This window comes from Caulobacter sp. GW821-FHT10A06 (assembly GCF_059415805.1).
Window position 1 is genome coordinate 1 of record NZ_JBWKNY010000004.1, and the last position, 51,369, is coordinate 51,369.

General features: G+C 68.7%; 53 protein-coding genes and 1 pseudogene. 23 read left to right on the plus strand and 31 right to left on the minus strand.

Features of this window, described 5'->3' with window-relative positions; translation table 11 throughout:
- Positions 1 to 943: 943 nt before the first annotated feature.
- The 6 genes from AC07NF_RS11395 to sdhC form a co-directional block, all read right to left on the minus strand.
- Positions 944 to 1,264: a 2Fe-2S iron-sulfur cluster-binding protein gene (locus AC07NF_RS11395; protein WP_454718338.1), complete on the minus strand. Its 321-nt coding sequence runs from the start codon at positions 1,262 to 1,264 to the stop codon at positions 944 to 946.
- 42 nt (positions 1,265 to 1,306) lie between these two features.
- Positions 1,307 to 2,545 (minus strand): NAD(P)/FAD-dependent oxidoreductase, encoded by a 1,239-nt coding sequence (locus tag AC07NF_RS11400; RefSeq protein WP_494625965.1) that lies wholly within the window; start codon positions 2,543 to 2,545, stop codon positions 1,307 to 1,309.
- A 130-nt stretch (positions 2,546 to 2,675) separates the two neighbouring features.
- Positions 2,676 to 3,458 (minus strand): succinate dehydrogenase iron-sulfur subunit, encoded by a 783-nt coding sequence (locus AC07NF_RS11405; RefSeq protein WP_492816550.1) that lies wholly within the window; start codon positions 3,456 to 3,458, stop codon positions 2,676 to 2,678.
- A 7-nt stretch (positions 3,459 to 3,465) separates the two neighbouring features.
- Positions 3,466 to 5,256: a succinate dehydrogenase flavoprotein subunit gene (sdhA, locus tag AC07NF_RS11410; RefSeq protein ID WP_494625968.1), complete on the minus strand. Its 1,791-nt coding sequence runs from the start codon at positions 5,254 to 5,256 to the stop codon at positions 3,466 to 3,468.
- Entirely contained in the window at positions 5,256 to 5,711 is a 456-nt protein-coding gene (gene sdhD / locus AC07NF_RS11415) for a succinate dehydrogenase, hydrophobic membrane anchor protein (RefSeq protein ID WP_454718741.1), read from the minus strand. Before sdhD ends, sdhA begins: the two co-directional genes overlap by 1 nt.
- Entirely contained in the window at positions 5,678 to 6,085 is a 408-nt protein-coding gene (gene sdhC, locus AC07NF_RS11420) for a succinate dehydrogenase, cytochrome b556 subunit (protein ID WP_454761787.1), read from the minus strand. The genes sdhD and sdhC overlap by 34 nt, the downstream gene beginning before the upstream one ends.
- Before the next feature lie 182 nt (positions 6,086 to 6,267).
- On the opposite strand from sdhC, the gene AC07NF_RS11425 reads away from it, so the two are divergent.
- Complete coding sequence (locus AC07NF_RS11425) at positions 6,268 to 7,713, plus strand: sensor histidine kinase (protein WP_494625971.1); 1,446 nt, start codon at positions 6,268 to 6,270, stop codon at positions 7,711 to 7,713.
- Here AC07NF_RS11425 and AC07NF_RS11430 read toward each other — a convergent pair.
- Positions 7,710 to 8,291: a GDP-mannose pyrophosphatase gene (locus tag AC07NF_RS11430; RefSeq protein ID WP_492816542.1), complete on the minus strand. Its 582-nt coding sequence runs from the start codon at positions 8,289 to 8,291 to the stop codon at positions 7,710 to 7,712. The genes AC07NF_RS11425 and AC07NF_RS11430 overlap by 4 nt on opposite strands.
- A gap of 74 nt (positions 8,292 to 8,365) precedes the next feature.
- Between AC07NF_RS11430 and AC07NF_RS11435 the strand changes: the two genes are divergently transcribed.
- Positions 8,366 to 8,737 (plus strand): STY0301 family protein, encoded by a 372-nt coding sequence (locus AC07NF_RS11435; protein WP_492816540.1) that lies wholly within the window; start codon positions 8,366 to 8,368, stop codon positions 8,735 to 8,737.
- Here the strand turns inward: AC07NF_RS11435 and zapE are convergent, their stop codons facing one another.
- A complete protein-coding gene (gene zapE / locus AC07NF_RS11440; protein ID WP_494625975.1) occupies positions 8,738 to 9,856 on the minus strand; it encodes a cell division protein ZapE in 1,119 nt (372 codons plus the stop codon).
- A gap of 97 nt (positions 9,857 to 9,953) precedes the next feature.
- Between zapE and AC07NF_RS11445 the strand changes: the two genes are divergently transcribed.
- The 7 genes from AC07NF_RS11445 to trxA all read left to right on the plus strand — a co-directional run bounded on the left by AC07NF_RS11445 (position 9,954) and on the right by trxA (position 19,966).
- Complete coding sequence (locus tag AC07NF_RS11445) at positions 9,954 to 10,829, plus strand: GNAT family N-acetyltransferase (RefSeq protein WP_494625977.1); 876 nt, start codon at positions 9,954 to 9,956, stop codon at positions 10,827 to 10,829.
- The gene (gene tsaE, locus AC07NF_RS11450) at positions 10,826 to 11,272 is read left to right on the plus strand and encodes a tRNA (adenosine(37)-N6)-threonylcarbamoyltransferase complex ATPase subunit type 1 TsaE (RefSeq protein WP_494625979.1); all 447 of its coding nucleotides are present in this window, start codon (positions 10,826 to 10,828) and stop codon (positions 11,270 to 11,272) included. The genes AC07NF_RS11445 and tsaE overlap by 4 nt, the downstream gene beginning before the upstream one ends.
- Positions 11,256 to 12,347 carry an N-acetylmuramate/N-acetylglucosamine kinase AmgK gene (amgK, locus tag AC07NF_RS11455; protein ID WP_494625981.1) on the plus strand — a complete coding sequence of 364 codons (1,092 nt, stop codon included), beginning with the start codon at positions 11,256 to 11,258 and terminating at the stop codon, positions 12,345 to 12,347. Before tsaE ends, amgK begins: the two co-directional genes overlap by 17 nt.
- Positions 12,344 to 13,060 carry an N-acetylmuramate alpha-1-phosphate uridylyltransferase MurU gene (gene murU / locus AC07NF_RS11460; RefSeq protein WP_494625983.1) on the plus strand — a complete coding sequence of 239 codons (717 nt, stop codon included), beginning with the start codon at positions 12,344 to 12,346 and terminating at the stop codon, positions 13,058 to 13,060. Before amgK ends, murU begins: the two co-directional genes overlap by 4 nt.
- Complete coding sequence (addB, locus tag AC07NF_RS11465) at positions 13,057 to 16,044, plus strand: double-strand break repair protein AddB (RefSeq protein WP_494625985.1); 2,988 nt, start codon at positions 13,057 to 13,059, stop codon at positions 16,042 to 16,044. The genes murU and addB overlap by 4 nt, the downstream gene beginning before the upstream one ends.
- Entirely contained in the window at positions 16,041 to 19,511 is a 3,471-nt protein-coding gene (gene addA, locus AC07NF_RS11470; protein ID WP_494625987.1) for a double-strand break repair helicase AddA, read from the plus strand. Before addB ends, addA begins: the two co-directional genes overlap by 4 nt.
- 122 nt (positions 19,512 to 19,633) lie before the next feature.
- Positions 19,634 to 19,966: a thioredoxin gene (trxA, locus tag AC07NF_RS11475; protein WP_013077346.1), complete on the plus strand. Its 333-nt coding sequence runs from the start codon at positions 19,634 to 19,636 to the stop codon at positions 19,964 to 19,966.
- Between the two features lie 64 nt (positions 19,967 to 20,030).
- Here trxA and AC07NF_RS11480 read toward each other — a convergent pair whose 3' ends face one another.
- From AC07NF_RS11480 to AC07NF_RS11505, 6 genes are all read right to left on the minus strand, one after another.
- Positions 20,031 to 20,138, minus strand: a complete 108-nt coding sequence (locus AC07NF_RS11480; protein ID WP_492083984.1) for a hypothetical protein — start codon at positions 20,136 to 20,138, stop codon at positions 20,031 to 20,033.
- Between the two features lie 85 nt (positions 20,139 to 20,223).
- Positions 20,224 to 21,543, minus strand: a complete 1,320-nt coding sequence (locus tag AC07NF_RS11485; RefSeq protein ID WP_494625989.1) for a bifunctional folylpolyglutamate synthase/dihydrofolate synthase — start codon at positions 21,541 to 21,543, stop codon at positions 20,224 to 20,226.
- Between the two features lie 8 nt (positions 21,544 to 21,551).
- Positions 21,552 to 22,475 carry an acetyl-CoA carboxylase carboxyltransferase subunit beta gene (locus AC07NF_RS11490; protein WP_494625991.1) on the minus strand — a complete coding sequence of 308 codons (924 nt, stop codon included), beginning with the start codon at positions 22,473 to 22,475 and terminating at the stop codon, positions 21,552 to 21,554.
- Between the two features lie 12 nt (positions 22,476 to 22,487).
- On the minus strand, positions 22,488 to 23,315 hold the full coding sequence (trpA, locus tag AC07NF_RS11495) for a tryptophan synthase subunit alpha (RefSeq protein WP_494625993.1): 828 nt from the start codon (positions 23,313 to 23,315) through the stop codon (positions 22,488 to 22,490).
- Positions 23,316 to 23,322: 7 nt separating this feature from the next.
- The gene (gene trpB, locus AC07NF_RS11500) at positions 23,323 to 24,543 is read right to left on the minus strand and encodes a tryptophan synthase subunit beta (RefSeq protein ID WP_494625995.1); all 1,221 of its coding nucleotides are present in this window, start codon (positions 24,541 to 24,543) and stop codon (positions 23,323 to 23,325) included.
- A gap of 15 nt (positions 24,544 to 24,558) precedes the next feature.
- Positions 24,559 to 25,200 carry a phosphoribosylanthranilate isomerase gene (locus tag AC07NF_RS11505; protein WP_494625997.1) on the minus strand — a complete coding sequence of 214 codons (642 nt, stop codon included), beginning with the start codon at positions 25,198 to 25,200 and terminating at the stop codon, positions 24,559 to 24,561.
- Positions 25,201 to 25,932: 732 nt separating this feature from the next.
- Between AC07NF_RS11505 and AC07NF_RS11510 the strand changes: the two genes are divergently transcribed.
- The gene (locus AC07NF_RS11510; RefSeq protein ID WP_494625999.1) at positions 25,933 to 26,535 is read left to right on the plus strand and encodes a YdeI/OmpD-associated family protein; all 603 of its coding nucleotides are present in this window, start codon (positions 25,933 to 25,935) and stop codon (positions 26,533 to 26,535) included.
- A gap of 140 nt (positions 26,536 to 26,675) precedes the next feature.
- On the opposite strand, the gene AC07NF_RS11515 is transcribed toward AC07NF_RS11510, so the two are convergent.
- Entirely contained in the window at positions 26,676 to 28,961 is a 2,286-nt protein-coding gene (locus AC07NF_RS11515; protein ID WP_494626001.1) for an NADP-dependent malic enzyme, read from the minus strand.
- Positions 28,962 to 29,210: 249 nt separating this feature from the next.
- Here AC07NF_RS11515 and dapB point away from each other — a divergent pair, with 249 nt between their 5' ends.
- Genes dapB through AC07NF_RS11535 form a run of 4 tightly spaced genes read left to right on the plus strand, consistent with a single transcriptional unit; the run spans position 29,211 to position 33,840 of the window.
- Positions 29,211 to 29,984: a 4-hydroxy-tetrahydrodipicolinate reductase gene (dapB, locus tag AC07NF_RS11520; RefSeq protein WP_494626003.1), complete on the plus strand. Its 774-nt coding sequence runs from the start codon at positions 29,211 to 29,213 to the stop codon at positions 29,982 to 29,984.
- Between the two features lie 49 nt (positions 29,985 to 30,033).
- Positions 30,034 to 33,252, plus strand: a complete 3,219-nt coding sequence (locus AC07NF_RS11525) for an intermembrane phospholipid transport protein YdbH family protein (protein WP_494626005.1) — start codon at positions 30,034 to 30,036, stop codon at positions 33,250 to 33,252.
- A gap of 35 nt (positions 33,253 to 33,287) precedes the next feature.
- The gene (locus AC07NF_RS11530; RefSeq protein WP_291876877.1) at positions 33,288 to 33,473 is read left to right on the plus strand and encodes a YnbE family lipoprotein; all 186 of its coding nucleotides are present in this window, start codon (positions 33,288 to 33,290) and stop codon (positions 33,471 to 33,473) included.
- Positions 33,474 to 33,486: 13 nt separating this feature from the next.
- The gene (locus tag AC07NF_RS11535) at positions 33,487 to 33,840 is read left to right on the plus strand and encodes a YdbL family probable chaperone protein (RefSeq protein WP_492816504.1); all 354 of its coding nucleotides are present in this window, start codon (positions 33,487 to 33,489) and stop codon (positions 33,838 to 33,840) included.
- A 19-nt stretch (positions 33,841 to 33,859) separates the two neighbouring features.
- On the opposite strand, the pseudogene AC07NF_RS11540 reads toward AC07NF_RS11535, so the two are convergent.
- Positions 33,860 to 33,965: pseudogene (locus AC07NF_RS11540) on the minus strand (hypothetical protein); the annotation flags it as partial.
- 49 nt (positions 33,966 to 34,014) lie between these two features.
- Between AC07NF_RS11540 and AC07NF_RS11545 the strand changes: the two are divergent.
- On the plus strand, positions 34,015 to 34,893 hold the full coding sequence (locus AC07NF_RS11545) for an EamA family transporter (RefSeq protein ID WP_494626008.1): 879 nt from the start codon (positions 34,015 to 34,017) through the stop codon (positions 34,891 to 34,893).
- Positions 34,894 to 35,001: 108 nt separating this feature from the next.
- On the opposite strand, the gene cysQ is transcribed toward AC07NF_RS11545, so the two are convergent.
- On the minus strand, positions 35,002 to 35,775 hold the full coding sequence (gene cysQ, locus AC07NF_RS11550; protein ID WP_494627547.1) for a 3'(2'),5'-bisphosphate nucleotidase CysQ: 774 nt from the start codon (positions 35,773 to 35,775) through the stop codon (positions 35,002 to 35,004).
- Positions 35,772 to 35,960: a DUF3553 domain-containing protein gene (locus AC07NF_RS11555; RefSeq protein WP_492816500.1), complete on the minus strand. Its 189-nt coding sequence runs from the start codon at positions 35,958 to 35,960 to the stop codon at positions 35,772 to 35,774. The genes cysQ and AC07NF_RS11555 overlap by 4 nt, the downstream gene beginning before the upstream one ends.
- Positions 35,961 to 36,025: 65 nt before the next feature.
- On the opposite strand from AC07NF_RS11555, the gene chpT reads away from it, so the two are divergent.
- From chpT to AC07NF_RS11570, 3 genes are all read left to right on the plus strand, one after another.
- Positions 36,026 to 36,703 (plus strand): histidine phosphotransferase ChpT, encoded by a 678-nt coding sequence (chpT, locus tag AC07NF_RS11560; protein WP_492816498.1) that lies wholly within the window; start codon positions 36,026 to 36,028, stop codon positions 36,701 to 36,703.
- A 91-nt stretch (positions 36,704 to 36,794) separates the two neighbouring features.
- Positions 36,795 to 37,172, plus strand: coding sequence for a response regulator (locus AC07NF_RS11565; protein WP_454718369.1), 378 nt, complete (start codon positions 36,795 to 36,797; stop codon positions 37,170 to 37,172).
- On the plus strand, positions 37,169 to 38,002 hold the full coding sequence (locus tag AC07NF_RS11570; RefSeq protein WP_492816496.1) for a CheR family methyltransferase: 834 nt from the start codon (positions 37,169 to 37,171) through the stop codon (positions 38,000 to 38,002). Before AC07NF_RS11565 ends, AC07NF_RS11570 begins: the two co-directional genes overlap by 4 nt.
- On the opposite strand, the gene AC07NF_RS11575 is transcribed toward AC07NF_RS11570, so the two are convergent.
- The 5 genes from AC07NF_RS11575 to nepR all read right to left on the minus strand — a co-directional run bounded on the left by AC07NF_RS11575 (position 37,960) and on the right by nepR (position 41,986).
- Entirely contained in the window at positions 37,960 to 39,081 is a 1,122-nt protein-coding gene (locus AC07NF_RS11575) for a hypothetical protein (protein ID WP_494626013.1), read from the minus strand. The two genes, AC07NF_RS11570 and AC07NF_RS11575, sit on opposite strands and share 43 nt — an antisense overlap.
- Positions 39,082 to 39,251: 170 nt before the next feature.
- Positions 39,252 to 39,386 (minus strand): entericidin A/B family lipoprotein, encoded by a 135-nt coding sequence (locus AC07NF_RS11580; protein ID WP_099575337.1) that lies wholly within the window; start codon positions 39,384 to 39,386, stop codon positions 39,252 to 39,254.
- A 115-nt stretch (positions 39,387 to 39,501) separates the two neighbouring features.
- Complete coding sequence (gene phyK / locus AC07NF_RS11585) at positions 39,502 to 41,196, minus strand: sensor histidine kinase PhyK (RefSeq protein ID WP_494626015.1); 1,695 nt, start codon at positions 41,194 to 41,196, stop codon at positions 39,502 to 39,504.
- Positions 41,193 to 41,798, minus strand: coding sequence for a sigma-70 family RNA polymerase sigma factor (locus AC07NF_RS11590; RefSeq protein WP_291876858.1), 606 nt, complete (start codon positions 41,796 to 41,798; stop codon positions 41,193 to 41,195). Before AC07NF_RS11590 ends, phyK begins: the two co-directional genes overlap by 4 nt.
- Before the next feature lie 2 nt (positions 41,799 to 41,800).
- Positions 41,801 to 41,986: an anti-sigma T factor NepR gene (gene nepR / locus AC07NF_RS11595; RefSeq protein WP_081612907.1), complete on the minus strand. Its 186-nt coding sequence runs from the start codon at positions 41,984 to 41,986 to the stop codon at positions 41,801 to 41,803.
- Positions 41,987 to 42,217: 231 nt separating this feature from the next.
- On the opposite strand from nepR, the gene phyR reads away from it, so the two are divergent.
- Positions 42,218 to 43,021 carry an anti-anti sigma factor/receiver protein PhyR gene (gene phyR, locus AC07NF_RS11600; RefSeq protein WP_492816489.1) on the plus strand — a complete coding sequence of 268 codons (804 nt, stop codon included), beginning with the start codon at positions 42,218 to 42,220 and terminating at the stop codon, positions 43,019 to 43,021.
- Between the two features lie 229 nt (positions 43,022 to 43,250).
- Here phyR and AC07NF_RS11605 read toward each other — a convergent pair whose 3' ends face one another.
- The 4 genes from AC07NF_RS11605 to AC07NF_RS11620 form a co-directional block, all read right to left on the minus strand.
- Positions 43,251 to 43,508: a hypothetical protein gene (locus AC07NF_RS11605; protein WP_492816487.1), complete on the minus strand. Its 258-nt coding sequence runs from the start codon at positions 43,506 to 43,508 to the stop codon at positions 43,251 to 43,253.
- 14 nt (positions 43,509 to 43,522) lie between these two features.
- A complete protein-coding gene (locus tag AC07NF_RS11610; protein ID WP_454761811.1) occupies positions 43,523 to 43,711 on the minus strand; it encodes a hypothetical protein in 189 nt (62 codons plus the stop codon).
- 462 nt (positions 43,712 to 44,173) lie between these two features.
- On the minus strand, positions 44,174 to 44,644 hold the full coding sequence (locus tag AC07NF_RS11615; RefSeq protein ID WP_494626019.1) for an OmpA family protein: 471 nt from the start codon (positions 44,642 to 44,644) through the stop codon (positions 44,174 to 44,176).
- 84 nt (positions 44,645 to 44,728) lie between these two features.
- Positions 44,729 to 45,073: a YMGG-like glycine zipper-containing protein gene (locus AC07NF_RS11620; RefSeq protein ID WP_291876850.1), complete on the minus strand. Its 345-nt coding sequence runs from the start codon at positions 45,071 to 45,073 to the stop codon at positions 44,729 to 44,731.
- A 154-nt stretch (positions 45,074 to 45,227) separates the two neighbouring features.
- Here AC07NF_RS11620 and AC07NF_RS11625 point away from each other — a divergent pair, with 154 nt between their 5' ends.
- Both AC07NF_RS11625 and AC07NF_RS11630 read left to right on the plus strand, forming a co-directional pair.
- Positions 45,228 to 46,085, plus strand: a complete 858-nt coding sequence (locus AC07NF_RS11625; protein ID WP_494626021.1) for a diacylglycerol/lipid kinase family protein — start codon at positions 45,228 to 45,230, stop codon at positions 46,083 to 46,085.
- 3 nt (positions 46,086 to 46,088) lie between these two features.
- Positions 46,089 to 46,877, plus strand: a complete 789-nt coding sequence (locus tag AC07NF_RS11630; RefSeq protein WP_494626023.1) for a metallophosphoesterase family protein — start codon at positions 46,089 to 46,091, stop codon at positions 46,875 to 46,877.
- A gap of 58 nt (positions 46,878 to 46,935) precedes the next feature.
- Here AC07NF_RS11630 and AC07NF_RS11635 read toward each other — a convergent pair whose 3' ends face one another.
- The 4 genes from AC07NF_RS11635 to AC07NF_RS11650 all read right to left on the minus strand — a co-directional run bounded on the left by AC07NF_RS11635 (position 46,936) and on the right by AC07NF_RS11650 (position 48,791).
- Positions 46,936 to 47,112, minus strand: coding sequence for a DUF1328 domain-containing protein (locus AC07NF_RS11635; protein WP_454718380.1), 177 nt, complete (start codon positions 47,110 to 47,112; stop codon positions 46,936 to 46,938).
- Between the two features lie 96 nt (positions 47,113 to 47,208).
- The gene (locus tag AC07NF_RS11640; RefSeq protein WP_492816478.1) at positions 47,209 to 47,829 is read right to left on the minus strand and encodes a superoxide dismutase; all 621 of its coding nucleotides are present in this window, start codon (positions 47,827 to 47,829) and stop codon (positions 47,209 to 47,211) included.
- 216 nt (positions 47,830 to 48,045) lie between these two features.
- Positions 48,046 to 48,447, minus strand: coding sequence for a hypothetical protein (locus AC07NF_RS11645; RefSeq protein WP_494626026.1), 402 nt, complete (start codon positions 48,445 to 48,447; stop codon positions 48,046 to 48,048).
- Positions 48,444 to 48,791, minus strand: coding sequence for a hypothetical protein (locus AC07NF_RS11650; RefSeq protein ID WP_454718383.1), 348 nt, complete (start codon positions 48,789 to 48,791; stop codon positions 48,444 to 48,446). Before AC07NF_RS11650 ends, AC07NF_RS11645 begins: the two co-directional genes overlap by 4 nt.
- A 216-nt stretch (positions 48,792 to 49,007) precedes the next feature.
- Between AC07NF_RS11650 and AC07NF_RS11655 the strand changes: the two genes are divergently transcribed.
- Both AC07NF_RS11655 and aac(6') read left to right on the plus strand, forming a co-directional pair.
- On the plus strand, positions 49,008 to 50,846 hold the full coding sequence (locus AC07NF_RS11655) for an HWE histidine kinase domain-containing protein (RefSeq protein WP_494626028.1): 1,839 nt from the start codon (positions 49,008 to 49,010) through the stop codon (positions 50,844 to 50,846).
- A complete protein-coding gene (aac(6'), locus tag AC07NF_RS11660; protein WP_494627550.1) occupies positions 50,846 to 51,289 on the plus strand; it encodes an aminoglycoside 6'-N-acetyltransferase in 444 nt (147 codons plus the stop codon). Before AC07NF_RS11655 ends, aac(6') begins: the two co-directional genes overlap by 1 nt.
- Positions 51,290 to 51,369 lie beyond the last annotated feature (80 nt).

Below are 51,369 nucleotides of genomic sequence, written 5' to 3' on the forward strand. Positions count from 1 at the left end.
CGGGGGAAAACCCAGGATCAGGTATCTGGTTTGCATAGTATCTTGACGAGTTCCCATCACACTGCAGCCAACCGAAGTCGGCTGCGGTATAAATGGTGTCTTCAAGAGACCGCATTTGTCAGCGTCGAAGGTAGACCTAAAGTCTACCGCCAGAGCGCCGCCGCCTGCGTTTCTCTTTCCAAATCAACAATGTCAAAGACCCGAACCGCCTCAGCGGCCCCACCGTTTAGCGCCCGGTGTCGGCGGAGGCGGCTATCTAGCGAACCTCGAATTCCGTGTCAAATCGTTTTTTTCAAAACTTTCTGACCTCACCACCAACCGACCCGGAGGTCTTCGGCAGAGCCGGCAGCTTCTAAAGAAGTCACCGAAACCAGTCAAGAACTTTTTTCTAAGAAAAGAAGAACCAGACCGGAGAGAAACACTTGGAAGATCCCGAAGGAACCTCTCGGCATTTCTTGGAGGGCGGTTTCTAGAGAAGCCACCCAAGTCAGTCAAGCAGTTATTTTGAAGAAACTTCAAAGCGATTACTTGTCTAACCCTTGCATCGCGCCGCTGATTTCTTGCGAAGTCTTGGCGGCGATGCATCGGAGCGGCGCTTCTAAAGAGGAGCCATTCCGAAGTCAACCAACTCTTTTCGGCTTTTTCGAAGCCCCGGAAACCCGGGATCGAAGAGACAAAAAGAGGATCCTTGGGCCGCCGTGGCCGCCCTTGCGGATCCGTCATCGAGTCGATTGGAGCGCGGTTTCTAACGAAGCGTCTGGAGCGATGCAACACCCTTTCGGGGGCCGCGTCGTCCGGTCGCGATGTCGTTCCGAGCGAGGCGGTGATCTAGTCCTCCCTCGGACGACTGGCAACCCCCTCGCGACAATATAACGACGCTCTTTTGACGGGATGGTTAGCCCCGCCTTTCGGAGCCCACCCAGGCGGGCTCCGAGCCTCTATACTAGTGCTGGCTTTCCGGCAGGCGGACGACCAGGCCGTCCAGCGCGTCGCTCACCTTGATCTGGCACGACAGGCGGCTGTTGGGCTCGACGTTCTCGGCGAAGTCCAGCATCGACTCTTCCATGGCCGACTTGTCGCCGGTCTTATCCAGCCAGGCGTCGTCGACATACACATGGCAGGTCGCGCAGGCGCAGGCGCCGCCGCAGTCGGCGTCGATGCCCGGCACGTTGTTCTTCACGGCGCCTTCCATGACGGTCAGGCCCGGCTTCACGTCGAGCGCGTGCTCAGTGCCGTCGTGTTCGATGTAGGTGATCTTGGCCATGTGGTTCTCTGTTCCCCAGGACTTATGCTTTCGGGGGCGGGTTTAAGCCGCCACCTCTTTCATGGACACATTGGTGTCGGCGAGCTTTTCAGCGCTCACCGGCGTGCGTTTGGCGATCAGCTGCTTGCCTGCCATGAATTCGGGCGGCGCATTGACCGCCTCGACGGCCTGCAGCAGGTCGCCCTTCAGATGGAAGACCGCGAACCTGGCGGCGGCGACGTCGCCGCGCACCACCTGGCGGTCGGCCTCGAACGGCAGGCCGGCGATCTGCAGCTTCAGATCATACTGGTCGGACCAGAACCACGGCACTTCCGGCGACGGGCCCGCGCGACCCAGGATCGCCGAGGCGGCCTGCTTGGCCTGTTCCAGGGCGTTGGGCACGGATTCGAGGCGGAACTGACGCTCATATAAAGGGAGCGGACGGTGGGTGACGTCGCCGATCGCGAAGATCGCCGGGTCGGCGGTGCGCGCCTCCAGGTCGACGACCACGCCATTGGTGGTTTCCAGGCCCGCGTCCTTGGCCAGCTCGTCATTCGGGATCGCGCCGACCCCGACCAGAGCGACATCGCAGGGCAGGACCTTGCCGTCGGTGAACTTCACGCCGGTGACGTGGCCGTTCTCGCCTTCGAAGCCCACGACGCTGGCGTTCAGCTCGAAATCGACGCCGTGCTTGCCGTGATAGTCCTGGAAGAAGGTCGACAGGGTCTCGCACGCGACGCGGGCCAGGACCCGGCTCTCGCGCTCGACGATGGTGGCGTGGCTGCCCAGGGCGCGGGCCGAGGCCGCCGCCTCCAGGCCGACATAACCGCCGCCGATCACGGCCATACGCTTGCCCTCGCCCAGGGCGTGTTTGAGCAGCTCGGCGTCGGCCGCCGTGCGCAGGGCCAGGACGCCGGCCAGGTCCGAACCCGGAATTGGCAGCTCGCGCGCGCGGGCGCCGGTAGCCAGGATGAGGAAGTCGTAGGAGATGACCTCGCCAGACGCGAGGGTCACGGTCTTCTCGGAGCGATTGATCCGCTCGGCCACGCCTTCCAGGCGCAGGAAGACATTATTGTCGGCGTACCACTCGGCCGGCTTCAGCGAGAGCGAGTCGGCGTCGGCCTCGCCCTTCAGCCAGGCTTTCGAGAGCGGCGGACGCTGATAGGGCAGCAGCGGCTCGTCGCCGATCAGGACAATGCGGCCCTCGTGACCGTACTGACGCAGGAACGCCGCGGCCGAGCCGCCGGCATGACCCGCGCCGACGATGACGACGCACGCGTTCTGATTGGCTTCAGCGTTCAAGGACGCCCTCCCATTTCGTCAAAAATGACGCCGGCGTCACCTATTGGCAAGCGCCTTGATCGAGGCGGGATATAGAACGGGGCGGCTCGTTTCCGAAGCCGCCCCGCGTTTGTCTTCTATAGAGAGCTCGTCAGACGACGCGCTCGACCATCATCTTCTTGATCTCGGCGATGGCCTTGGCCGGGTTCAGACCCTTGGGGCAGACCTGGGCGCAGTTCATGATCGTGTGGCAGCGATACAGCTTGAAAGGATCCTCAAGCGCATCCAGGCGGTCGCCGGTCGCTTCGTCACGGCTGTCGATCAGCCAGCGATAGGCGTGCAGCAGGGCCGCCGGGCCCAGATACTTGTCGCCGTTCCACCAGTAGCTGGGGCACGAGGTCGAGCAGCAGGCGCACAGGATGCACTCGTACAGGCCGTCGAGCTTCTCGCGGTCCTTGGGCGACTGCTTCCACTCGGTCTGCGGCTCGGGCGTGTCGGTATGCAGCCAGGGCTCGATCGAGGCGTACTGGGCGTAGAACAGCGTCAGGTCCGGGATCAGGTCCTTGACCACCGGCAGGTGCGGCAGCGGGCTGATCTGGACGGCCTTGCCCGGGACTTCAGCCCAGCCGTGCGTACAGGCCAGGGTGTTGCGGCCGCCGATGTTCATCGAGCACGAGCCGCAGACGCCTTCCCGGCACGACCGGCGGAAGGCCAGGGTCGGGTCGATGGTGTTCTTGATATAGAGCAGGGCGTCCAGGACCATCGGACCCACGGCGTCCATGTCGACGTCGTAGGTGTCCCAACGCGGATTGCCGCCCGCTTCCGGATCGTAGCGGTAGATCTTGAAGGTCTTGACCTTCTTGGCGCCCGCGGGAGCCGGCCAATGCTTGCCCGACTTGACCTGCGAGTTCTTGGGGAGTGCGAGTTCGACCATCGTACCCTCAGTAGACCCGTTGCTTCGGCGGGATGTAAGCGATGTCGTCAGACATCGTGTAGCTGTGGACCGGGCGGTAATCGATCTTCACCTTGCCGGACTCCATGTCGAGCCAGGCCAGGGTGTGCTTCATCCACTCGGCGTCGTCGCGGCTGGAGAAGTCCTCGCGGGCGTGGGCGCCGCGGCTTTCGGTGCGGTTGGCCGCGCCGTTCACCGTGACCACCGCCTGGCTGATCAGGTTGTCGAACTCCAGGGTCTCCATCAGGTCGGTGTTCCACACCAGACCCCGATCGCTGACCTTGACGTCGGCCTTCTTCTTCCAGACCTCGGCCAGGCGGGCGACGCCGCTGTCCAGGCTTTCGCCGGTGCGGAACACCGCGGCGTCTTCCTGCATGGCCTTCTGCATTTCGAGGCGCAGGTCGGCGGTCGGGGTCGAGCCCGAGGCGTTGCGGAACTTGTCGAAGCGGGCGACGTGGGCGTCGGTCCAGGCGTCCTTCAGTTCCGGTTGCTTGGCGCCCGGCTTGAGGATCTCGGCGCAGCGCAGGGCCGCGGCGCGACCGAAGACCACGAGGTCGATCAGCGAGTTCGAGCCCAGGCGGTTGGCGCCGTGCACCGACACACAGGCGGCTTCGCCCACGGCCATCAGGCCCGGGATCACCTGGTCGGGGTTGTCGCCCGACTTGGTGACGACTTCGCCGTGGAAGTTCGTCGGGATGCCGCCCATGTTGTAGTGGACGGTCGGCAGCACCGGGATCGGGGCCTTGGTCACGTCGACGCCGGCGAACACCTTCGCCGTTTCCGAGATGCCCGGCAGGCGCTCGTGCAGGATCTTGGGATCCAGGTGATCCAGGTGCAGGAAGATGTGGTCCTTGTTCGGGCCCACGCCGCGACCTTCGCGGATCTCGATGGTCATCGCGCGGCTGACCATGTCGCGGGGCGCCAGGTCCTTAACCGACGGGGCGTAGCGCTCCATGAAGCGCTCGCCTTCCGAGTTGGTCAGGTAGCCGCCTTCGCCGCGAGCGCCTTCGGTGATCAGGCAGCCGGCGCCGTAGATGCCGGTGGGGTGGAACTGCACGAATTCCATGTCCTGCAGCGGCAAGCCGGCGCGCAGCGCCATGGCGTTGCCGTCGCCCGTGCAGGTGTGGGCCGAGGTGGCCGAGAAGTAGGCGCGGCCGTAACCGCCCGTCGCCAGGATCACTTGCTGCGCCTGGAAGCGGTGCAGGGTGCCGTCGTCGAGCTTCCACGCGGTCACGCCGCGGCAGACGCCAGCCTCGTCCATGATCAGGTCGAGGGCGAAGTACTCGATGAAGAACTCGGTGTCGTGGGCCAGCGACTGGCCGTACATCGTGTGCAGCATGGCGTGACCGGTGCGGTCGGCCGCCGCGCAGGTGCGCTGGATCGGGCCTTCGCCGTAGTTCTTGGTCATGCCGCCGAAAGCGCGCTGATAGATCTTGCCGTCTTCGGTGCGCGAGAAGGGCACGCCCCAGTGCTCGAGCTCATAGACCGCCGCCGGCGCATTGCGGGTCAGGTACTCGATGGCGTCCTGGTCGCCCAGCCAGTCCGAGCCCTTGACGGTGTCGAACATGTGCCAGCGCCAGTCGTCCTGGCCCATATTGCCCAGCGAGGCCGAGATGCCGCCCTGCGCCGCCACGGTATGGCTGCGGGTCGGGAACACCTTGGTGATGCAGGCGGTCTTGAGGCCGGCTTGCGCGCAGCCCAGAGCGGCGCGGAGGCCCGAACCGCCGGCGCCGATGACGACGACGTCGAACTTGTGGTCGATGAACTTATAGGCCGACATCAATGGGCTCCGGTCACGCTCAGGGCGACCTTGAGGATCGAGAAGATCCCCACGGCGCCAGCCAGCACGCAGACGAACAGGTTGCCGATCACCAGGGCGGACTTGGTCGTGAAGCGGTAGATATAGTCTTCGATCACCACCTGGACCGCGCTTTGCAGGTGCACCAGGGCGGAGATCAGCAGCAGGCCCAGCAGCACGGCGTTCAGCGGCTGGCCGATCCAGGTCGCGACCGTGTGCTGGTCGGCGCCGATCAGCTTCAGGGCGCTGTAGACGCCCCAGACGGTCAGCGGCGCGAAGGCCAGGCCCGACACGCGCTCGGTGATGAAGTGGCCGACACCGTGGTGCGACGAGCCCATGCCCCGGGCGCGCGACAGCGGCGTGCGGAACTGGATGGGCTGGAAGAGGTCCTTGTTGCTGCTCATCAGAACGCTCCGTTCGCGCCGGCGATGACCCAGGTGACGATCGTCGCCACGACCGCGAAGGCGATCGCCATGGCGCCGGTCATGTCGGCGATGCGCGGGGCGAAGCCCTTGCCGGTGTCCCAGAAGGTCTGGCGGATGGTGTAGGCGACGTTGAAGAACACCGCGAAGGTCTCACCCAACAGAACCAGCTTGCCGATCGGCGAGCCGATCACGGCCAGGTAGCCCGCGTAAGCGTCGGGACCAGCGGCCAGGGCCGCGGCCCAGCCCGCCAGGATCACGGCGCCGACCCACAGGCCGACGACGCAGCCGCGGTGCAGGATCGAGCAGGCCATGGTGATATGCCAGCGCCACACCTGCAGGTGCGGCGACATCGGGCGCTCAGGCAGCCCCCGGCTCGTGTCGGTCATGGGAGGTCCAACCTCAGTAGCCTTTGTGCGTTGCGGGATGCTTTTAAGCGCGAGGGCGGGGGTGTCAATTAAACGGGGCCGTGTTGAGAAACGTTCTCAGTCCCGCTCCGGGTAGGTTAAGGAACCCCTAATGCCAAGGTTGCGTTAGGATGTGTCGCTTTAGGGGGAAGCATATCCGGCTCATGAGCAGTCCGATCGATTTCAGAGCGGTGTTCGATCGGATATCGACCCCCTACATGCTGATGGATCAGGACCTGATCATCCGCGAGATGAACCAGGCCTATCTCGACGCCACGGGTCGTCCGCGCGAGGAGATGCAGGGGCGCTACGTGTTCGAGGCCTTCCCGTCCGAAGGCGAGAGCCGGCGGCTGCTGGAAGAGTCCCTGAAGCGCACCCGCGACACCGGCGAGACCGACGTCATCGCCGTCCTGCACTACGCCATCCCTCGCCCAGAGGCGGCCGGCGGCGGGTTCGAGGACCGTTACTGGAGCTGCACCCACACCTGGGCGCCAGGGACCGACGGCGGCGGCTTCATCCTGCAGAACACCCAGGACATCACCGACCTGCGCCGCCTCAAGGACGAGGCCTTCCGTCCCGAAGCCCCGCCGACCACCGCCATGCTGGGCGACTCCGTCCTGCGCCGCGTGGAGACCCTGCAGTCGCAGAGCGTCCAGATCCGCCGTCTGTTCATGCAGGCGCCCAGCTTCGTGGCGGTGCTGACGGGACCCGACTACGTGTTCGACTTCGCCAACGAGGCGTACCTGCGCCTGATCGGCCGGCGCGACGTCATCGGCAAGACGCTGGAAGAGGCGCTGCCGGAGATCCGCGAGCAGGGCTTCATCCAGCTGCTGGACGACGTGCGTCGCACGGGCGAGCCCTTCATCGGCCGCGACGTGCCGGTCATGCTGGCGCGCAAGCCTGGCGAGGTTCTGGAGGAACGCTTCCTCGACTTCCTCTACCAGCCGATCGTCGAGGACGACGGCTCGATCTCGGGCGTGTTCGTCGAGGGCTCGGACATGACCGACCGGGTGCTGGCCAACCAGCGCCAGCGCCTGCTGATGGACGAGCTGAACCACCGCGTGAAGAACACCCTGGCGACGGTCCAGGCCATCGCCCAGCAGACCTTGCGCGGCGCGGCGGCGCCCGAGACCTTCGCGGCGGCCTTCGAGGCGCGGCTGCTGGCCCTGTCCCAGACCCACAACGCCCTGACCGACAGCCAATGGGCCGGCGCGGGCCTCAAGCAGATCTTGCTCCAGGAGTTGGGCCCCTACGGCGCCGAGCGCATCCGCATCGACGGGCCAGACGTCCACCTGCCGGCGCGGGTGGCCCTGTCGCTGGGCATGGTGTTCCACGAGCTGGCCACCAACGCCGCCAAGTACGGCGCGCTGTCGACCGGCGGCGGCCGGCTGCTGCTGGACTGGACGCTGCCGGAAGCCGGCGACACCCTGCGGTTCCAATGGCGCGAGACCGGCGGGCCGCCCGCCAGCATCCCCGAGCGCAAGGGCTTCGGCTCCCGCCTGATCGAGCGCAGCATCACCGGCGAGCTGCGCGGCGCGATCGCGGCCGACTATGGTGCGGACGGCCTGGCGGTGCGGTTCGACGTGCCGCTGGCTCGGGACTTCGACTAGCGGAAGACCGTCAGGGCCAGGTGCTGCAGCAGCATGATGGTCTTGGCGTCGCGGATGGCGCCGTCGGCGATCATGGCCAGGGCCTCGTCGATACCCGGCTCCAGCACCTCGATATCCTCGCCCTCGTCGGGATGGCCGCCGCCGTCGCCGATCCGCATGGAGGCGTCGTACTCGGCCACGAAGAAGTGCAGGATCTCGGTCACCGAGCCGGGGCTCATGAAGGCCTCGAACACCTTGCGGACCTCACCCAGGCGATAGCCCAGCTCCTCCTCGACCTCGGCCCGGATCCGAACCTCGGGCGCGGCGTCGTCCAGCAGGCCGGCGGCCGCCTCGATCAGCAGGTCGTCATAGCCGTTGACGAAGGCCGGGTAGCGGAACTGCTTCACCAGCAGCACCGTGCGGTTCTCGAGGTTGTACGGCAGCAGCACCGCCCCGTTACCGCGGTCGTAGTGCTCGCGATGCTGGGTCTGCCAGGTCCCGTCGCGACGCCTCCAGTCGAAGGCCGTCGTCTTCAGGACGTACCAGTTGTCGGAGAGCAGCTTGGTCTCGCGGACGCGGATGCGATCTTTGACGGTCATGTTCGTCGACTAATGGTCGCGCCGGGCGGAAACAAGGCTTACCAAAAGGCGTCGCAAACACCTGGGGAGGAACCATGCGCCGTTATCTGCTGTCGATGATCGCGGTTGGAACGATGATGACCGCCACCGCCGCCCACGCCGTGCAGATGTCCTGTCCGGTCACGCAGAAGGGCAAGCACCTGAGCGCCGTCTCGCTGTTCGACGGCCCGCCCGAGGACAAGGCCGAGCTGCGTCCCGAGGAAGGTCGCGAGAAGAACGGCCTGCTGCGCACCTACTGGATGCTCGAAGACATCCACAAGGCCGGCCGTGTCCCGCATGTGGTCTGCGACTATGACGGCGGCGGCAAGGTCGTCATGAAGCCGGGCAAGACCGTCAAGGCTTGCATCCGCTTCCTGCAGCGCGACCGCAAGGGCGAGTACCGCGTGTTCTCGGTGCGCTGCGAATAGCTAGTCCCTGACGCGGGCGACATAGTCCGCCGACCGCATCTCCTGCAGGCGCGAGACCGTGCGCTCGAACTCGAAGGCGCCGTCGCCCTCGGGATACAGGGCCTCGGGCTCGGCCTCGGCCAGGGCCACCAGCTTGGCGTCGGCCTCGTAGAGGGCGTCGATCAGGGTGTTGAAGCGCTTGGCCGCGTCGCGCCGGGCCGGCGACAGCAGCGGTACGTCTTCCAGGAAGATGGTGTGGAAGCGCTCGGCCACGGCCAGGTAGTCCTGTGGCCCCAGGGCCTGCTGGCACAGGCTGGCGAACGACGAGCGCAGCATCCCGCCGGCGGCGCGCGGCAGGCGCATCTTGCGGCCCAGCACCTCCAGCGTCGCGCCGGTCTCGGCCGCGCCGTCCAGCATGTCGGCCCACAGCCGCTCGAACTCGGCCTGGTTGGCCTTGTCGTTCGGGGCCAGCCAGGTGCGGGCCGCGCGCAGGCGATCCAGGCGGAAGTCGACCGGACCCCGGATGGCGACGACGTCCATCGCCTCCTTCAGCATGGCGATGAACGGCGTGAAGAGCTGACGGTTGAGGCCGTCTTTATACAGGTCGTCCGGCGGTCGGTTCGAGGTGGCCACCAGGGTGACGCCCCGCGCGAACAGGGCCTCGAACAACCGGCCCAGGATCATGGCGTCGGCGATGTCGGTGACCTGCAGCTCGTCGAAGCACAGCAGGCGGGCGTTCTGGGCGATCAGCTCGGCGGTCGGGACGATCGGGTCGTCACCCTTGTGCTGGCCAAAACGCGCCTTGCGGGCCGCCGCATCGCCCTTGCGCCAGGCGTCGATGTCGGCGTGGACCTCGGCCATGAAGGCGTGAAAGTGGATGCGGCGCTTCTTGGTCACCGGCGCGCTGTCGAAGAACAGGTCCATCAGCATGGACTTGCCGCGCCCGACCGGCCCCCACAGATAGACGCCCCGCTGGCTCTTCGGCTTGCGGCCGAACAGCGAGAAGCCGGGTTCGCCGGCATTGTCCAGGTCGGCCTCCAGCCGCGACAGCGCCTCGACGGCGGCGGCTTGCGCCACATCGGGCTTGATCTCGCCCTGGGCCAGGCGCTCGCGATAGGCGGTGCGAAGAGATGTCGGCATCGGGACGTGCGGTTAGCGCGTGAGGCCGCGCAAGGGAAGCCCGCCCATGCGTCACCCTCATGCTGACAGGCCCGGCGACGCGGCCTAAGCTCCCGTCATGGTTCATGTTCCGGCCGTCGGGGTGGTCGGTGCGCGACAGACGCCGCAGCCCCACATCATCGACACCTTGATCGCCGAGCGCGCGCCGCGCCTGACGGGATCGCCGCTCTGGCCGCTGGTCCGTCTGCTCGTCTACCGGATGCTCGACTATCGCAAGGCCCGGCGGATGGCGGAGACCATCTGCCAGCTCGGTGGCCGCGCGGCGCTGGACCATGTCTCGGACCTGCTGGCCCTGAAGGTCGAGGTCTCGGGCCTGGAGAACCTGCCGGCGAGCGGCCGGGTCATCATCGTCTCGAACCATCCGACCGGCATCGGCGACGGGGTGGCGGTCTATGACGCGATCAAGACCCGGCGGCCGGACGTCGTCTTCTACGCCAATGCCGACGCCCACCGGGTCTGCCGCCGCTTCGACGAGGTGCTGATCCCGGTCGAGTGGGTCGAAGAAAAGCGCAGCCGTGAACGCATGCGGCTGACCTTGACCATGACCCGCGAGGCGATGGAGGCCGAACGGGCGCTGATGATCTTCCCGGCCGGTCGCCTGGCCATGGAGGACGACAAGGGCGTGCTGACCGACCCGCCGTGGATGACCTCGGCCGTATCGCTCGCCCGCAAGTACGCCGCGCCGATCGTCCCGATCCATCTGACCGGGCCGCGCTCGCACCTGTTCCACTTCTTCGACAAGCGCTGGAAGGAGATGCGCGACATCACCCTGTTTCATGAGCTCTTGAACAAGAAGGGCCGGCCGTTTTCGCTGATCATCGGGGCGCCGATCGACGCCGAGGCCTTGCCCCACGACGCGGCGGAAGCCACGGAGGCGCTGAAGCGCTATGTGGAGCGCGTGTTGCCGACTGACCCGACGAGCGCCCTGACGTGACCGAAGTTTTCCTCGCCGACGAGGCCGCGACCCAGGACCTGGGCCGCAAGCTGGCTGGCGCATTGCGCCCCGGCGACGCCCTGTGCCTGACCGGGCCGCTGGGGGCCGGCAAGTCGACCCTGGCGCGCGCCCTGATCCGCGCCCTGACGACGCCGGACGAGGAAGTGCCCAGCCCGACCTTCACCCTCGTGCAGTTCTACGAGACGGCCGCGTTCGCCCTGGCGCATTTCGATCTCTACCGCCTGTCGGATCCCGACGAAGCCTATGAGATCGGCCTGGACGAAGCCCTGGACGGCGGCGTCGCGTTGATCGAATGGCCCCAGCGGCTCGAAGGGCGTTTGCCCGCGACTCGGCTCGATATAGACATCGCCCTGGACGGCGACGCGCGACGCGCCGTCATCGTGCGGCACGGCGATTTCGAAGGACGTGATCTTGAGTTCTGAGCGCGAGACGGCGAAGGCCGCGTTCCTGGAAGCCCACGGCTTCGGCGACGTCCGCCGCGAGAGCCTGGGCGGCGACGCCTCGACGCGGTCGTACGAGCGTCTGCATCGCGGCGCTGACAGCTTCATCTTCATGGACCAGCCGCCGTCGGTCGAGACCGCGCCCTGCCCGCCGGACGCTACGCCGGAACAGCGCGCCGCCCTCGGCTACAACGCCCTGGCCCGCCTGGCCGCCGGCCGGGTGGACGCCTTCGTCGCCTGCGCCGGCTGGCTGAACGCCCAGGGCCTGTCGGCCCCCAAGGTGCTGGCCGCCGATCCGCACCAGGGCCTGGCCGTACTGGAAGACCTGGGCGACGACCTCTACGCCCGCCTGATCGAAGCCGGGACCGACGAGGCCCCGCTCTACGACGCCGCCATCGACGGCCTGTTGGCTCTGCACGCGGCGCCAACGCCGAGCGTGCTCGACTTCGACGGCTCGACCTGGCCGCTGCTGGCCTATGACGACCTGGCCCTGAAGACCGCCCACGACATCTTCGTCGAGTGGCAACCCAAGTTCCGCGATGTCCGCTTCGACGATGACGCCCTGGCCGAGTGGGAAGCCATCTGGGCCCCTATCCGCGCCAAGGGCGAAGCCGGCGCGACCGTCTTCTGCCACCGCGACTATCACGCCGAGAACCTGATCTGGCTCCCGGAACGCCAGGGCGCGGCCCGGGTCGGCATGCTGGACTTCCAGGACGCGGTCCTGGCCCACCCGGCCTGGGACCTGTCGATGCTGCTGCACGACGCCCGCCGCACCGTCTCGCCGCAGCGCGAGGCCGCGAGCCTGGACCGCTACCTGGCGGCTCGCTCCGAGCTGGACCGCATCGCCTTCCTGGCCGACTACCATGCGCTGGGCGCGCTCAACATCATCCGGATCCTGGGCATCTTCGCCCGCCTGGTGACCCGCGACGGCAAGCCCCGCTATGCCGACTTCATCCCGCGCCTGTGGGTCTATCTGGACGTCTGCTTCGCCGATCCGGCGCTTGAGGACCTGAAGGCCTGGTTCGACCAGTATGTGCCGGTGGAGACGCGCCGATGAGCGCGCCCAAGATCGCGATGGTGCTGGCCGCCGGCCTGGGCACCCGCATGCGCCCGCTGACCAACGACCGCCCCAAGGCCTTGGTCGAGGTGCACGGCAAGGCCCTGATCGACCACATGCTGGACCGCCTCGCGGCCGCCGGCGTCGAGACGGCCGTGGTCAATGTTCACGCCTTCGCCGACCGTCTCGAAGAGCACCTGAAGACACGCCAGACAGCCCCGAAGATCGTCATCTCCGACGAACGTCCGGAAGCTCTGGAAACCGGCGGCGGCCTCAAGCACGCCCGGCCGCTGCTGGGCGAGGGTCCGGTCTGGGTCGCCAACATCGACTCCGTCTGGATCGAGACCGGCGTCCCGGCGCTGGACGCCATGGCCGCCGCTTGGGATCCGGCCAAGATGGACGTCCTCCTGATGCTGGCCCCGACCGCCACGTCGCTGGGTTTCCACGATAGCGGCGATGTCTTCCTGGAAGACGACGGCGCGATCCGCTTCAAGGCGGCCGGCGAGACCGGGCCGCTGGTCTATGTCGGCGTCCACATCTGTGAACCGGCCATCGTCAAGGACGGTCCCGAAGGTCCGTTCTCCCTGACCCCGCTGTGGAAGACGCTGGCCACCGACCGCCGCGTTCACGGCGTCACCCCCGACGGGCTGTGGATGCACGTCGGCGATCCCGACGCCAAGTTGGCCGCTGAAGCGAAACTCTCAGAAGGATGACCGGACCGGCCCCCTTCTTCGAAAGAGCGGGGCCGCGCTGGTTCTCGATCCCCGCCCATCGCCCGTTCGTCGACGACCTGGCGCGCGGCCTGCTGAACACGCTGGAGCCGCTGGGTCCCGAGGCCTTGCCCCGGGCTACGGTCCTCACGCCCACTCGCCGCGGCGCCCGCGCCCTGGCCGACGCCTTCCTGGCGGTCGGCGGCGGGCGCGCCCTGCTGCTGCCGCAGATTCGCCCCCTCGGCGACCTGGACGAAGGCGAGCCCCCGTTCGAGCCGGGCGAACTGGCCCTGGACCTGCCGCCGGGCGTCTCCTCGCGCCGTCGCCGGTTCGAGCTGGCGCGGCTGGTCGTCGACCATGGCGACAAGCTGTCGTTCAAGCCCGGCCCGGTCCAGGCGCTGGAACTGGCCAAGGCCCTGGCCGAGTTCCTCGACAGCTGCCAGATCGAAGAGATCGAATTCGAGGACAAGCTGGACGGCCTGGCTGAGGGCGACCTCGCCCAACACTGGCAGGTCTCGGCCCGGTTCCTCAAAGCCGTGCTGCGCGCCTGGCCCGAGCGCCTGAAGGACCTGGGCCTGATCGACGTCTCCGAGCGCCGCGTCCGCCTGCTGCGCGCCCTGGAAGCGCAGTGGAAGAACGACCCGCCGACCGAGGTGCTGGTCGCCGCCGGCTCGACCGGCACCGCGCCCGCCACCGCCGACTTGCTGCGTGTCGTCGCCGCCGCGCCCAAGGGCGCCGTGGTCCTGCCCGGCCTGGACGAGGATCTGGCCGACAGCGCCTGGGACCGCATCGAAGGCACGCCCGGCGAGCAGCATCCGCAGGGCGCGATGAAGCGCCTGCTGGACCGCGCCGGCGTCTCGCGCTCGGACGTCCGCGCCTGGGTCCCCGACGTCGACAGCCGGGGCCGCTGGCGGCGACGCATCGTCAACGAGGCCCTGCGCCCGGCCGAGGCCACCGCCGACTGGCTGGCCCAGATCGCCGCCCTGCGCGCCGAGGCCCCGGGCCTGGACCCGATCGCCGAGGGCCTGACCGGCTTCTCGGTCATCGCCGCCCGCGCCGAGGAAGAGGCCGCCGGAGCCTGCGCGCTGCTCCTGCGTGAGGCGCTGGAGACCCCGGACAAGACCGCCGCGCTGGTCACGCCCGACCAGACCCTGGCCCGCCGGGTGATGACCCGCCTGCAGCGCTGGGGCGTCATCCCCGACAGCTCGGCCGGCGCGCCGCTGGCCGCCTCCGGCTCGGCGATCCTGGCCTTGCACCTGGCGCGGCTGGTCGAGGAGCCGCTCAACCCCGTCCGCTTGCTGGCCTTCGCCAAGCATCCGCTAGTCCTCGCCGAGGACGAGGCCCCGGCCGCCGCCATGCTGGAACGCAAGGGCCTGCGCGGCGCGGCGCCCGGTTCCAAGGACGTCCTGCGCGCTCGGCTGAAGGATGCGCCCGAGGCCCTGGCCCTGTGCGACCGCGTCCTGGCCGCCGTCGACCACGCCGCCGCGCCCTATGCCAACGGCTTCGCCCCGCCCTGCCGCGCCGCCCAGGCCATCGTCGAGGCGCTGGAAGGCCTGATCGCCACGAACCGCCTGTGGGCCGGCGGCGCGGGCGAGAGCCTGGGCGGGCTGATGGCGGCCCTGATCCAGGACGGCGAGCCCCTGCCCAACGCCTCGCCCCAGGCCTTTGCCGATATCCTCGACCGGCTGGTCAACGAGGAGACCGTCCGCGTCGGCGGCGCCACCCACCCCCGGCTTCGCATCCTGGGCGCCATAGAGGCCCGCCTGGTGCGCGCCGATCGCCTGGTGCTGGCCGGGCTGGAGGAAGGCGTCTGGCCGCAGGGCGCGCCGATCGATCCGTTTCTGTCGCGGCCTATGCGCTCGCGCCTGGGCCTGCCGCCGCCCGAGCGCCGCGTCGGCTTGACCGCCCACGACTTCGCCCAGGCCGCCAGCGCGCCGGACGTCGTGCTGGTCCACTGCGAACGCCGTGGCGGCGCTCCGGCCGTCGAGTCGCGCTGGCTGTGGCGCCTGAAAACCCTGGCCGCCGGCGCGGGCCTGGCCCTGCCCCGTCGTGACGACGTGCTGGATTGGGTCCGCGCCCTCGACGCCCCCGATCCCTACGCCCCGATCGGCCGCCCGGCCCCGACCCCGCCGGTCGAGGACCGACCGCGCAAGATGGCCGTCACCCGCGTCGAGGCCCTGACCCGCGACCCCTACGCCGTCTGGGCCCGCGACATCCTCAAGCTCTATCCGCTGGAGCGCCCCGACGAGCCGGTCGAGGCTAGAGCGCGCGGCACGGCCATCCACGCCGCCTTCGAGGACTTCGCCGAGCGCTTCCCCGACGCCGTGCCGCTCGACGCGGCCGCCGTGTTCGAGAAGCTCTATGTCGATCACCTGATCCAGGCCGGCATGCCGCCGACCGCCCTGGCCCGCGAAAAGGCCTTGGCCCGCGAGGCCGCCCTGTGGGTCGCCGATTGGGAGCGCTCGCGCCGGACCACGGCCCGCAAGGTCGTGGTCGAGGCGGCCGGCGAGCTCCAGCTCTCCATCAACGGCCGTCCCTTCACCCTGACCGCCAAGGCCGACCGCCTGGAACCGACCGCCGACGGGACCGCCCACATCCTCGATTACAAGACCGGCGCCGCGCCGTCGCAGAAGCAGGTCGACACCGGCTTCTCGCCGCAGCTGACCCTGACGGCGGCGATCCTGATGCACGGCGGCTTCCCGGACCTCGGGCAGCCCACGCCCGGCGACCTGACCTATGTCCGCGTCACCGGAAGACGTCCTGCTGGCGAGGAGCAAGTCCGAGCTCTTGCCGGCGAAGAGTCCAGCGCAGCCGCGACCAAGGCGCTGGAAGGCCTCTCGACCCTGATCGCCCGCTACGATGATCCGGCCGAGCCCTACCGCTCGCGGGTCGCCCCGCAGTTCGTGAAAGAGCACCCCGGCGACTACGCCCATCTGGCCCGCGTGTTCGAATGGTCGACCAGCGGCGACGACGGGGACGGCGAATGAGCGCCTTCGATCCCCAGCGCATCGCGGCCGATCCGGCGATCTCGGCCTTCGTCACCGCCAATGCCGGGTCGGGCAAGACCAAGACCCTGATCGACCGGGTCGCGCGCCTGCTGCTGGCCAAGGTCAAGCCCGAGGCGATCCTGTGCGTGACCTACACCAAGGCCGCCGCCGCCGAGATGCAGCGGCGCCTGTTCGAGCGGCTGGGCAAGTGGTCGGTGACCAGCGACGCGGATCTGCGGGCCGAACTGGTCAAGCTGGTGGGCGAACCGGAGGCGACCTACGACGCCAAGCGCCTGTCCGAGGCCCGCGCCCTGTTCGCCCAGGCGCTGGAGACGCCCGGCGGGCTGAAAATCCAGACCATCCACGCCTTCTGCGAGAAGCTGCTGCGGCGTTTCCCGCTGGAGGCCGGGGTGTCGCCCGGCTTCACGGTGATGGACGACCAGGCCGGCGCCGCCATCGCCCGCGCCGCTCGCCGGGCCACGGCCGCGTGGGTCGACACGCATCAGGACGCCTTTGCCGAGGCCTATGCCCGGTTCTCGGTGGCGCTGGATTTCCTGAGCTTCGAGGCGATGTTCGCCGGGTTCGAGACGCGGCGCGGCCAGATCATGGACTATGTCCGGCGCTGTGGTGGGCTCTCGGAGGCCATTGCCGACGGCTGGGCGCGTTGCGGCTTCGACGAACCGACCTCGGCCGGCGACCTCGCGGCGCAGACGATGGCGCGGCTGGATCTGGGCGCCTGGCGGGCGGCGGCCACCGTGCTGTTCGACGGCGGTGGCAAGGCCGACGCCAAGAACGCCGAGGCGCTGGCGGCCGTGGCCCGCGATCCGGACGCGACGCTGGATCTGGCCCTGCGGGCCCTGTTCACCGAGGGCGGCGAGGGCACGCCGGCGACCTGGCCGGGCAAGACCTCGGGCCTGAAGAGTCGCGAGGACCTGCGCGAAGCCCTGCTGCTGGAACAGGCCAAGCTGGAGGCCGCCCGCGAGCGGGTCCGCGCCGCAAAGGTGGCCGAGGACACCGAAGGCGCCCTGCGGCTGGCGGTGCTGTATGTGGAATCCCATCGGATCGAGAAGGAGGCGCGCGGCGCGCTCGACTTCACCGACCTGATCGACAAGACCCGCGTGCTGCTGACCGAGAAGGTCGAGGCCGCCTGGGTGCTCTACAAACTGGATGGCGGCATCGACCACATCCTGCTGGACGAGGCCCAGGACACCGCCCCCGAGCAGTGGGAGATCCTGCGCGCCCTGACCGCCGACTTCTTCGCCGGCGAGACGGCGCAGGGCTGGGGCGGCGAGCGGCGGGCCGAGCGGACCCTGTTCGTGGTCGGCGACGAGAAGCAGTCGATCTATTCGTTCCAAGGCGCCGACCCGCAGCGGCTGCTGATCGAGACGCAGGGCTATATCGCCCGCATCGAGGCCGTCGGCGCGGTCGGCAAGGGCGTGCCGCTGACGGTGTCGTACCGCTCGACCCGTGAGATCCTCAGCTTCGTCGACGCCCTGTTCTCCGATCCCGAGACCCGCGAGGGCGTGCCGCCGCCGGTGGGTCAGGACCTGGTGCGCCACGAGTTGTTCCGGCACGGCCATCCCGGCTGCGTCGACCTGTGGCAACTGACCCGCGAACGCCCCGGCGAGGAGCGCGAGGCCTGGGAGGCCCCGGTCGACGCTGAAAGCGAGCACAGCGCCAATCGCCGCCTGGCCGAAGCCATCGCCGCCGAGGCCGTTGCGATCCTGCAGCGCGGCGACGCCGTCTTCGACAAGGAGATCGGCCGCCATCGCGCCGCCCATGCCGGCGACATTCTCGTCCTGGTCCGCCGCCGCAAGGTGCTGTTCGAGGAGATCATCCGGGCCCTGAAGCGGCGCGGCGTGCCGGTGGCCGGGGCTGATCGCCTCTCGCTATCCAGCCACATCGCCTTCGAGGACCTGCTGGCGCTGGGGCGGTTCATCCTGTTCCCGGACGATGACCTGACCCTGGCGGCGCTGCTGAAGTCGCCGTTCTGCGCGCTGGCCGACGAAGACGTCTACGCGCTGGCCAAGGGCCGCCGCGCCACGCTGTGGGCCGAGCTGCGGCGTCGGGCCGAGGAGCGTGTTGAGTGGACCGCCGCTCTGACCGTGCTGGACTGGGCGCTGACCGAGGGTCGCAAGCGCCAGCCCTTCGAGTTCTTCGCCGGCTGGCTGGGGCTGACCGACGAGGGCGGCCGCTCGCACCGCGCCAAGGTGCTGACCCGCCTGGGGGCCGAGGCCGAGGAGGCGCTGGACGAGTTCCTGGCCCAGGTGATGGAGGCCGAGCAGCGCGGGGTGCGTGACCTGGAGGCCCTGGTCGCCGACTTCGCGGCGCTGGACATCGTGGTCAAGCGCGAGATGGAAGGCGCTCGCCGCGAGGTGCGAGTGATGACCGCCCACGGCTCCAAGGGCCTGGAGGCGCCGATCGTCTTCCTGCCCGAGACAACGGTAAAGCGCGGGGCCGGCGGCTCGCCGCTGCTGGTCACCGAGGACGGGGCCTTGCTGTGGGCCGCCAGCGGCAAGGGCGACTGCGACGCCTCGGCCAAGGCGCGGAAGCTGCGCGAGGACAAGGAGAGCCAGGAGGCGCTACGCCTGCTGTATGTGGCCCTGACCCGGGCGCGGGAACGGCTGATCCTGTGCGGCCGCATCGACGCCCGCACCAAGGACGACAAGGTCGGCGGCTGGTACGCCGCCGCCCGCGCCGCCTTCGCCCATGCCGATATCGCGCCGGATGTGCGGAGGATCGGCGACGAGGAGACCGGCTTCCTGCGCTACGGCCCCGATCCGGAAAGCGCGCCGCGTGTCGAGGAGGACGTCCGCGCCTCGGCGATCGCACCGGCGTGGATCAAGGCCGTGGCCCCGCCCGAACCGGCCGCCGCACGCTACGCCGCCCCATCGCGGATCGAGGACAATGCCCGCGTCCCGGCCCCCTCGCCGCTGGCGCGGGTCTCGGGCCTGGGTCGTTATCGCCGAGGCGAGATCGTCCACAAGCTGCTGCAGCTCTTGCCCGACGTCGCGCCGGACCAGCGGGCCGTCGCGGCCGGAAGATTGCTCGCCGCCGAGCGCGACCTGACCGACGAGCAGCGCCAAGAGATGGCGACCGCGGCGTTCGGCGTGCTGGACGACGCGCGCTTCGCCGCTGTGTTCGGCCCCGGCTCACGCGCCGAGGTCGCCCTGGCCGGGACCAGCATCCATCTGCCGAAAGGCCTCGCCGTTTCGGGCCGAGTCGACCGGCTGGTGGTGGATGAAGGCCGGGTACTGGTGGTCGATTACAAGACCAATCGCCCCTCGCCCGACCGTATCGAAGACGCCGATTCCGCCTATCTGGCCCAGATGGCGGTCTATGCCACCGTGCTGCGCGAGGTGTTCCCCGGCCGCACCGTGGAAGCCGCTCTGGTGTGGACGGACGGCCCCAAACTGATGCCGGTTCCAGAAAAGGTGATGGTCGAAGCCCTGGCCCGCCTGACCTAATCCCGTTGCCGGACGGCCAACGTCCCCCTACATCTTTGTGCAAGCGCCCGGAACGAATCCGGGAACATCGACCTTATCGCGTCCTCCGCGCTGATCCGCGTGACGCCAGACTGGAGCAGACCATGAGCACCGTTGTGGTGACCGACGCCACCTTCGAATCCGACGTCCTGAAGGCCAGCAAGCCCGTGCTGGTGGACTTCTGGGCCGAGTGGTGCGGTCCCTGTAAGCAGATCGCCCCGGCCCTGGAGCAGATCTCGGAAGAGCTGGCCGACGTCGTCACCGTCGCCAAGGTCAATATCGAGGACAGCCCGACGACCCCGTCGCGCTACGGCGTCCGCGGCATTCCGACCATGATGCTGTTCCGCGATGGCCAGATGACCTCGATGAAGGTCGGCGCCATGCCCAAGCAGAAGATCCTGGAATGGCTGAACGAAGCCGGCGTCCAACCGGCCTAAGCGGCTTTCAGGCTTGAATTGAAGACGCCCGCTCCGGTCTCCGGGGCGGGCGTTTTCGTGCGGGTCACTTCTTTCCAGTGACGATGAAGGGCGAGACCGAGACCGGCGGGGCTTTCTTTTCGGCCTTCGGTTTGCGGACTTCTTTGTTGGACTTCTTCTGACCCTTGGCCATCGGCGGTTCCTGCCAGGGCGGGCGCGCCTGCCGAGGATGTCCAGCGGGCCGTGCCGCCCTATCGGCGTCCGCCAGCCTTACGCGCTTAGACGGGCCAAGTCTCTGGGCTCATCGCCAGCACCTCGCCGGCCAGGTAGAGCGAGCCGCAGATCAGGACGTGCGGCGTCGGCTCCAGCTTGAGGGCGCGGTCCAGGGCGTCCTCGACCGAATCGCAGGCGCAGGCTCGCAGGCCGGCCAGTTCGGCGGCGGCGGCGGTGTCGGCGGCGGTCGCGGTCGCGGCGGCGTGGCCTTCGAAGGTGACGGTGAAGACCTTGGCGGCCACGCCCCGGAAGGCGCCGAAGAAGCCGGTCGCGTCCTTGTTGGCCAGCAGGCCCGAGATCAGCGCCACCGGCCGGCCGTCGCGGGCGGCGAGGTCGGCGACGGCGCGGGAGACAGCGCGGCCGGCATGCGGATTGTGGCCGCCGTCCAGCCAGAGATCCGCGCCGGCCGCCTTGGCGCGTTCGGCCAGCGGCCCGGCGGTCAGGCGCTGGAAGCGGGCCGGCCAGATCGTGCTGGCGATGCCACGGCCCATGGCGGCTTCGTCGATTCGATCATCTCCGAGCGCCAGCAGGGCGGCGACGGCCAGGCCCGCATTGGCGAACTGATGGTCGCCGGGCAACGAAGGCGCGGGCAGGTCGAGCAGACGGTCTTCCATCTGCACCAGCAGCCGGCCGCCCTCGTTCCAGGCGTCGAAGTCTCGGCCCATGAGCGTGAGCGCCACGCCAGCCCGTTCGGCGGCGGCCTCGATCACGGTCTCCGAGTCTTCCTGCTGGCGGGCCGAGACGGCGGGGGCGCCAGGCTTGATGATGCCGGCCTTCTCGACCGCGATCTTGGCGAGGGTGTCGCCGAGGAATTCGCGGTGATCGATGTCGACCGGGGCGATGACGCTGACCTTGGGCGTGACGACGTTGGTCGCATCCAGGATCCCGCCCAGCCCGACCTCGACGATGCAGAGATCGGCCGGGACCTCGGCGAAAGCGACGAAGGCGGCCGCCGTGGTGATCTCGAAGAAGGTGATCGGCAGGCCGGCGTTTGCCTGTTCGACGCGATCCAGCACGTCGGCCAGGTGATCGTCGGTGATCAGGGTCCCGGCCAGGCGGATGCGCTCGGCGAAGCGCACCAGGTGCGGCGAGGTGAAGACGTGGACCTTGAGCCCGGCCGCCTCGGCCATGGCCCGCAGATAGGCGACCGTCGAGCCCTTGCCGTTGGTGCCGGCCACGTGGATCACCGGCGGCAGGCGACCTTGAGGATCGTCCAAGGCGGCGCACAGCCGCCGCATCCGGTCCAGCGACAGGTCGATCAGCTTGGGATGCAGCGCCTGGAGCCGCGCCAGAACGGCGTCATGGGCGCGGAGGTGATCGCTCAAGCGAGGACTCAGGCGGCTTTGCGCTTGCGGCCCATCATCAGCGTGCCCAGCACCGAACCCAGCGTTTCCGGCAGGTCCTTGCGGTGGGTGACGCGGTCGACCATGCCCTTTTCGACCAGGTATTCCGAGCGTTGGAAGCCCGGCGGCAGGGTCTCGCGGATGGTCTGCTCGATGACGCGCGGACCGGCGAAGCCGATCAGGGCGCCCGGCTCGGCCAGGTGGATGTCGCCGAGCATGGCGTAGGAGGCGGTGACGCCGCCGGTGGTCGGGTCGGTGAGGACCACGACGTAGGGCAGGGCCGCGTCCTTCAGCTCGTTGATCGCCAGCGTGGTGCGGGCCATCTGCATCAGCGACAGCGCGCCTTCCTGCATGCGGGCGCCGCCGGCGGCGGTGTAGGCGATCAGCGGAACTTCACGCTCCAGCGCGGCCTTGGCGGCGGCGATGAAGCCTTCACCGGCGGCCATGCCCAGCGAACCGCCCATGAAGGCGAAGTCCTGAACCAGCACCACGGCGTCGACGCCGCCGACCTTGCCGTAGCCGATGGCCATGGCGTCCGGCTCGCCGGTCGCCTTGCGGGCCGCGATCAGGCGGTCCTTGTAGGGCTTGCCGTCCGAGAAGTGCAGCGGGTCTTCCGGCACCGCCGGGGTCGGCAGGGCCTCGTACTGACCGTCATCGAAGGTGAACTTAAAGCGGGCTTCCGGCCCGATCCGCATGTGACGACCGGCCGGCGTGACCCACAGGGCCGCCTCCAGGTCGGCGCGGAAGATCATCTCGCCCGTGTCGGGGCACTTGATCCAGAGGTTTTCCGGCGTCTCGCGCTTGGAAAAAGCGCCGCGCACACCCGGCGCGATCCGCGACAGCCAACCGCCACGGCGGTCGGTCGTCTGTTTCTTGTCGCCCTTTTTCGGGTCCTGGGGTTCAGCCATAGCCATAGCCTTAGAGCCTCACTTCGTCCCGACTCGCGCCGAACGCACAGCCTTAGCCAGCTCCGACGCCTTGAGAAGAACCTTCTCGGTCACGTTTTCGTTCAACTTGGCCGCCGACTCAATCTCGTCGACCAGGGCCGAGCCCACCACGGCCGCGTCGGCCACGCGGGCCACCTCGGCGGCGCGCTCGGGCGTGCGGATGCCGAAACCGACGGCGACAGGCAGGCCCGAGGCCTTGCGGATGCGTTCGACGGCCGGGGCCACCGCGTCGGCGTCGGCCTCTTTCACGCCGGTCACACCCGCGACCGAGACGTAATAGACAAAACCCGAGGTGCGACGGATCACGGCCGGCAGGCGCTTGTCGTCCGTCGTCGGCGAGGCCAGGCGGATCAAAGCGAGGCCTTCGGCTTCCAGAGCGTCCGACAGCGGATCGGCCTCTTCCGGCGGGCAGTCGACCACGATCAGGCCGTCGACGCCGGCGTCGTTGGCCTGTTTCGCGAAGGTCTCGAAGCCGCGGTTCACCAGCGGGTTCAGATAGCCCATCAGGATGATCGGCGTGTCCTGGTCGCCTTCCCGGAACGCCCGGACGATGTCCAGCGTGCCGTTCAGCGTCATCTTTTGGGCCAGGGCGCGCTGGCTGGCGCGCTGGATGGTCGGGCCCTCGGCCATCGGGTCCGAGAACGGGAAGCCCAGCTCGATCAAATCAGCGCCGGCGGCCGGCAGGCCCTTGACGATCTCGAGCGCGGTCGCCGCGTCCGGATCCCCGGCCATGACGTAAGCCACGAAAGCGGCGCGGCCCTCGGCCTTCAGCGCCGCGAAGCGACGGTCGATACGGTCCTTGGTCATGCGGCCTCTAAATCGTCCGCCCGAGCGCGTCGGCGACGGTGAAGATGTCCTTGTCGCCACGGCCTGACAGGCAGAGCACGATCACGCCGCCCTCGCCGATCTCCTTGGCCAGCTGCGGCAGCTTGGCCAGGGCGTGGGCGCTTTCCAGGGCCGGAATGATGCCCTCGAGCTCGGCGCACAGCTGGAAGGCTTCCAGGGCCTCGGCGTCGGTGCAGGTCAGGTATTGGGCCCGGCCGATGTCGTGCAGGAACGAGTGCTCCGGCCCGATGCCCGGATAGTCCAGGCCCGCCGAGATCGAGTGAGCGTCCTGGATCTGGCCGTCCTCGTCCTGCAGCAGGTAGGTCTTGTTGCCGTGCAGAACGCCCGGACGGCCGCCGGTCAGGGACGCGGCGTGCTTGTCGGTCTCCAGCCCGTGGCCCGAGGCCTCGACGCCGTAGATCTTGACGCTCTCGTCGGCCAGGAACGGGTGGAACATGCCGATGGCGTTGCTACCACCGCCCACGCAGGCGACCACGGCGTCCGGCAGACGGCCTTCAGCTTCCTGGATCTGGTCGCGGGTTTCGCTGCCGATCACCGCCTGGAAGTCGCGGACCATGGCCGGATAGGGGTGCGGACCGGCCGCCGTGCCGATCATGTAGTAGGTGTCTTCAACGTTGGTGACCCAGTCACGCATCGCCTCGTTCATGGCGTCCTTCAGCGTCGCCGCGCCCGAGGTCACCGGTCGCACTTCGGCGCCCAGCAGGTTCATGCGGAAGACGTTGGGCTTTTGCCGGGCGACGTCGACAGCGCCCATATAGACCACGCAGGGCAGGCCGAAGCGGGCCGTGACGGTGGCCGAAGCGACGCCGTGCTGGCCGGCGCCGGTCTCGGCGATGATCCGGGTCTTGCCCATGCGCTGGGCCAGCAGGATCTGGCCCATGCAGTTGTTGATCTTGTGCGCGCCGGTGTGGTTCAGCTCTTCGCGCTTGAAATAGATCTTCGCGCCGCCGAGGTGCTTCGAAAGACGCTCGGCGAAATAGAGCGGCGAGGGCCGGCCCACATAGTGGGTCAGGTAGCCCCGGAGCTCCTTCTGGAAGCTCGGATCGTTCTTGGCTTCCGTGTAGGCGCGGTCCAGCTCGAGCACGAGCGGCATCAGCGTCTCGGCCACATAGAGGCCGCCGTAGTCGCCGAAGCGGCCCTTGGCGTCCGGATAGGCGGACCAATCGTTAGGCTTTTGGGGGGCGTTCAAAGGCTCATCCAACAGCTACGCGCGTTTAACGGCGTCGAGAAACGCCGTGATCAGAGCGGGGTCCTTTAGGCCGGGACCGCGCTCCACGCCAGAAGAAACGTCCACAATCGGGGTTCCGGAGGTGGTGATGGCTTCCGCGACGTTCCACGGATCCAGCCCTCCGGCCAGGAAATGCGGGCGAGAAAATCGCCGGCCGGCCAGCAGCCCCCAGTCGAACCGTGCGCCGGTGCCGCCGGGCAGGGCGGAACCTTCCACGGGCTTGGCGTCGAACATCAGGTGCTCGGCGACGGTGTCGAAGGCATTGGCCTGGTCAACATCGGCGCTGGTGGAGACCGAGAAGGCCTTGATGACGCCGACGCCGGCGCGGGCGGCGATCTCGCGGACCCGCGAGGGGGTCTCCTTGCCGTGCACCTGGATCAGGTCGGGGCGCATGGTCGCCATCAGGCGGTCGATCAGGGCGTCGTCGGGATCGACCGTGACGGCGACGGTCTTCACGCCGCGACCGCGAACCGGCTCGATCAGCCGCGCCGCCGTTTCGGGCGCGACGTTGCGCGGGCTCTTCTCGAAGAAGACGAAACCCAGGAACGCCGCCCCGCCGTCGAAAGCGGCTTTCACCGTCTCGGGGGTCGATAATCCGCAGATCTTGGCCGTGGTCATGGTGAGCCGGAGTTACGTGCGGGGAAGGAAAGAGGCAAGCCCAGGGATTCTGATGCCTGCCCCCTTCCCCCTTGATGGGGGAAGGGTCGGGGATGGGGGTGATCTGCTGAGCTGGCGGCTGTGCGCGGCATCAACCGCCGTATTCACCCCCACCCCTGCCCCTCCCCCATCGAGGGGGAGGGAACGCGTTTCATCGTCCTCGCGCCGTGTGGCTGCGAGTGGCTGAAAGGGACCGCGGAGCGCCGGGCTGCGCCCGGAGTGTGAAGTGTGAGTACCGTTTCGACGAAGCCAGACGCCCCGCGCGGCCGTTATCCGAAAGCCTCCGGAGCGCGGGGTTTTAACCCGCTTCCGAGCGCGCCTTCGACGGGCGGAGGGCTTGGCTGCCCTCCGGAACACACAGGCGATTTCAGCCCATGCCTGCCGCGCTCGCCGAAATCTCCGCCGCCAGGGCTTCGTCCCGATGTTTCAGGGAGCCTGCCGCTGGATCCGCCACGAAGACGCCTTCCCGGAGGAAGACCGGCGAGCGCTACCCGCTCGACCACCCCTGACAGCCGCCCAAGTCGCCGGCCGGACGTCCCTTTCGCGCCATCAGGTGAGGATGATTATGCGGGCGCCCCCGAACGCGGATCATTGGCGCGCTGCATTTTTCTGGAAGCCGTTGATCCGGCGCGGCTTTGTCTCGAAAAGAACGGGGATACAGCCGCCTCAGTCCCCGTAGTCGCAGAGTTCCCGATGGCTCCGATCCACGTCGATCCCGCCCACGTCCATGAATTCGTCGACGCCGAGGCCTTCTACGCCTGGCTCGCCAAGAACCACGACAAGGCCCCCGAGGCCTGGATCAAGATCCACAAGGTCGGCTCGGGTCTGCCGTCGATCAACGCCAAGCAGGCCATCGATGTGGTGTTGTGCTGGGGCTGGATCGATGCGGTGCGCAAGGGCTTCGACGAGAAGAGCTTCCTCCAGCGCTACACGCCGCGCGGCAAGAAGAGCATCTGGAGCCAGATCAATGTCGACAATGTCGCCCGCCTGATCGACGAGGGCCGGATGACGCCGCACGGCCTGCGCGAGGTCGAGGCCGCGAAAGCCGACGGCCGCTGGGACCGCGCCTATGGCAGCGGCCAGGACATGAAAATCCAGGACGACCTGCAGGCGGCGATCGACGCCAGCCCCAAGGCCAAGGAGATGATGGAGACGCTGTCGGCCCAGAACCGCTTCGCCCTGGCCTTTCGGGTCCACAACATGAAGACGGAGGCGGGGCGGAAGAAGAAGATCGCCGACCTGGTCGCCATGCTGGACCGAGGCGAGACGCCTTACCCGCAGAAGAAGAAGGGGTAAGGGCCGGCCGGCGCCGCAAGGGAATGGCGCCGACCGGAGGGCTTACGCGTCGGCTTACTGCTGCCGACAGGACTTAGATGGGAGGGTTGGCCGCCCGATAAAGACGGTGCGGCGCCCTGTCGCGGAGGTTGTGCTGAAGCTTACTCCGCCGCCTGCTCGACCGGTTGGTCGTAGGCCGCCATCAGCGCCATGTTCAGGATCTTCGACACCGAGGCCGACAGCGGCGCGATCTGCACCGACTTGGACAGGCCCAGCAGCACCGGCCCGATCACCGTGGCCCCGCCCAGCGACTGCACCAGCTTGGTGGCGATCGAGGCCGAGTGGATGGCCGGCATGATCAGGATGTTGGCGCTGTCGGTCAGGCGCATGAACGGGTAGTTCGCGCGCTTTTCCGGATCGAGAGCCAGCTCCGGCGGCATTTCGCCCTCATATTCGAACTCGACCTCCATATCGTCGAGCATGGCCACGGCCTCGCGGACCTTCTCCGAGCGCAGGCCCATCGGGTTGCCGAAGGTCGAATAGCTCATGAAGGCCACGCGCGGCTTGAAGCCCAGGCGCTTGACGGCGCGGGCGGCCTCGCAGGCGATCTCGACGATCTCGTCGGCTTCCGGCAGTTCGGTGACGTTGGTGTCGGCCACGAAGATCGTCCGGCCCTTGGCCAGCACCACCGACATGCCCATGATCCGGCCGCCCGGGGCCGGGTCGATGACGCGCAGCACCTCTTCCAGGGCCTGGTCGAAGCTGCGGGTCACGCCGGTGACCATGCCGTCGGCCTCGCCCAGCGCCACCATCGAAGCGGCGAAGCTGTTGCGATCCTGGTTGATCAGGCGCTGGACGTCGCGCTTCAGGTAACCCTGGCGCTGCAGGCGGTGATAGAGCGCGTCGACATAGTCCGGATTACGGTCCGACAGGCGAGCGTTGATGATCTCCAGGTCGACGACGGCGGGGTCCAGGCCCACCAGCTTCATGTTCTCGTGCACCAGGTTCTCGCGGCCGCACAGGATGGCCCGGCCGTAGCCGCCGGTCTGGTAGGCATAGGCGGCGCGGATGACGCTGGGGTCCTCGCCTTCCGCGAACACGATGCGCTTGGGCTTGGCCAGGACCGCGTTGGAGATCTTCTGCAGGAAGCCGGCGGTCGGATCCAGACGCTGGGCCAGGCCGGCGCGATAGGCGTCCATGTCGGCGATCGGCTTGCGGGCGACGCCCGTGTCCATGGCCGCCTGGGCCACGAACGGCGGCACGTACCAGATCAGGCGCGGATCGAAGGCCGACGGGATGATGTAGTTGGGGCCGAACTTCAGCTGGCGGCCGTGATAGGCGGCGGCCACTTCATCCGGCACGTCCTCCCGGGCCAGCATGGCCAGGGCCTGGGCGCAGGCGATCTTCATCTCGTGATTGACGCGACGGGCGCGCACGTCGAGGGCGCCACGGAAGATGTAGGGGAAGCCCAGGACGTTGTTGACCTGGTTGGGATAGTCGCTGCGGCCCGTGCCCATGATCGCGTCCTTGCGGATCGCATGGACCTCTTCCGGGGTGATCTCCGGATCGGGATTGGCCATGGCGAAGATGACCGGGTTGGGGGCCATCGAGGCGATCATCTCGGGCGTGAAGGCGCCCTTGGCCGACAGACCCAGCAGCACGTCGGCGCCGGCCACGGCTTCAGCCAGGGTGCGCTTGTCGGTCTTGACCGCGTGGGCGCTCTTCCACTGGTTCATACCCTCGGTGCGGCCCTCGTAGAGCACACCCTTGGAGTCGACCGCGATGACGTTCTGCGGGTGGACGCCCATGGCCTTGATCAGCTCCAGCGAGGCGATGCCCGCCGCGCCGGGACCGTTCAGCACGACCTTCACGTCCTCCAGCTTCTTGCCGGTGATGTGGCAGGCGTTGATCAGGCCGGCGGCGCAGATGATCGCCGTGCCGTGCTGGTCGTCGTGGAACACCGGGATGTCGAGCAGGTCCTGCAGCTCGGTCTCGATGCGGAAGCACTCGGGGCTCTTGATGTCTTCCAGATTGATGCCGCCGAAGGTGATCCCGATGTTCTTGACCACCGTGATGATCTCGTCGGGGTCCTTGGAGCTGACCAGGATGTCGATGCTGTCGACGTCGCCGAAGCGCTTGAAGAGGACGGCCTTGCCTTCCATCACCGGCTTCGAGGCCAGCGCGCCCAGATCGCCCAGGCCCAGGATGGCCGTGCCGTTCGAGATGACGGCGACCATGTTGCCCTTGGAGGTGTACTCGTAGGCCGCGTCCGGGTCGGCGGCGATGGCGTGGACGGGCACGGCGACGCCGGGCGAATAGGCCAGGCTGAGGTCGCGCTGGGTCGCCATCGGCTTGGTCGGGGTCACCGCCAGCTTGCCGGGCTGGGGGTAACGGTGGAAGGCCAAGGCCTCCTCATCCGTGAAGGTCTTGCGTTCCGCGTCGCTCATCCGGCGTTTCCCATTCCTGCTGCGCAAGTCGAAGAAGGGGCGCGCCGTCGATGCGAACACGCCCTTATGTGGGGTCACCGTAGCGACGGGTGCGGAGCGTCACAACCGGCCTTGGACGCGAAAACGCCAGCAAACGCTTGTTGGGATTGGCGTTGCGTCAAGCTTGCTGACCTTCGGGAAGGTCGCGCGAGGTTGACCCGAGGGGGCGGATTGGGCGATCAGCCTGTAGGTTTTATACAGAGGCTTCCCTTGTCCCAGCCCGTGAAGATCGCGATCGCCGGCGCCAACGGCCGCATGGGCCAGGCCGTGGCGAAAGCCCTGGAAGGCCGGGCCGACGCCGTCGTGGCCGCGCGCTTCGAGCGTCCGGGCGTCGAGGGCGGTGAGCTGGTCTCGCGCGACGAGGCCCTGGCCACCGCAGAGGCGGTGATCGACTTCACCCTGCCGGAAGCCTCGGTGCTGCTGGCCGAGGAGGCCGCCGCCAAGGGCGGACCGGCGCTGGTGATCGGCTCGACGGGCTTCTCGATCGAGCAGCTGGCGCGCATCGACGCCGCCGCGACCAAGATCGCCATCGTTCGCTCGGGCAACTACTCGCTGGGCGTCAACATGCTGATGGGCCTGGTGCGCCAGGCCGCCGCCGCCCTGCCGGCGGAAGACTGGGACATCGAGGTCTACGAGGCCCACCACAAGCGCAAGATCGACGCGCCGTCGGGCACGGCCCTCATGCTGGGCGAAGCCGCCGCCGAAGGGCGCAATGTCGGTCTCGGCCAAGTCGCCGACCGGGGTCGCGACGGCGTCACCGGCGCGCGCAAAGAGGGCGCGATCGGCTTTTCGGTGGTCCGTGGGGGCGGCATCATCGGCGAACACAGCGTGATCTTCGCCGGCGAGAGCGAGAGCCTGACCCTGTCGCACTCGGCCATCGACCGGGGCCTGTTCGCCCGCGGCGCCATCGCCGCCGCCGTTTGGGTCAAGGGCAAGCCGCCGGGCCTGTACGACATGCAGGACGTCCTAGGCTTTTCAAAATAGGGATCTAAGCTGAGCCGGGGGCTTTTAGGAAACTAGACTACAGGACCTGATGGCCGACCCCGCGACCGATCCCGCACCGAAGCGCACCGTCTCCCGCCGCGACCGCCTGGTCGATCTCGGCCTGGAAGCCCTGTCGCTGTCGATGCTGGCCTTCATCGCCACGGGCCTGGTCATCTGGTCGGGCCGGCGCGAGATCAGCCGCGAGCTGGCCGAGGCCTGGCTGCGCGACCACGGCATCGAGGCCGCCGTCGAGCTGGACGACCTGGACGCCACCGGCTTCACCGGCAAGGTCCGCCTGGGCGCCCGCGACAATCCCGTCTTCTCCGCCGACCGGCTGGAGGTCGCCTACGACCTGGCCGCGCCCTGGAACGGCGAGAAGTTCGGCATCCAGACCAAGGCCGTGCGCCTGGTCCGACCCCGCGTGCTGGCCAGCATCGACGCCAAGGGCCAGGTCCGCTTCGGCGCCCTGCAGCCGCTGCTCGACGAGTTCCTGAAATCGCCCAAGCAGCCCGGCGTGCCCGGCCCGGCCGTGCTGGTCGAGGACGCGCGCCTGGATCTGGTCACCCCCGGCGGCCGCGCGCGGATCACTGGCGACGCCAGCCTGGACGACGGCCAGCTGCTGCGCTTCGACGGCCGCCTGGCGCCGCTGCACTACGCCGTCCGCGACCTCGTTCTGGACAGCAAGGGCGCGACCGTCTCGGCCCGCAAGCGCGGCGACCGGCTGAGCATCGAGGTGTCGCTGGGCGTCGACAGCCTGGAGAGCGAAACCACCGACCTGTCCGACGCCGCCGCCAAGCTGTCGGCCGACCTGCCCTATCCGGACCTGGCCAAGCTGACCGCCAGCGGCCTGGTCGAAGCGCGCCTGGACCTGCGGGCCGGCGGCGGGCGGATCGGCGACAGTCAGGCCGAAGACCTGGCCGGCGACGTCTCCCTGACCGGACGTCTGGACGGCGGGCTGGAGCGCTTCGCTTTCCTGGGTCGCTCGCGCGGAACCTTCCACGGCGCGCGCCTGTCGGCCCCGACCCTGGACGCCCGCGACGCCGGCGCGACCTTCGACCTCGACCGCGTCACCGCCGGCCGCGCCGACGGCCGGATCACGGCCCGAGGCACCGCCCGCGCCGAGCTGCGGGCCGGCCAGGCCGTCGCCGCCGGAACCGCCGTGCGTGACCTGCGCGCCAAGACGTCTTCCGACAACCTGGCCCTGGCTGTCGACGGACAGGGCGTGGCGCTGAAGGGACCGCTCGCCATCGACGCCGAGGCCGCCCGACTGGCCGGCGGCGCTTTGGCCCTGTCCTCGGCGCGGCTGAACGCCAAGGGCCGGATCGACCAAGGTCCCGGCGGCCTGATCCTGGCCCTGAACGGCTCGGCCGGCGGCAAAAGCGGCATCTCCGGTCCCGACGCCGAGCGCCTGGCGGCCCTGATCCCCAATCCGGCCTACGCCAAACCACTGGCCCAGGCCCTGCGGACCTTCACCTTGTCGCTGCCGGCCGTCGGTCTGGACATCAATGGCGGTCGCACGAAGCTGAACCTCGGCCAGGATGCGCGTCTGTCCGCGCCCAATGGCGTCGTCTTGACCGCCGACGCGTCGATGGACGCCGGCGCCAACGCGGCGCGGGGAACGCTACGCGCCGCGCTGTCGGGCGGCGGCCTGCCGGTCGTGAAGGTCTCCGCGCCGAATTGGCAGGCCAACGGTGGCGTGATGACCTCGCCGCTCTCGATCGCCACCGAGAACTTCGACCTGCCGCCGATCGAGGGCGTCACCGGCCAGATCGATGGCCAGGCCCGCATTGCCGGCGGTCGCTTCACCCTGACCACGGCCAAGTGCGTCCCGATCACCGCCAAGGCCTACGCCCTGGGCGATGCGCCCGTCACCGCCATCAAGGCCCAGCTGTGCCCGGCCAAGAGCCCGCTGGTCACCGCCGGGGCCAACGGCTGGAGCGCGGCCCTGCGCTTCCAGGACGGCGAAGGCGACCTGGCCATGGCCGAGGCCAAGCTGGCCAACATCAAGGGCGAAGCGACCCTCGGCGGGACTGGCGGCTTCGACCGCTCGACCGTCCGGATCGACGGCGCGGCCATCTCCGACGTCGCCGCCAGCAAGCGCTTCAATACCATCTTGGCTAAGGGTGGCCTGACGCTGTCAGGCGGCCTCTGGAGCGGAACCTTCCAGGGCTCGACCCCGGTTGGCACGCCGCTGGGCGAGATCCGCCTGCGCCACGTGGTGGCCACCGGCAAGGGCCAGGCCGATATCGACGCCAGCAAGCTGGCCTTCGCCAAGGGCGGCCTGCAGCCGGCCGAGCTGTCACCGATGGCCGCCTTCGCCCAGAACGCCCAAGGCCCGGCCAGCTTCACCGGCGTCTTCGCCTGGGATGCGCAAGGCGCGACCAGCCGTGGCCGCCTGGTCGCCGACAAGATCGACTTCACCAGCCCGATCGGCTTCGTCGCCACTCTGGATGGCGCGGTCGACTTCACCAGCCTCGCGCCGCTGACCACCGCCCCGAACCAGAGCCTGAAGATCGTCAAGATCGACAGCCTGGTGCCGCTGACCGCCATCGAATCGGTGTTCCAGCTGGGCGCCGACGCCCTGCACGTCTCCAAGGCGAGCTTCGAGGCCGCCAAGGGCCGCATCTCGATCGAGCCCACCGACGTGCCGTTCGAGCCGGGCAAGACCATCAGCGGCGTCATCGTCATCGAGCACCTGGACCTGGGCGAGGTGCTGGCCGCCTCGTCGCTGGGCGACAAGGTCAAGGCCCAGGCCGTGGTCGACGGCCGCCTGCCCTTCACCTTCGGCCCCGAGGGGTTGCGGTTCCAGGACGGCAAGATCCGCGCGATTCAGCCGGGCCGGATCGAGCTGGCCCGCGCCGCCCTGACCGGCGTCGCCGCCAGTCCCGCCGACAGCCCCGGCGCGCCGCCGGCCGCGCCCGCCCAGGTCAACGCCATCCAGGACTTCGCCTACCAGGCCATGGAGAACCTGGCCTTCGACCAGTTGGAAGCGGGCGTAAACAGCACCGACAAGGGGCGTTTGGGCATCCTCTTCCACATCAAGGGCGAGCACGATCCGAAGGTGGCCGAAAAGGCCCGGGTCGGGATCCTGGACCTGCTGCGCGGCAAAGCCTTCGACAAGCGCATCGCCCTGCCGGCCAAGACGCCGGTGGATCTGACCCTCGACACGTCGCTGAACTTCGACGAGCTTCTGGCGGCCTGGCGCCGCTCGTTCGCCGAGGAAGAGGCGAGCGCGACGCAACCTCGTTCAGGTCCGGTTCAACCGTGACCGGCCAACCTGAGTACGAACTGGAGACTACACGCATGACAAAGCGCGCCATCCTGCTGGCTCTCGTCGCGACGGGAGCGCTCGGCGCGGCCGCCTGCACGCCCACCGTCCGCGTGAAGGTCGACCCGATCAACATCTACGCCAAGCTGGACGCCGACGTGCGCGTGCGGCTGGACAAAGAAGTCCAGTCGCTGATCCAGCAGAACCCCAACCTGTTCTAAGAGGAGAACCGACATGATCCGCAAGACGATGACGGTTCTGGCGATGGGCCTCTCCCTCGCCGCCGTGTCCGCCCCCGCCTTCGCCCAATCGGCCGCCGCCAAGGCCGCCGTCGACGCCGCCAAGGCCGCCGGCACGGTCGGCGAGCAGGCCGACGGTTATCTGGGCATCGTGGCCGGCGGCGACGCTGGCCTGCGCGCCTCGGTCGCCGAGATCAACACCGGCCGCGCCGCCGCCTACAAGGACATCGCCGCCAAGACCGGCGTGACCCCCGACGCCGCCGGCCAGGCCACCGCCAAGCAGCTCTACAGCCGCCTGGCGCCCGGCCAGTTCTGGAAGCCGCTGGATGGCGGCTGGGTGAAGAAGTAACAAGCGCTTAGCCACTTAAGACCCTCCCCCTAGCGGGGGAGGTGTCGGCGAAGCCGACGGAGGGGGAAGAGGCCGGATAGCCCGCGACTTCCCCCTCCGGCCTTCGGCCGCCTCCCCCGCTGGGGGGAGGATCTTGGGTGGCGGCCCGCGCCACAGCCCCCTAAACACGGGCGCATGTCCGCCTCCCGTCCGCATCTGCTGCCCTACGCCGCCCTGTTCGGGGCCATCGTCACGCTGTGTGTCGGCACGTCGTTCGCCAAGAGTCTGTTTCCGCTGGTCGGCGCGCAAGGCGTCACGGCCTATCGGGTGTTCTTCGCGGCGCTGATCCTGCTGATCGTCTGGCGGCCGTGGCGGCATCCGATCACGCGAGCGGACCTGGGCAAGGTCGCCCTGTACGGCGCTTCCGTCGGGCTGATGAACCTCGTCTTCTACATGGCCCTGCGCACCATTCCGCTGGGCCTGGCCATCGCCATCGAGTTCTGCGGGCCGCTGGCCCTGGCCGTGGCCAGTTCGCGCAAGCTGATCCACTTCGTCTGGATCGGCCTGGCGGTGCTGGGTCTTGGCCTGCTGCTGCCGATCCATTCGGGCGCCACGCACCTGGACCCCGTGGGCGTTGCCTATGCCTGCGCCGCGGCGGTGCTGTGGGCGCTGTACATCATCCTGGGCAAGCGGATCGGCCACCTGCATGCGGGTCGCTCGGTGGCGCTGGGCATGACGACGGCGGCGCTGATCGTCACACCCGTGGGCCTGTTCACGGCCGGCGCGGCCCTGTTCCAACCGCACCTGATCGCCCTGGGCCTGGTGGTGGCGGTGCTGTCCAGCGCCATCCCCTATTCGCTGGAGATGATCGCCCTGCGCGGCATCCCCAAGCGCAGCTTCGGCGTCATGCTGAGCGCCGAGCCGGCGGTCGGGGCCCTGGCCGGGCTCGTCATCCTGCACGAGCGCCTGGCCGTGACCCAGTGGCTGGCCATCGTCGCTATCGTCGCAGCGTCGGTCGGCACGATCCTGACGACGCCGCCGGAGAAGGCTGAAGAGGTCAGTCCCTCCCCCTAACGGGGGAGGTGTCGGCTCGAAGAGACGACGGAGGGGGAAGAGGCAGGGCATCAAGCACTTCCCCCTCCGGCGCTTCGCGCCCCCTCCCCCGCTGGGGGGAGGATCTAATTAGCTCCTCGCCACGAACCAGCCGTTGCGGAACGCCTGGTCGGCCTTGCCATATAGGAAGGGCGAGCCGTCCGGCTGGGTGAAGCGGCCACCGGCGCCGACCAGCACCGCATGGGCGGCGGCGGTGTCCCACTCGGACGTCGGGCCGTGGCGCGGATAGATGTCGGCCGAGCCCTCGGCGATGCGGCACATCTTGATCGAGCTATCCATGGGGCTGCGCAGGTCGAAGCCGTATTCGGCGGCCAGTTCGGCGGCCTTTTCCTCACGCATGGTGTGGCTGACCAGGCCCAGGGCCTGACCCTTCGGCCAAGGCCGCACGCGGGCCGGAGCCTCGGCGCCGTCGACGCCGGTGCGCTTCATCGTGCCCTCGGCGGTCGTGAACCAGACCTCGCCCGTGGCCGGGGCGCAGACGGCGCCGGCGACCGGGACGCCGTTGTCGATCAGGCCGATATTGACCGTGAAATTGGGGTCACCGCGCACGAAGGCCTTGGTGCCGTCCACCGGGTCGACCAGGAAAAAGCGCGACCCGACCTCGTCGGGCGTGCCGAACTCGCTGGCATGCTCCTCGGAGATCACCGTCACGTCGGGATAGAGCTCGGCCAGGCGCGCCAGGATCAGGCGCTCGCCAGCGCGATCGGCCTCGGTCACGGGGCTCTCGTCGGCCTTCTGGGCCACGGCCAGCTCGGTCTTCCAGAACGGCAGGATGACCACCGCGGCTTCCTCGGTGATTTTCGCGAGGGCGCGGCCCCAATCGGCGAGATTCTCGGTCACTATTCCCCCCGGGGGTCGTCGCCGACATAGACCAGACGCACGCGCGTGGCGTCGATGGTCTGCTTGCCGGCTTCTTCGAAATTGACGGTCACGCGGTGTCCGATCACGGACTGAACCTGCCCCAGACCCCAATCGGGCTGGCCGGGATGGCGCACCAAAACGCCGGGTTCTAGAAACGGATCGATCACGGGCGCTTTCCTTAGAGGACCCACCCGGTTTGCCAAAGCCTCAAATCACGGCAGAGTTCGCCGCCATGACCGACACCGTCTCCGAGACTCCTGCCGCCGCGTCGCCCGAAACCGACGTCCAAGGCCCCGACTTCGCCGCCATGCTGGCCGCGCGCCTGTGCCACGACTTCATCAGTCCGGCCAGCGCCATCGTCTCGGGCCTGGACCTGCTGGACGATCCGGCCGCCCAGGACATGCGCGAGGACGCCATGGGCCTGATCGCCTCGTCGGCCCGCAAGCTGGCGGACCTGCTGCAATTCACCCGCGTGGCGTTCGGCGCCTCGGCCTCGGCCGAGAACTTCGACTCGCGCGAGCTGGAAAAGCTGGCCCAGGGCGTGTTCGCGCATGTGCGCCCGACGCTGGACTGGCAGATCGAGCCGCAGGCGATGAACAAGCCGTCCTCGCGCGCCATCCTCAACATCGCCCAGATCGCCGCCAGCGCCCTGCCGGCCGGCGGCGTGGCGACGGTGAAGGGCGTTGCGGCCGATGGTCGCTTCTCGATCATCGCCGACTCGGTCGGTCCGCGCGCGCGCCTGCGTCCGGAAGTGCTGGCCGGCCTGCGCGGCGAGCCTCTCGCCGAGGGCCTGGGCGGTCCGTGGGTGCAGGCGGCCTATCTCAACGCCCTGGTCCGCGCGGCCGGCGGCCAGATCGCCGTCGAGATCGGCGAGGAACGCGCCAGCATCGCTGCCTGGGTTCCGGCATAAGCTCTGCCATAAAAGTTACATTTGCCGCACCCCGATCCGGGTTGAGGCAAACCGCTCCTTAACCAGACCGCTCGCACGATGGCGGTCTGAATTGGAGCATGCCGTGAAGACCTGTCTGGTGGTCGACGACAGCCGGGTGATCCGCAAGGTCGCCCGCCGAGTCCTCGAGGACATCGGCTTCGAGATCGCCGAGGCCGCCGATGGCATGGAGGCCCTGGCGTGGTGCCGCGCGGCCATGCCAGACGCGGTGCTGCTCGACTGGAACATGCCGGTGATGAACGGCATCGAGTTCCTGCGCCAGCTGCGCGGCGAGCCGGGCGGGACCGCGCCCAAGGTCATCTTCTGCACGGTCGAGAACAGCGTCGACCACATCCGCACGGCCCTGGAAGCCGGGGCGGACGAGTACATCATGAAGCCGTTCGACGGCGACATCATCGAGGCGAAGTTCGCCGAGGCGGGCCTGCTGTGACGCCCGAGGACATGGACCTGCTGGCGGCCCTGGGCCGCGCCCGCGCCGGCGTGCGGGTCGAGACCGAAAAACCTTATCTGGTTGAGAGCCGCCTCTCGCCGCTGGCGAGACGCGAAGGCTACGACTCGATCGACGCCCTGATCGCGGCCCTGCGCGCCAAGCGCGAGGAGCGCCTGATCTGGGCCGTGGTCGAGGCCCTGTGCCGCAGCGAGACCAACTTCTTCCGGGGCCGCGAGGCCTTCGCCCAGCTGCGTGACGCCGTGCTGCCGGCCCTGTCGCAGCGCCGCCGCGAAGCCCCGATCCGCATCTGGAGCGCCGCCTGCGCCACCGGCCAGGAGGTCTATTCGATCGCCATGGCCGCCAACGAGTCGACGGGCCTGGCGACCGGCACGCGCTTCGAGTTCTTCGGGTCCGACCTGTCCGAGCGCTCGCTCGAAAAGGCCCAGGCCGGGATCTACACCCAGTTCGAGGTCCAGCGCGGCCTGCCGATCCGGCTGCTGATCAAGTATTTCGAGAACCACGACGACACCTGGGCGATCTCGCCGCGTATCCGCCAGATGGTGCGCTGGAAACGGATCAACCTGCTGGCCGACCTGTCGGTCATGGGACGCTTCGACGTCATCCTGTTGCGCGGCGTGCTGCGCGGCATGGAGGCCTCGTTGCGGGCCAAGGTGGTGCAGGCCCTGACGGCGCTGCTGCCGAACGACGGTGTGCTGGTGGTCGATCCGGAAGACGATATCGGCGATCAGGACGACATGCTGTCGGCCGCGCCGGGCGGGACCGGGATCTACCTGCGCGATCCGTCCGTGCGGGCCGCCGCGGCCGCATAGGCCCTGGCCGGAGCGCGCCGGGTCACCGCCGCCCCGCCAAACAGACCGCCGACGGCCTCTCCCAGCTTTTTCACGCCGCTGACCGGGGCCGGCGTCACGGCCGCGAAGGCCGGCGCCAGCTTGCGGAACAGGATCGGGTGGGCTTCCTGGCCCACGATCGCGCCGTGCAGGTCCATCAGGTCCACCACCTCACGCGCGGCCTTGCGCCACTGCACCGGCGGGGCGATGCCGTGCGGGGCGGGAGCGCGGCAGTCGGAGAAGTCGGGGCGCAGGCCGCTGCCGGCCTCGATCGCCGCCTCGACCTCGCGGGCATAGGCCTGGTCGCGGGCCAGGCGGTCCACGTCGACCACCAGATCGGCCTCCGGCAGCGCCTTCAGGTACGACCGCAGCCACACCGCCAGGAAAGCCTGGAACGAGACGCTGGCCGGGGCGCGCTTGAGGCGGCTGCGCACGGCGGCCAGGCGCTGGTCCAACGAGCCTTCGCCGGCGAAGTCCTGGCCCAGCAGGGTGCGCGACAGGTCCTCGGCCCCCGCCATCTCGGACAGCAGGACATAGTGGCAGAGCTCGAAATAGGTCGGTCGGGGGCGCTTGCGCAGCGAATAGAACGACAGCCACTGCTGGACGGGATCACGCACCAGCATGACGTGGAAACCGCCAAACCGGCGCTTGAGCCAACCGACCCGGCCCAGCGTGCGACAGCAGGCCAGCACCGGCGTCTCGCCGCGTTCACGGGCCGCGCCGATCAGCCCCTCGACATAGGCCTGCTGGGCCAGGTCGCTGGCCTCGGGCTCGATCCAGAAGCGGTCCATCGCAAAGCCGGCGTTGAAGCCCTTGAGGCCCCCTGCCGGGTCCAGCACGACCTCGAATTCCTTGAGATAAGGATCGGTCCCGCCGGGATGGCGAAGGCCGCTGTTGTCGGGGGTCTCGGCGTAGATGGTTTGCGCGGTCACCCGCGCCAGCTGCTCGTGCCAGGGCTCGTAATAGGCGCGCACGCCGGGCAGCGCCCGGAACCGATGCCAGACATAGGTGCTCGAGCAGCGCCAGCCGCTGTGCACGAAGATGGTGTTGCTGGCGGACAAAGCGTCCCGGTCCCCTCGACGAGGATCGGAGCTTGAGCGCGCTGTTTTTCAGTCCGATGGCGGATAACCGCCCTAAGGTTGCATCACCGAAACACTTCGTCGGCCGCTGAAAGACAAAAGGCCCGCCGGCGGAACCGGCGGGCCTCTCGATCTCAGTAGGGCTTGTGGCCTTACTTGACGTCCTTGGCGGTGTCGCTGACGGCCTTGCCGGCCGACGAGACGTCCTTGCCGGCGCCTTCGACGGTGTTGCAGGCCGCGACCGACAGGGACGCGAGGGCGGCGGCGATAATCACGAGCTTACGCATTGTTTTCTCCGCAATTCGCCCCGGTCCGTGAGCGGGTGGGGCGCGTGTGAATAAGTGCCCCCAGAGAACGTCAGCAGCGAAGCTCGGTTCCGGAAATCAAACCGCGGCCCGAATCTTAAGCTTGGTGGACCACCGCCTGCGGCGTCGGGAAGATCAGCCGCACCGTCAGGCCGCGCGGTTCGTGGCTTTCGAACGTGACCTTGCCGCGCAGCTGGCGGGCAAAGGCGGTCATCAGGGTGCGCCCGACCCCGCCGCCCAGGCTCTCGGCCGCGCCGGGACCATCATCGCTGATCGACAGCTCGGCCTCTTCGCCGCGCACGTGAAAACCGACCTCCAGCTTGCCGCCATTGGGGCCGAAGGCGTGCTTCTGGGCGTTGGTGATCGCCTCGACCGCGAACAGGGCGATCGGGGCCAGACGGTCGGGATCGATGACCAGCGGGTCGGCATGCACCTCGGTCCGCACCAGCGGCGAGGTGGTCATGTCGTTGGCCAGCAGTTGGGCGGTCAGCTCCTCCAGGAACGGCCGCAGGTCCACCCGCTTCAGGTCCGGCCCCTGGTAGAGGGCGCGGTAGATCTGGGCGAGGGCGGTAATCCGCTGGCGGGTGTCGTTCATCGCCGCCTTGGCCGCCGGATCGGCCAGGGCCCGCTGCTGCATGTTGAGCAACGAGGTGATGATCTGCAGGTTGTTCTTCACCCGGTGATGGATCTCGCGCATCAGCGCGTCCTTCTCGGCCAGGCTGTCCATCAGCGAGGCGTCGCGGGTGACGATGGTGCCGGCCATGGCGTCCAGGGTGGCGGCCAGCTCGCGGATCTCGGGCGGCGCGCGCTCGGCCTGCAGCGGCCGGACGGTGAAGCGGCCTCGGGCGTAGATCGCGGCGACGCGCTGCAGATAGACGATCCAGCGCACGACCTCGCGCTCGGTCACCCACAGCACCGCGGCCAGGACCAGGACATAGGCCAGCACCGGCAGCAGGACCCGCGAGATCGGGCTCAGCGACGCCCAGGACACCAGACCCGGCGCGGGGGCCGACAGCACGACGAACACGTCGTCACCGACCAGCGGCGCGGCCGAATAGGTGCGGTCTCGGTTGTCGAGGTCGCGGCCGGTCCACAACGCAGAGCCATCCTTGGCCGCCTCCTCGCGCCAACGGTCCGAGACCGGTTCAAAGGCCTTGGGATCGGTAGCGGCGAAGACCTTGCCGGCGCCGTCGGCCAGAGCCACTTCGGCGCCGTTGGGCATGAAGCGGCTGGCGGTTTCCAGCTTCAGGTTGGTCAGGGTCAGGACGGCGGCCATGGCCCCGTCGAACTTGTCGGGCGTGCCGGCGCGCACGGCCGCCAGCACCGCCGGCTCGTTGGCGTAGGCCGCGCCGGGGGCGCTGGCCACGACGATGGCATCGCCGTTGCGCAGCGCCTGGAACCAGGCCCGCGCGCCGCGTTGGGTGTCGTAGGGCGTGGTCGCCGCCGCGCAGGCCACCCGGCCCCGACTGTCGAAGCGGATCAGGTTGGCGTAGCCCGACAGGCGCGCACGCACGTCGGCCAGGCGCTGGGCGCACTCAAGGCCCACCGAGCCCGGCCCCAGGGTCTGGAGCAGGACGCCGGCGGCCTCGATACGGGCGCGGGCCAGGGTGGCGCTGTGACTGGCGGCCAGCTCCAGGCTCTGGCGGCGCGCGTCGTTCTCGGCCCGGAAGGCGAGCGCCGACTGCGCGATGCCGATCAGCAGCACGGGCAGCAAGGCCAGGAACAACGCCAGGGCCAGGCGGACACGGATGGAGGTTACGGCCTGCGCGGCGCGGCCGGCGAGGGCGTTCACCGTAGAGAGCTCAACCGCTCCGCGTCGGCCAGGATGGCGTGCATGGCGTCACCCGCCGATCCGCCGTCACGATCATAGGCGCCCGCTTCCAGGATGGCCTGAAGCGCCCGACGCGCACGGCTGACCCGGCTCTTCACCGTGCCGACGGCGCAGCCGCAGATCTCGGCCGCCTCCTCGTAGGCGAAGCCGCCGGCCCCAACCAGGATCAGGGCTTCGCGCTGTTCGGCCGGCAGCATGCCCAGGCCCAGGCGCAGCTCGTCCAGAGCCACCGGGGCCTCGGGATCGTCGACGGCCACCAGGGTCCGCTCGGCGGCTTCCTGGTCCAGCTGGCTCTGACGCCAGCTGCGGCGCTTCTCGGAATAGAACTGGTTGCGCAGGATCATGAAGGTCCAGGCCTTCATGTTGGTGCCCAGTTGGAACGACGCGCGCGCGTCCCACGCCTTCATCATGGCGTCCTGCGCCAGGTCGTCGGCGGCGGTGGGATCACCAGTCAGGGTGCGGGCGAAGGCGCGCAGATGCGGAATCAGCGTGACCAGCTCGCGTTTGAACTGGTTGTCGCGGACGGGATCGGGCGGCGAGCGGCCGACTTGCGGTTCGCTCATGCTCAGCGACCTCCCGCGGGCGGCTCGGCCTTGCGCAGGATGTCGAGGAATTCGTCGGGCACCGGCTCGTTGACGACTTCGTCGAACATCTGGCGCAGCTTCACGCCGATCGCCTGCTGGCGCAGACGGGCTTCGTCCAGCGCCGCGGCGCTTTTGCGTTTATCTTCCATGGGTACGTGTTCGATCATGTCCTCGACACCGTAATGCATTTGCATCGGCGTCCGCCCCCTTTGGCCGAATGTCTTTCCGCCAGACGACAACGTGGTTTTCCGTACCGGGTTCCATAAGCTTGGGCATAGGATGTCAAAATTCCGTCGTTCGCGGAACCGCTCAGTTGAGGGGACGTTATCGACCTTCGACGGAACGGCCCAGCTTAGCCGTTCGTTTTGTTGTTTCGAGACACCGCATCGGGAGGGGTCATGAGTCTTCTAGCTCGGCTGGCGCCGCATCTGCCTTACATCCGCCGCTACGCCCGCGCCCTGACCGGCGACCAGCAGACCGGCGATCATTATGTCCGCGTGGCGCTGGAGGCCCTGGCCGCCGGCGAGCGCTCGCTGGACGCCGAACTGTCGCCCCGCGTGGCGCTGTATCGGGTGTTCCACGCCATCTGGCTCAGCTCCGGCGCCCAGCTGGAAGCCCGTCGTGAAGACGGCGCCCCCGGCAGCGACGACGCCTCGCAACGCCTGATGCGCATCGCCCCGCGTTCGCGCCAAGCGTTCCTGCTGACCGCGCTCGAAGGCTTCACCCCCACCGAAGCGGCCCAGATCCTGGATTGCGACTTCGGAGAGGTAGAGAGGCTCATCGCCGACGCCCAGGCCGAAATCGACGCCGAGCTCGCCACCCAGGTCCTGATCATCGAGGACGAGCCGGTCATCGCCGCCGACATCGAAGCCCTGGTCAAGGAACTGGGCCACGAGGTCATCGACATCGCCGCCACCCGTGGCGAAGCGGTCGACGCGGTGGCGCGCGCCACGCCGGGCCTCGTTCTGGCCGACATCCAGTTGGCCGATGGCTCGTCGGGCATCGACGCGGTCAAGGACATCCTGGGCCGGATGGACGTGCCGGTGATCTTCATCACCGCCTTCCCCGAGCGCCTGCTGACCGGCGAGCGCCCGGAACCGACCTTCCTGATCACCAAGCCCTTCCAGCCGGAAACGGTGAAGGCGGCGATCGGTCAGGCCCTGTTCTTCCACCCGCGCCGCAGCCAGACCAAGGCGGCGTAGGGTTTTACGAGACTTTCCCGATGAAGCGGCCTTCCGAAAGGGAGGCCGTTTTCTTTTGTCCTTCTCCCCCTGCGGGAGAAGGTGGCGCGAAGCGCCGGATGAGGGGTCGCACAAACGAAAACCGCCGCGACGGCGGATCAGCCAGTCGCGGCGGTTTCTGTCTTCAACCCCTCACCCGACCCACTGCGTGGGCCACCCTCTCCCGCAAGGGGAGAGGGATGAAGTCCGACTAAGGCGTCTGGCGCGCCGGCTGTTGCGGCGTGTCATACCGCTGCGCCTCGGCGGGCGTCTTCGCCCCGTTATTGACCTCGACCGAAGCCAGGTCATCGGCGCGGTAGGTCCAGGCGCCGAACAGGGCGATGGCGGCGAGGACCGTCGAGACGATCAGCACCCAGAACACATGCTTGCCCCAGCGGCCCTGGCGGGCGCGGGTGGCGTTCAGGCGAGGCGCGTGTTCAGGCGCGGCGTGATGAATGTCGGCGGGCATGATCTCATACCTCCTTAAGGCGTCCACATGGCAGCGGCGCTCGCACGGTCTCGGTCGTTGAACGCCTGGACCATCCCGGCCGAGGCGCCGACCGCGGCGATCACGACCAGGGCCATGATCCGCGAACGCAGCTTTTTTTGACGCTGGCTGGGCGTCGAAACGAAAACCGTACCGCCATGTTCGGCCACATATGTGCGGATCACGACGTTGCTCCCCATCCCAGGCGGACACCGTGTCCGCTTGGGTTTTCAACGTCTTGTCGCGATCGTCGTTCCCTGAATCCGGGGTGTGGGGCCCTCGGAAACCCAGATGCAAAAAAAGTCGCGCAAAGCGGGAACCGTTCGCGCGACTTGTCGTTTTCATCTTTGCGAAGGCGGCGACGCCCCCCCGACTTGAGACTGGCGATAGCCAGTCTGCCGCCTTCGCACCCCCCTTTGTTGATGCGAACTCAGGCGGACCGGGCAACCGGCCCGCCTTTCCTTCGTCTATCCACCACCCACCACGGATGCCTTCCTAGGCCTCGTGCCTAGGACCCATGGGCCGGCCGGGTTCGGCTCATCAGAAACAAAACCGCCAGCGTGGGCGACCTGACGGCCGACACAGCGCTGGCGGGACAATGGGTCCTAGGCACAAGGCCTAGGAAAACACAGTGGGGAAACTCGGGGTTAGTTGGAGGCCGCCGGCGCCTGCAGCTCGAACAGGATATCCGCGCGACGACGCAGCGGGTTGGCCGCGCCCGAAGCGGCCATGGCGCCCGCGTCGCCCGCAGCGGCCGCGTCGATGTCGACCTTGCTGAAGCCGACCTTGCTCAGGGCGCTCGTCACCGACTCTGCGCGACGCTTGGAGAGGGCCAGGTTGGCCTGCGGAGCCCCGACCGCGTCGGCCAGGCCCAGCACCCGCACCGACTTGACCGTGCAGCCCCGCGCCTGGGTCTGGGCGCCGGACAGCACCATGCGGGCTTCCTTGGTCAGGGCCGCGCTGTCCTGCTCGAAATAGACCGAGGACTGGAAGTTGTCGCAGACCGGCGTTGCCGCGGCCACGGGCTTGCGCAGCGTGCGCCAGGGCCCTTGCGTCTCGGCGCAGGCGGCCAAGGCCAGCACGGCGCCGCCCAAGGCGATGATCGTCGTCTTCTTCATTCCACCCTCCGAAGCTTGCGAACACAAGAAAGGCGACCGGCAGGGCCGATCGCCTTCGTTTGGGACGTCGTCGACCGCCGCTGACTAGTAGCGGGGAGCGCCGTCTTCCCAATAGTAGCGACCGCTGCGGGAGTCGTAATAGTAGTAACGGCCCGCACGCTCGTCATAGTACTGGCGCCGGTTGACCGAGGTCGAGCCGCAACCGCCATCTTCCTTACAGCCCTTCACCGCGCCGACGGTGCCGCCGATGGCCGCGCCGACCAGGGCGCCGGTGCCAGCGCTGCCGCTGCCGACATTGTTGCCGATCACCGCGCCCGCGAGCGCGCCCAAGGCGGCGCCGCCAGCGGCGTTGCGTTCGACATTGCCGGTCGAGGTGCAGGCCGAGGCCAGCACGCCCACGCCCATCAGGGCGATCATGGTCATCTTCATGGTGGCTCTCTCCGAATCCGAGCTTCCTGTCCCCGTGCCGGAGCAAACGACTCCCAAGGGCGACGGTTCCGTTTGGCAAGCGGAACCATGGGACGCGGCAAGCCGTTGCCTCCCCAACTCCGAGAGAGGGGCTTTCACGAGAGGGGGACGCTGCGTGAAGCGCATCGACGTCATCGCCAATACGGCTTCGGGCTCGGTCGGCCCCGACGCCCCACAGATCGCCGAGCGGCTGCTGGCCGAGTACGGCGTCTCGGGCGTGGTCCACGCGCCGGCGCCGGGCGAGATCGGCGACTGCCTGCGTTCGGTGATCGACGGCGCGCCGGACGCGGTGCTGGTGCTGGCTGGCGACGGCACCGCGCGGGGCGCGGCCGAACTGGCCGGTCCCGACGGCCCGCTGATCGCGCCCCTGCCCGGCGGCACAATGAACATGCTGCCCCGCGCCCTCTATGGCGAGCGCGACTGGCAGACGGCGATGAGAGCCTGTCTGGAAAGCGGCGAGGCGCGAATGATCTCGGGCGGCGAGGTCGGCGGACGCCTGTTCTTCGTTGCCGCCATCCTGGGCAGCCCGGCCCTGTGGGCCACGGCCCGCGAGGCCGCGCGCGAGGGCAAGGCCGCCATCGCCGTGGCCCGCGCCCGCCGCGCCCTGCGCAACGCCTTCTCGGGCCGACTGCGCTTTACGCTGGATGGTCGTCCCAAGCAGAAGGCCGAGGCCCTGACCCTGATGTGCCCGCTGGTCTCAAGCGCCCTGGACGCCGAGGAACGCGCCCTGGAGGCCGCCGCCATGGACCCGTCCGGGGCGCTGGACATCTTCCGCCTGGGCTTCAACGCCGCGCGGGGGCAGTGGCGCGAGGATCCTTCGGTGTCGGTCGGCCGTTGCCGGGTGGGCAAGGTCTGGGCGCGCGGGCGGATCCCGGCGATCTTCGACGGCGAGCCGGCCAGGCTGGATCCGGAGGTCTCGATCCGCTTTCGGCCCAAAGCCTTCCGCGCACTGGTCCCGCCTGACGAAGCCTGACCCATGAAGCTTATCCAGGTCTCCGACATCCATTTCGGCGGCGAGAACAAGGAAGCCGTCGAGGCCGCCACGGCCTGGATCGTCGCGGCCGCGCCGAACCTGGTGATCGCCGCCGGCGATCTGACCCTGGACGGCAAGATCCCCGAATTCGACGCCGCCGCCGCCTGGTTGAAACGCCTGCCCGATCCCAAGATCGTCTCGCCCGGCAATCACGACACCCCCTTCGTCGGGCCGCGCGAGCTGCTAGCCCGGTTCACGCGCGGCTGGGGCCGGTTCAAGGACCGCTTCGGCGACGAGGACGGCGCATCCTGGAGCGCGCCCGGCATCACGGTCGCCTCGCTGAACAGCGCCCGCGTGGCGCAGGTTCGCTGGAACTGGTCCAAGGGCGCGGTCTCGCACAGCCAGATCCGCCGCGTGGTGCGCGAACTGGAGGCCGCCCCGGCCGGCGACCTGCGCGTGGTGGTCTGCCACCACCCGCTGATGGAGATCCTGGGCGGGCCGATGACCGCCAAGGTGCATGGCGGGGTCGACGCGGCCAACCGCTTCGTCGCCGCCGGGGCCGACGTCATCCTGTCTGGCCACATCCACCTGCCGTTCGTCAGCGCCATTCCGTTCGGCGACGGCAAGACCCAGGCGGTCGGCTCGGGCACTCTGTCCCACCGCGAGCGCGGCGCCGCGCCCGGCTTCAACGTCATCGAGATCGAGCCCCACTGCGTGCGCGTGGCGGCGATGGCCTATGACAAGGGCAAGTTCGACGTCTGGCGCACCTGGGCGTTTGACCGCCGGCCTTAGATACGAAAACGGCGCGACCCGAAGGCCGCGCCGCGCGTCAGTTCGATATCGCTCCCGCCTAGCGTGGCGCGCCGCGCCCTCGGAAGCCGTTGGCGACCAGCGACACCACGAACAGGATCAGGAAGACGAAGAACAGAATCTTGGCGATCCCGATCGCGGTCCCCGCGATGCTGGTGAAGCCCAGCAGGGCGGCGATCAGAGCGATCACCAGGAAGGTCACGGCCCAGTTCAGCATGGGATTTCTCCGAAAAATCCGGCGACGCCGGGGTTGTTGTCTCGCTTGGAAACAACGCACCCGACTCGCCGGACGTTCCGGAAAACCGAAGACCTCTTAGGTCGGCGCCGGATAGGCCCAGCCTTGAGCGCCCGACTTGGCGGCCGCGTACTGGCTGTCGGCCAGGGTCCAGTTGATCAGGTTGTCGAACACCGCTTCCAAGAAGCCCTTACGCAGGTTCTGGTAGTCCAGGTAATAGGCGTGCTCCCAGACGTCGGCGACCACCAGGGCGGTCAGGTCTTGCGTGACCGGGCTCTCGGCGTCGTGGGTCGAGATGATCTTCAGGGCGCCCGAGGCGTCCGAGACCAGCCACACCCAGCCCGAGCCGAAGTGGCCGATGCCTTCGGCGACGAACTTTTCCTTCAGGGCGTCCAGGCCGCCGAAGGTCGAGTCGATGGCGGCGGCCAGGTCGGCGCCCGGCGCGGTCTTGGTCGGCGACAGGCCGTCCCAGAAGAAGGCGTGGTTCCAGGCCTGGGCGGCGTTGTTGAACACCTTGCCAGGGCCGGCGCCCTTGATCACGGCTTCCAGCGAGCCCTTGTCGTCGCCGTTCAGCAGGCCGTTCAGGGCCGTGACATAGGCGGCGTGGTGCTTGTCGTGGTGGAAGCGCAGCGTGTTGGCCGAGATGGTCGGCTCCAGCGCGTCGTAGGCGTAGGGCAGGTCCGGCAGCGAGTACGTCATGATCACTCCATGGGGAAGGCGTTCCCATGGAGAGGAAGGGAACGCGCGACAGGCATCTAGAACGCGCGGAGCCAAAGCGTAAGCTTTTAAAGCAGCCCGGCCCGCTCAACTTTAGTTGAGAAATTCCCTTTGAAACTTGGGGTTTCCAGGAAATCTGAGAACGCGAAAACGCCGCCGAGCGAGCCCGGCGGCGATCGGTGTCTGCATAACGCGCAATCAGCGCTGAGGTGGCTTCGGATCCAGGAAGGCCTTGGCCACGGCGGCGGTCAGGGTCGGGTTCTTCAGGGCGAAAATCCCGGCGGCCAAGCCGATGCCGATCGACATGATCGGGCGGTCGCGGACGATCTCGACGACTTTCGCCGTCATGTCGAAGCCGGCCTGCGGCGGCGCGTTATGGTGAGCATTGCGGCTGCCCTCCACCTTGCGCGCGGCGATCATGCCGGCGACGGCGACGATCAGCGCCGCGACGGCGGCCACGATCGCGGCCGCGCCCGCCGGCGTAACCAGCGGGACCAGCACGGCATAGACCGCGAAGGCGGCGGACACGACGCCGACCGCGGCAGCCGCCGCGATCGCCGCGGCCGCCGCCAGCGTCATCAGGGTTTTTTCGAAGATCACCGGTTGTTGCTACGGCCGCCGGAGAGCAGCAGGCCGATCAGCACGCCCACGCCCAGACCGGCCAGGGTGGCGGTGATCGGACGTTCACGGATGCGCTCGCTGGCGTAACGCTGAGCGTCTTCCAGCTGCTGGCCGGCGGTGTCGGTATAGGTGCGGCTCTGGGCGCGCAGGGTCTCGAAGCCTTCCGAGACCGACTTCTCGACGCGCTTGGCGGCTTCGGTCAGCTGGACGCGAGCGGCGTCGGCGGCCTGCGCGAAGCTGCGCTCGGCGTGCTCGACGGCTTCCAGGGTGGCGCTCTTGGCCTTTTCGGCTTCCTTGGCGGCGGCAGTGGAACTGGCGGGCATGGTCATCTCCTGGTTCGCGACGCGACCGACCTGAAATGAAAGAAGTCTAGGGCGCTGAAGCTGCGCCCCGTCAACGCCGAGCTTAGCGCTGCGGTTCCAAGATACTCAAGGTCGACAAGCTTCACCACTCAGGAATCCGCAATCGATATCAATGGTCGGGCAAAAGTGCGGCCAAACCGGCTCGCGCCAAACGCGAAGCGGGTCTAAGGTCGAATCATGGAGGACGCCCCCATCGTCAGCGACGACAGTCAGGAAGCCGCCCGTCTCAACGCCTTGAAGGCCTTGGACATCCTGGACGGCGCGACGAACGAGCCGCAGTTCCTGCGCTTCGCCCGTCTGGCGGCCAAGCTGTTCGACGCGCCCAAGGCCGCCCTCGTCCTGGTCGACAAGGACCGGGTCTGGCGCAAGGCCTATGTCGGTTACGCCGGTCCCGAAAGCCCGCGCGACGGCGACCTGGCCGCCCAGGTGGTGACCGCCAACGGTCCCGTCGGCCTGGCCGTTCCCCTCCGCGACATCCATGGCCACGCCCTGGGCGCCCTGGTGGTCGAGGGCCCCGGCCTGGCCGGCCCCGCATCGGACGATGACCTGGCCGCCCTCGAGGACCTTGCCGATCTGGCCTCGGCCAGCCTGACGGCCAAGCCCTGCGCGTCGCGCAATCTCGAGAGCGAGCGCCTGGAGCTGGCCATCTCGGCCGCCAATTTCGGCGAGTTCGAGTGGGACATCAAACGCGACATGATCAAGGTCAGCCCCCGCCTGGCCAAGATCTCGAACATCGAGCCCGGCGAGGTGCCCGGCCAGAACGGGCTGGTGCTGTTCGACTACCTGCACCCCGAAGACAAGGAATGGGCGCCGGACTTCATCAACGGCCAGCTGAAGCAGACCGGCCGCTACGACATTGAATATCGCCGCCCCACCAGCCCTGAAGGCCGCGAGACCTGGAACCATGGTTCGGGCGTGATCGTGCTGGGCGCGGACGGCGAGCCGGCCTATCTGATCGGCGTCGTCCAGGACATCACCGAGCGCAAGGCCGAGGAAACCCAGCGCGAGAACCTGGTCGCGGAGCTCGACCACCGCATCAAAAACCTGCTGGCCGTCGTCCAGTCGGTGGCGGCCCAGTCGGCGCGCAAGTCGGCTTCGCTGGACGTGTTCCTCAAGACCTTCGCCGCGCGGCTGAAGTCGATGAGCTCGGCCCACGACCTGCTCAGCGCCGCCCGCTGGCGCGGCGCCACCCTGGCGCGGATCGCCGCCGCCGAACTGGGCGGCCTGTCGCCGACCCAGACCCGCTGGGACGGGCCGGAAATCTTCCTGACGCCCCGCGCCGCGGCCGCCCTGTCGCTGGCCCTGCACGAGCTGGCCGTCAACGCGATGCGCTACGGCTCGCTGTCGTCCGAAAACGGCAAGGTCGAGGTGGTCTGGCGGCGCACGCCCGAGGGCGGCTTCGCCCTGGAATGGCTGGAGACCGGCGGCCCGCCGGCCAACGCGCCGACGACCAAGGGCTTCGGCGCGACCCTGATCGAGGACGTCGCCGGCCGCGAACTGGGCGGCTCGGCCCACATCAACTACAAGCCCAGCGGCGTCACCGCGATGATCCAGGGCGCGGCCGAGGCCCTGGCCGACGCTCCGCTGATGGAAGAGGTCCAGGCCGCCCCCGAGCGCATCGTCGAAACCGTGGTCGCCGCCGACGAGACCGTCCGTCCGGGCGCGATCGCGGGCCTGAAGGTGCTGATCGTCGAGGACTCCTTGCTGCTAGCCCTGGAGCTGGAAGCGGGCCTGGAAGACGCCGGCGTCGAGGTGGTCGGCTGCGCGGCCGAACTGTCCGAAGCGCTGTCGATGGTCGAGATGGACTTCGACGTCGCCGTGCTGGACGCCGACCTCAACGGCCAGTCGGTCGCCCCGGTCGCCGAGATCCTGCGCGGCATGGGCCGTCCGTTCGTGTTCGCCACGGGCTATGCCGACAAGGCCGCCCCGATGGGCTTCGACGCCCCGATCGTGCGCAAGCCCTACAATGTCCACCAGATCGCCCGTGCGGTCGCCGGGGTGACGGGGCGGGCGTGATCGTTCGACCGGTCCGTCCGGAGGACCTCGACGCGTGGGCCGCGCTGCGGTTCGACCTGTGGCCGGACGAGGGCACGGTCGCCGAGCTTCGCGCCGGGGCGGCCGAAACGCTGGAAAAACCCGAGACCTTCGCGACCTTCGTGGCCGAGACGCCGGATGGCGCGATCGCCGGCTTCATCGAGGCCGCCCTGCGCCACGATTACGTCAATGGCTGCGAGACCTCGCCGGTGGCGTTCATCGAGGGGCTCTACGTGCGGCCCGAGCATCGCAAGGCCGAGGTCGGCCGGACGCTGTGCGCGGCGGTCGCCGATTGGGGCCGGGCGATGGGGTGCAGCGAGCTGGCGTCGGATGCGCTGGCGGACAATCTCGAGAGCCACGCCTTCCACCAGGCGGTCGGGTTCGAGGAGACCGAGCGGGTGGTGTATTTCCGGAAGGGGCTGTAGCGCCCAAAGACCCTCCCCCTAGCGGCGAAGCCGACGGAGGGGGAAGTGCTGCTGAGCTTGCCTCTTCCCCCTCCGTCGGC

Coding starts and splice junctions, on each gene's coding strand:
- AC07NF_RS11525 (WP_494626005.1), top strand. CDS start 30,034: ATGGCCGACCCCGCGACCGATCCCGCACCGAAGCGCACCGTCTCCCGC.
- AC07NF_RS11605 (WP_492816487.1), bottom strand. CDS start 43,508: ATGCCCGCCGACATTCATCACGCCGCGCCTGAACACGCGCCTCGCCTG.
- addB (WP_494625985.1), top strand. CDS start 13,057: ATGACCGGACCGGCCCCCTTCTTCGAAAGAGCGGGGCCGCGCTGGTTC.
- trxA (WP_013077346.1), top strand. CDS start 19,634: ATGAGCACCGTTGTGGTGACCGACGCCACCTTCGAATCCGACGTCCTG.
- AC07NF_RS11650 (WP_454718383.1), bottom strand. CDS start 48,791: ATGCCCGCCAGTTCCACTGCCGCCGCCAAGGAAGCCGAAAAGGCCAAG.
- AC07NF_RS11395 (WP_454718338.1), bottom strand. CDS start 1,264: ATGGCCAAGATCACCTACATCGAACACGACGGCACTGAGCACGCGCTC.
- AC07NF_RS11425 (WP_494625971.1), top strand. CDS start 6,268: ATGAGCAGTCCGATCGATTTCAGAGCGGTGTTCGATCGGATATCGACC.
- sdhC (WP_454761787.1), bottom strand. CDS start 6,085: ATGACCGACACGAGCCGGGGGCTGCCTGAGCGCCCGATGTCGCCGCAC.
- nepR (WP_081612907.1), bottom strand. CDS start 41,986: ATGATCGAACACGTACCCATGGAAGATAAACGCAAAAGCGCCGCGGCG.
- zapE (WP_494625975.1), bottom strand. CDS start 9,856: ATGCCGACATCTCTTCGCACCGCCTATCGCGAGCGCCTGGCCCAGGGC.
- AC07NF_RS11405 (WP_492816550.1), bottom strand. CDS start 3,458: ATGGTCGAACTCGCACTCCCCAAGAACTCGCAGGTCAAGTCGGGCAAG.
- AC07NF_RS11530 (WP_291876877.1), top strand. CDS start 33,288: ATGACAAAGCGCGCCATCCTGCTGGCTCTCGTCGCGACGGGAGCGCTC.
- AC07NF_RS11445 (WP_494625977.1), top strand. CDS start 9,954: ATGGTTCATGTTCCGGCCGTCGGGGTGGTCGGTGCGCGACAGACGCCG.
- AC07NF_RS11505 (WP_494625997.1), bottom strand. CDS start 25,200: ATGACCACGGCCAAGATCTGCGGATTATCGACCCCCGAGACGGTGAAA.
- trpA (WP_494625993.1), bottom strand. CDS start 23,315: ATGACCAAGGACCGTATCGACCGTCGCTTCGCGGCGCTGAAGGCCGAG.
- AC07NF_RS11510 (WP_494625999.1), top strand. CDS start 25,933: ATGGCTCCGATCCACGTCGATCCCGCCCACGTCCATGAATTCGTCGAC.
- AC07NF_RS11640 (WP_492816478.1), bottom strand. CDS start 47,829: ATGACGTACTCGCTGCCGGACCTGCCCTACGCCTACGACGCGCTGGAG.
- AC07NF_RS11590 (WP_291876858.1), bottom strand. CDS start 41,798: ATGAGCGAACCGCAAGTCGGCCGCTCGCCGCCCGATCCCGTCCGCGAC.
- AC07NF_RS11515 (WP_494626001.1), bottom strand. CDS start 28,961: ATGAGCGACGCGGAACGCAAGACCTTCACGGATGAGGAGGCCTTGGCC.
- AC07NF_RS11480 (WP_492083984.1), bottom strand. CDS start 20,138: ATGGCCAAGGGTCAGAAGAAGTCCAACAAAGAAGTCCGCAAACCGAAG.
- AC07NF_RS11435 (WP_492816540.1), top strand. CDS start 8,366: ATGCGCCGTTATCTGCTGTCGATGATCGCGGTTGGAACGATGATGACC.
- AC07NF_RS11580 (WP_099575337.1), bottom strand. CDS start 39,386: ATGCGTAAGCTCGTGATTATCGCCGCCGCCCTCGCGTCCCTGTCGGTC.
- AC07NF_RS11655 (WP_494626028.1), top strand. CDS start 49,008: ATGGAGGACGCCCCCATCGTCAGCGACGACAGTCAGGAAGCCGCCCGT.
- murU (WP_494625983.1), top strand. CDS start 12,344: ATGAGCGCGCCCAAGATCGCGATGGTGCTGGCCGCCGGCCTGGGCACC.
- AC07NF_RS11615 (WP_494626019.1), bottom strand. CDS start 44,644: ATGAAGAAGACGACGATCATCGCCTTGGGCGGCGCCGTGCTGGCCTTG.
- chpT (WP_492816498.1), top strand. CDS start 36,026: ATGACCGACACCGTCTCCGAGACTCCTGCCGCCGCGTCGCCCGAAACC.
- AC07NF_RS11490 (WP_494625991.1), bottom strand. CDS start 22,475: ATGGCTATGGCTGAACCCCAGGACCCGAAAAAGGGCGACAAGAAACAG.
- AC07NF_RS11635 (WP_454718380.1), bottom strand. CDS start 47,112: ATGCTGAACTGGGCCGTGACCTTCCTGGTGATCGCTCTGATCGCCGCC.
- addA (WP_494625987.1), top strand. CDS start 16,041: ATGAGCGCCTTCGATCCCCAGCGCATCGCGGCCGATCCGGCGATCTCG.
- sdhA (WP_494625968.1), bottom strand. CDS start 5,256: ATGTCGGCCTATAAGTTCATCGACCACAAGTTCGACGTCGTCGTCATC.
- phyR (WP_492816489.1), top strand. CDS start 42,218: ATGAGTCTTCTAGCTCGGCTGGCGCCGCATCTGCCTTACATCCGCCGC.
- AC07NF_RS11535 (WP_492816504.1), top strand. CDS start 33,487: ATGATCCGCAAGACGATGACGGTTCTGGCGATGGGCCTCTCCCTCGCC.
- AC07NF_RS11430 (WP_492816542.1), bottom strand. CDS start 8,291: ATGACCGTCAAAGATCGCATCCGCGTCCGCGAGACCAAGCTGCTCTCC.
- AC07NF_RS11620 (WP_291876850.1), bottom strand. CDS start 45,073: ATGAAGATGACCATGATCGCCCTGATGGGCGTGGGCGTGCTGGCCTCG.
- AC07NF_RS11630 (WP_494626023.1), top strand. CDS start 46,089: ATGAAGCTTATCCAGGTCTCCGACATCCATTTCGGCGGCGAGAACAAG.
- AC07NF_RS11545 (WP_494626008.1), top strand. CDS start 34,015: ATGTCCGCCTCCCGTCCGCATCTGCTGCCCTACGCCGCCCTGTTCGGG.